A 57,671-nucleotide genomic window follows, 5' to 3' on the forward strand; every position below is an offset into this window, starting at 1 on the left:
GGCCAAACGCCAGGCCAACCACGATGAAGTGCTGGTGACGATCCACCCGCACAGCTGCGAACCCAATGCGCTCACCGTTCCGGCCGGTCGCGCCAGCTTCCGTATCGTCAACCGCTCCGACCGCGCAGTCGAATGGGAAATCCTCGACGGCGTGCTGGTGATCGAAGAACGGGAAAACATCGCTCCCGGTTTGAGCCAGGTGATCAACGCCAACCTGCAACCCGGCGACTACACCATCACCTGCGGCTTGCTCAGCAACCCGCGCGGCACACTGCATGTGACGCCAACAGCCGCCTCCGACGCCGCGGCCAAAGCCAAGCCGTCGATGATCGCATTTGTAGGACCGCTGTCGGAATTTCGCGTGTACTTGAGCAGCCAGGGCAACTCGCTGATCAAGGCCGTCACCGCACTGCAACAGGCCATCGAATCTGGCGACCTGAGCCAGGCGCAAGCCTTGTATGCGCCGGCACGTGCCGCGTATCAGCGTGTGGCACCGGCCGCGCAACGCCTGGCGGAACTGGATAACAGCATCAACGCCCGCGCCGATTATTTCGAACAACGCGAGCAGGATCCGGACTTCGCCGGTTTCCACCGTCTGGAATACGCGTTGTTCCAACAGCGCAATCTGCAAGGCCTGGCGCCCATTGCCCGACGCCTGCTGACAGACGTCACCACGCTCAAACAACAGCTGCTGGCCCAGTCGCTGCCTCCAGAACAACTGGTCAGCATCATGGTGCGCAACCTCAATAGCATTGCCGATGTGCGCGCCAGCAGCGGCGAAGAGGAACGCTACAGCCGTACCGACCTGAACGGCTTCGCGGCCAACCTGGAGGCCACCCGCAAAGTCATCGACCTGCTGCGCCCGTTGCTCAGCAAATCCGCCGGCCAACTGCTGCCAACCCTCGACAGCGCGCTCAACGCTTTCGAGGCCGAACTCAATGGCTTCAAGGTTGGCGACGGTTATGCCAGCTACGACAGTGTCAGCGCCGAGCAGCGCAAGCAGATCGCCGACAAGGCCAGGGCACTGGCCGCCGCACTCGATGGAATCGATCCCGCCCTTGGCCTTTCCGGCCTGTAAGCAGAAGACGCAAACCGATGAACGATTCAGAACAATTCAACCTCCAGCGCCGCCGCGTGCTGATGGGCATGGGCGCCGCCGGTGTGGCCCTGGCGGGTTCGGCGCTGAGCTGCCCGGCCATGGCCGCCAGCCCCGCGCAAGTCACCGAAGCGCCGAGCAGCGACAAGACTGGCGACCGTCATCCGTTCCATGGTCAGCATCAGGCCGGCATAGTCACGCCGCGCCCGGCGTCCGGCATGCTGGTGGCGTTCGATGTATTGGCCAGCGACCGTGAAGACCTCGAGCGCCTGTTTCGCACCCTGAACCAGCGCATCGCGTTCCTGATGCAAGGCGGCCCGGTCACCCAACTCGATCCGAAGCTGCCTCCGGTGGATTCGGGCATTCTCGGCCCGATCGTGACCCCGGATAACCTGACCATCACCGTGTCCGTGGGCGAGTCGCTGTTCGACGAACGCTTCGGCCTGGCCGACACCAAGCCCAAGCGCCTGACGCGCATGGTCGGCTTCCCCAACGATGCGCTGGAAGCCGATTGCTGCCACGGTGACTTGAGCATCCAGTTCTGCGCCAACACCACCGACACCAACATCCACGCCCTGCGCGACATCGTGAAAAACCTGCCGGACTTGCTGCTGGTGCGCTGGAAACAGGAAGGCAGCGTGCCGCCACAGGCCCCGGCCAAACCCGGTGTGCCGGCACAGAGTGCGCGCAATTTCCTCGGTTTTCGCGACGGCTCGGCCAACCCCGACTCCAACGACTCCAAGGCCATGGACAGCATCGTCTGGGTCCAGCCCGGCAGTGATGAGCCGGCATGGGCCGCCCACGGCAGTTACCAGGCGGTGCGGGTCATTCGCAACTACGTCGAACGCTGGGACCGCACGCCGTTGCAGGAACAGGAAAGCATTCTCGGGCGGGTCAAAAGCACCGGTGCGCCCATGGGCGGCAGCCATGAGAGCCAAGTGCCGGACTACAGCAAAGACCCGCAAGGCAAGCTGACCCGGCTCGACGCGCACATTCGCCTGGCCAACCCGCGCACCGCTGCGAGCCGGGCCAACTTGATCCTGCGTCGCCCGTTCAACTACTCCAACGGCGTGAACAAAAATGGCCAGCTCGACATGGGCCTGTTGTTCATCTGCTACCAGGCCGATCTGGAGAAAGGCTTCATCACCGTGCAAACCCGGCTCAATGGCGAACCGCTGGAGGAGTACCTCAAGCCCGTCGGCGGTGGCTATTTCTTCACCTTGCCCGGGGTGACCGGCGACCAGGACTTCATCGGTCGCACATTGCTCCAGGCCACAGCCGTTTCTGCAAAACCCAAAACGACTGTTTAACAACCACAACAACCCTCGCGGAACCGTCCCATGAAGAAGTCGCCCCTCGCGTTACTGCTGACCCTTGGCTTGCTCAACACTCCGTTTTCGGCTTTCGCGGCAACCGCGCCGCTGGACCTGGTGGGGCCGGTCTCGGACTACAAGATCTACGTCACCGAGCAACTGGATGAACTGGCCAGCCACACCCAGCAATTCACCGACGCCGTGAAAAAAGGCGACCTGGCCACCGCGCAAAAACTCTACGCGCCGACCCGCGTCTACTACGAGTCGATCGAGCCGATTGCCGAGCTGTTCAGTGACCTGGACGCGTCCATCGACTCCCGCGTCGACGATCATGAGAAAGGCGTGAAAGCCGAGGATTTCACCGGTTTCCACCGCATCGAGTATTCGCTGTTCTCGGAAAAGAGCACCAAGGACCTGGGTGAGCTGGCCGATGGCCTGAACAAAGACGTGAAGGACCTGCAAACCCGCGTTGCCGGCCTGACCTTCCCGCCGGAGAAAGTCGTGGGCGGCGCTGCTGCACTGCTCGAAGAAGTGGCGAAGACCAAGATCTCCGGTGAAGAAGACCGCTACAGCCACACCGACCTCTACGACTTCCAGGGCAACGTCGACGGCGCGAAGAAAATCGTCGACCTGTTCCGTCCGCAGATCCAGAAACAGGACGCGGCGTTCGTAGCGAAAGTCGACAAGAACTTTGCCAGCGTGGAAAAGATCCTGGCCAAGTACAAGACCAAGGACGGTGGTTTTGAAACTTACGACAAAGTGAAGGACGCTGACCGAAAAGCGCTGATCGGCCCGGTCAATACACTGGCGGAAGACTTGTCGACGCTGCGTGGCAAGCTCGGTCTGAACTGATTGTTCAGCGTCTGAGCGGCACTCTTCGCTGGCAAGCCAGCCCCCACAGGTTATTCGTAAATATCCTGTAGGAGCTGGCTTGCCAGCGAAGCTTTTTCTCGCCTTAAAGAATGCGGTAGAGCAAGCGCTCGATCCGCACGCGACTCACGCGCTTGAGGAACTTGGCGACGCCCATCGGGTAGTCGGCAAGGGTTTCCAGGTTCTGGAAATGCTCGATACGCCGGGTGTGCTGGAAAATTTCCGCCAGCTCCTGACCACGCGGCTCCCGCCACTCACCGAGCGGGTCGTCGATCAGCAAGGCGTTTTCCAGATCGAGCCGGAACGCCCGCGGGTTGAGGTTGTTGCCAGTCAGCAAGGTGTAGCGCTGATCGACCCACATGCCCTTGAGGTGATAGCTGTTCTCACCGTCACGCCACAGGTGCAGGTTCAACTGGCCACTGTCGATGTTGCGCTGATGCCGTTTGGCAAACCGGCGCAGGCTGATTTCGTACAGGTACGGCAGCGCCGAAATGACCCGGAACGGTTCGCTTGGCGCAATGTAGAAGTCATTGGCCGTCTTGTCGCCGACCACGATGTCGATCTTCACCCCACGGGCCAAGGCGCGGTTGATCTCGCGGATGATCGCCAGCGGCAGGTTGAAGTATGGCGTGCAGATGGTTAGCTGCTGCCGGGCGCTGGCGATCAGCTCGCAGATCACTCGGTTCAGTGGATTGTTCTTGCCGACGCCGAGCAACGGGCTGACAGACAAACCGTTCCTGTCGATGGTGCCGCGCGTGGTGTCGTACGCCGCGTGTTTGAGGCGGCTACGCAGGTCGCCGATGTCATTGCGCAGGCTGCGGGTGGTCGGCAGGTTCGGCAGGTCGAGGCGATGGACCGCTTTGGAAGCCACCAGGCCGTGTTGCACCAGGTGCTGCATGGAGTCGGCCAATTCACGGTTGTGCAGCAGGTGATAGCGGTCGTAGCGGTACTTGTCGAACTTGTGCAGATAGACGTTGTTCAGGCTCGCGCCGCTGTAGATCACGCAGTCATCGATGATGAAACCTTTGAGGTGCAACACACCGAACAGCTCGCGGGTCTGTACCGGCACGCCATAGATCGGCACTTCGCTGGCATGCGTGCGGGTCATGTCCTGATACCAGGCGGAGTTGCCCGGTTGCTTGCCGGCACCGATCAGGCCGCGCTGCGCGCGCAACCAGTCAACCACGACCACCACGTCCAGTTCCGGACGCGCCAGCTTGGCCGCGTGCAAGGCATCGAGGATTTCCTGGCCGGCTTCATCCTGTTGCAGGTACAGCGCAACGATGTAGATGCGCCGGGTCGCGCTGGCGATTTTCTCCAGCAGGCAACGACGGAATTCGGCAGCGCCAGAGAGGATGCTGACGGCATCGGCGGTCAGCGGAAAACTGCGCAGTTTGGGCAGCAGGGAGCGTTTGAAAAGCGACGGCATAGGGCTCGCAATGGGTCGAATCCGAAGAACCCGAGAGCTTACACCATCGATGGGGTCGGGTCTTGTGGGTGTGTATCCTGGCGCCTTCGCTGGCAAGCCAGCTCCTACAGAAAATTTACGCTCCCCTGTAGGAGCTGGCTTGCCAGCGAAGACCCTCTATCAGTCGCTACAAAATTTAAATTGAACATGAAGAACGATCGTTCTACTGTATCCGACATGAACGAAACCACAAACAACGAAACCCGCGACATCATTATGAATGTCACCGAAAAATTGATCTACAAAAGTGGCATCGCCGCCACCGGCATGGATCGCCTGGTAAAAACCGCCGGTGTCTCCAGAAAAAGCATCTACCGCTACTTCGCCAACAAAGACGAACTGGTCCTGGCCGCCCTGCAACGCCGCGACCAGCGCTGGATGCACTGGTATAAAACTGAAGTCGGGCGAGCCGAAACCTCCGCTGGCCGATTGCTCAACCTGTTTACCGTGCTCAAGTCGTGGTTTGAATCCGAAGGCTTTCGCGGCTGCGCGTTCATCAACACCAGCGGCGAAACCGGCAACCCGCAAGACCCCGTGCGCCTGTTGGCGAAAGAGCATAAACAGAAGCTGCTCGACTACCTGTATGAGCTATGCACCGAACATGGCGCACACGATCCCCAGACGCTGGCCCGTCAACTGCTGATCCTGATCGATGGAGCCATTACCGTGGCATTGGTCATGGGCGACCACAGTGCCGCCGATAACGCGCAATGCATGGCGCGAACCTTGTTGGACCTGTAGCCATTAATCCCGCTCGACAACTTGCTTGAACGTTAACTTGATACGGAGAGATGAAATGTCTGATACCGAAGTTCGTCCGCCACTGCCCCCGTTCACCCGTGAATCGGCTATTGAAAAAATTCGCCTGGCCGAAGATGGCTGGAACTCCCGCGACCCGGCGCGCGTGTCCCTGGCCTACACCCTCGACACAAAATGGCGCAACCGCGCCGAGTTCGCCAACAACCGCGAGGAAGCCAAGGCATTCCTGACCCGCAAATGGGCCAAGGAACTGGACTATCGGCTGATCAAGGAGCTCTGGGCCTTCACCGATAACCGCATTGCCGTGCGTTATGCCTATGAATGGCACGACGATTCGGGCAACTGGTTTCGCTCCTACGGCAACGAAAACTGGGAATTCAACGAAGACGGCCTGATGGCCCGCCGCTTCGCGTGCATCAACGACCTGCCAATAAAAGAAAGCGAACGCACATTCCATTGGCCCTTGGGCCGCCGCCCTGACGATCACCCGGGCCTGTCGGACCTTGGCCTGTAAACACATCATATTTGTAGGAGCAGGCTTGCCAGCGAAGGCCATCTGCCTGATACACCGTGCCATGGCGTTCGCGAGCAAGCTTGCTCCTACAGCTTGCGGTGGCCAGCCGCAGCCAGCGAAGGCGTCGTCAATTCCTGCATCCATGTTGGTTGACACACCGCTTTCGCTGGCAAGCCAGCGCCTACAATGGTGTTGTGTTGTACAGATGAGTAAGATGTCGCCCCTTCCCCGCAGCCCTTTTTTTGCACCCGCCGAATAAGCCGATCCCATGCCTTTCGAACTCAGCGTTGACCTCTCCACCCTGGCCATCCTGGCACTTGTCGCCTTTGTTGCCGGTTTCATCGATGCCATCGCCGGCGGTGGCGGCCTGTTGACCACCCCTGCACTGTTGACCGCCGGCCTGCCGCCGCACCTGGTGCTGGGCACCAACAAGCTCAGTTCGACCTTCGGCTCGGCGACGGCCAGCTTTACCTTTTACCGACGCAAGCTGTTCCACCCGGCGCAGTGGGTGCATGCGATCGTCGGCACCCTGGTCGGGGCATTGGCCGGCGCCATCGTCGCACATTACCTGCCGGCCGAATGGCTGAACAAAATGTTGCCGGTGATCGTCTTTGCCTGCGGTATTTACCTGTTGTTTGGCGGCACGCCGAAAGCGCCGCTGGACAGCGACGCACCGATCAAGAAAAAGTGGCAATCGACCCAAGGCTTCAGCCTCGGTTTCTATGACGGTGTGGCTGGTCCCGGCACGGGCGCGTTCTGGACCGTCAGCAGCCTGCTGCTCTACCCCATCGATCTGGTAAAGGCCAGCGGCGTGGCACGCAGCATGAACTTCGTCAGCAACGCGGCGGCGCTGTCGGTGTTCATCTTTTCCGGTCAGGTGGACTGGATCATCGGCCTGAGCATGGGCTCGTCGTTGATGGTTGGCGCATTCTTCGGCGCTCGCACCGCCATCAGCGGCGGTGCGAAGTTCATTCGCCCGGTGTTCATCACCGTGGTACTGGCGTTGACGGTGCGGCTAGCCTGGCAGCACTGGTTCAGCGTGGCCTAAACGGCGCGCCACGTAGACGTCGATCAGATAACGGGCAATCGAGCGTGACGCCGGCAACGGCGGCAGCGCGTGCACGTTGAACCACTGGGCGTCCTCGATCTCGTCTTCCTGGCAGACGATTTCACCCCCGGCATATTCGGCGTGGAACCCGAGCATCATCGAGTGCGGGAACGGCCAGCACTGACTGCCCAGGTACTGGATGTTCTTGACCTCGATGCTGACCTCTTCGCGCACTTCGCGAATCAGGCAATCCTCGGCCGATTCGCCCGGCTCGGCAAACCCGGCCAGGGTGCTGTAGACCCCGGCCACAAAGCGCGGCGAACGCCCCAAAAGGATCTCATCGCCGCGGGTCACCAGCACGATCATGCTCGGTGAAATCCGCGGGTAATAACGCAGATCGCACGGCTCGCAGTACATCGCTCGCTCACCCGGCACCTGATGGGTCGCCTGCCCGCAATTGCCGCAAAAACGGTGCTCGCGAGCCCAGGTGCCGATTTGAGCAGCGTAACCGAGCACCTTGTAGACCGTGTGATCGCCTTCGAGCATGAACGCCCGCAGGCCTTTCCAGTTGCAACCCGGCACCTCGCTGGCACTGCGCAGCTCCAGCAGGTAGACCGGCTCGCCATCCAGGTGACCGATGCCATGCTCGGCGATAATCGACAGGTCTTGTCCCTTTAACCAATGGCGAGGAAACAGTGCGCCGTTGTCATCGAACAGAAAGCCTTCGGGGCTGCGCGCAACGGCCCAGCCGCCGGGTTGATCGGTGTCCAGTACTGCGGTGGTCCAGCGAGGAATCATGGTTAATCAATCCAGAAATTCAGGTTTCTGTTTGCTCATGTGGGCGGCCATGGCCACGCGCAGATCGGTGGATTGCAGCATGGCGGCGTTCCAGGTAGCGATGTATTCGAGGCCGTCGTCAATGCGATGGTCACGCATGTAGCTGATCATCTCCTTGGTGCCGGTGATCGCAATCGGCGACTTGCTGGCGATTTCGCGGGCGATGCCCATGACGCCGTCGAGCAAGCTGGCATTATCGCTGTAGACGCGATTGACCAGGCCCATGCCGCGTGCTTCTTGTGCACCAAAGGTGCGGCCAGTGTAAGCCAGTTCACGCAGCATGCCGTCACCGATGATGCGCGGCAAGCGCTGCAACGTACCGACGTCGGCGGCCATGCCGATGTCGATTTCCTTGATCGAGAACTGTGCACCTTCCGCGGCGTAGCGCATGTCGCACGCGGCAATCAGGTCGATGGCGCCGCCCAGGCAATAGCCCTGAATCGCCGCGAGCACTGGTTTGCGGCAGTTATCGACCGCATTGAACGACGCTTGCAGGTTGAGGATCTTGCGCCGCAACAGGCGTGCATTGCGGCCGACATCCTTGCCCAATTCATTAGCCACGCCGGCCAGCATCATCAGATCGATACCCGAAGAAAAATGCTTGCCTGCCCCACTGAGCACCACTACACGCACTTCGTCGGTGTCGTCGATCCACTGGAAAATCTCGACGATCTCGCTCCAGAACGCCGCGTTCATCGCGTTAATCTTCTCCGGACGGTTGATCTGCACATGGGCAATTTTGTCGACCAGTTCGACATTGAACGCGGTGTACTGAGACATGCGAATGATCCTTTACCGGGCAAAAAAGAGGCCCGAACTATACCAAGGCATCCAGCTCGACAGTAAGGCCGTGGTTCGGCCAAATCCGGGACCGGGCACTCACGCACCACAATAGTGCAGCCACGAAAAAACGCGTCGCACACTTATGTGACTGGCGGGTGACGTTTTGAGGCTCCAATTGCAAAAAAACATGCACTTCGTCGGAGCATTCGCCCCCCGATCAGGCACGTCCGTTCCGTTGCAAACCGATTGTCGAACAATTTTGCCATCCGCGCTTTACCGCTCTAAGTTCTGGCCTAGACTCATTTTCTCGAGGCGAAACCGGTCGGTCATAAAGTGAAAAAATAGTCGAAACTTTTGCGGTTACTGATCGGTCCTTTGAAAAGAAGGTGCGTTACGACTGGTGCAATCTTTGCAACGGCTCATTCACCCACTCTGCTTCAGCGCATTAGCGCTTGCTCACTGATGCGTAGCGCGTTTGCGCCCGGCCACGGGAATTGGCCATGGAACACCGTTTGCCAGACCTAAGAACTAGATCAATAGCACGGGAGATTCAGATGATCAGTACGGCTTTAGAAATACACGGAGAGCGTGCTCATCAGGTCGGCGAATCGAGCGCCGTTACTGCCGCCAGTGCCCAACCGATCAACGTTTCAGGCACCAAGACGCTGGCCCCGGTCAGTCACCAGAACCCCAACCGCAAGAAAGTCTTGTTCGTCACCTCCGAAATTGCCGACCTGGTGAAAACCGGTGGGCTGGGCGACGTGTCCGCGGCCCTGCCACGGGCCATGGCCCACTTGCACGATGTGCGGGTGCTGATCCCCGGTTATCCGCAGGTGCTGCACAGCGAAAACCCGATTCACATCATCGGCGAACTCGGCGGCCACGCGGCGCTGCCACCGTGCAAGATCGGGCGCATGGACATGCCTGACGGTTTGGTCATCTACGTACTGATCTGCCCCGAACTCTACGAGCGCGAAGGTTCGCCCTACGGCGCCAACAATGGTCGCGACTGGCCGGACAACCATATCCGCTTCGCCCGGCTGGGCCTCGCGGCTGCCGACATCGCCGCCAACCTGGCGCAGATTCACTGGTGCCCGGACCTGGTGCACGCCCACGACTGGCCGGCCGGCCTGGCCCCGGCCTATATGCACTGGCGCGGGCAGCGTACGCCGACCCTGTTCACCATCCATAACCTGGCTTATCAAGGCGTGACCAGCCTCGGTTCGTGCCCCGAACTGGGTATTCCTCATCACGCGCTGCAACAGGAAGGCATGGAGTTCTACGGCAAGATGTCGTTCCTCAAGGCCGGCATGGCCTATTCGAGCCACATCACCACGGTCAGCGCGACCTACGCCCAGGAAATCACCACCCCGGATTTCGGCTGCGGCCTCGACGGTTTCCTGGCCGCCAAGACCCAGCAAGGCTTGCTCAGCGGGATTCCCAACGGCATCGATGAAAGCTGGGATGCGGCGACCGACCCGCACCTGTTCTGCCCGTTCGGCATCGGCGATTGGGACGGCAAAGCGATGAACGCCGCCCATGTCCGTGAACTGTTCGGCCTGGAAGAATCCGCGGGCCCACTGTTTGCGGTGGTCTCGCGGCTGGTGTATCAAAAGGGCCTGGACCTGACCGAAGCGGTCTCCGAATACATCGTCAAATCCGGTGGTCAGATCGCGATCATCGGTCGTGGCGAGCCGGAAGAAGAACAGTCGATGCGTGAACTGGCCCTGCGTTTCCCCGGGCAGATCGGCGTGCGCATCGGCTTCAACGAAACCGATGCCCGGCGCATGTTTGCCGGCAGCGACTTCCTGCTCATGCCATCGCGTTATGAACCCTGTGGGCTGAGCCAGATGTACGCCCAACGCTTCGGCTCGTTGCCAGTGGCACGCAACACCGGCGGCCTGGCCGATACCATCGAAAACGGCGTGACCGGCTTCCTGTTCGATGAATCCACTGTCGAAAGCTATCAGGAAGCCCTGAGCCGCGCGTTCAAGGTGTTCGCCTTCCCTGACCTGCTGCACGCCATGCGCAGCCGAGCCATGGCCGCGCCATTCAACTGGTGCAAGGCGGTCGAACCCTACGCCGAGCTTTATGAGCAACTGGTGGCTAAAGCACTGGGGAAGTCGAACAAGAACAAACAGTAAGAGGCTTTCAAGATGCCGTTACGGACCCTTGAGACCTGGCCCCACGGCGCAATCATGCTGGATGCAGAGCACACACGATTCGCGTTGTGGGCGCCAGATGCGTTTTACGTCAGTGTCGAACTGGAAAATGGACAGTCCTTGCCGTTGTTGCCTCAGGCCGACGGCTGGTTCGTGATCAACACCCACTGCCCGGCGGGTACGCGCTACCGCTTCAGCATCGATGGTGAACTGGAAGTGCCCGACCCGGCGTCACGCGCCCAGGCAGGCGACATCGACCAGCCCAGCGTGGTGGTCGATTCGCTGGCCTATGCGTGGCAACACACTGCCTGGCTTGGGCGGCCATGGAACGAAGCGGTGATCTACGAACTGCACGTGGGTGCACTCGGCGGTTTCAGTGCCGTCGAGCAGCATCTGGCGCGGCTGGTCGAGCTGGGCGTCACAGCGATCGAACTGATGCCCATCGCGCAGTTTCCCGGCGAGCGCAATTGGGGTTATGACGGCGTCCTGCCGTTCGCGCCCCAAGCGTCCTATGGTTCGCCCGAGCAACTCAAGCACCTGATCGACACCGCCCACGGTCATGGCCTGGCGGTGATTCTCGACGTGGTGTACAACCACTTCGGCCCGGACGGTAATTACCTGCATCGCTACGCCAAGGGCTTTTTCCGCGAGGACCAACACACGCCGTGGGGCGCCGCCATCGACTTCCGTCGTCGCGAAGTGCAGGACTTCTTCATCGAAAACGCCTTGATGTGGCTGTTTGAATACCGTTTCGACGGCTTGCGCCTGGACGCAGTGCATGCCATCGCAGACCCGGATTTCCTCCCGGACCTGGCCCGTCGGGTGCGCGAACAAACGGCACCGGCGCGGCATGTGTGGCTGATGGTAGAAAACGAACACAACCAGGCCAGCCTGCTCGAACAGGGCTACGACGCGCAATGGAACGATGACGGCCACAACGCCCTGCATGTGTTGCTGACCGGTGAAACCGATGCCTATTACGCCGACTACGCCGACAACCCCACCGAACAACTGGCCCGTTGCCTGAGCCAGGGTTTCGCGTTCCAGGGCCATCTCAACCGTCACGGCGTGGCACGCGGTGAACCGAGCGGGCATCTACCGCCGAGCGCTTTCATCCTGTTCTTGCAGAACCATGACCAGATCGGCAACCGCGCCTTCGGCGAGCGCCTGCATCAACTCGCTCATCCGCAGGCGTTGCGCGCGGCCACGGTATTGCTGCTGTTGTCGCCAATGATCCCGCTGCTGTTCATGGGCGACGAGTTCGCTGTCGAACAGCCCTTCCTGTTTTTCACCAGCCACCACGGTGAACTGGCGAAGCTGGTTCGTGATGGCCGGCGCAATGAATTCGCCGCGTTCAGTGCCTTTGCCGATCCGCATCAGCGTGAACACATTCCCGACCCGAATGCCCCACAGACATTCGAAGCCTCCCGCCCTGTCCTGCCCGAAAAGGGCCGCTCGCAGATGCACGAGCTGTATTGCCGGCTACTACAAATCCGTCACCGTCTGATCATCCCGCACCTGGCCGGTGCCTTGGCGCTGGGCGCCGACGTGCTGGCCGAAGGTGCCGTCAGCGCGGCCTGGCGCCTGGGCGATGGCAGTCAACTGCGCATTGATCTGAACCTCAGCGAGCGGCCGGTAGTCCACACATCACAAGCGGGTGCCACACGGGTGTTTGCAGTCCCGCCCGAGAGCGCCGATCTGTTGGAACAAGGCACCCTTGCCCCGTATTGCGCGCTCGTCAGCCTCACCGCCGCAGCCCCTTTGCTACCTCGTTTGGAGAGCGTCCATGAGTGATGCGCAACTGGAAATCCTGGCCAGCCGTGCCGGCCTCGCGGTCGATTGGATCGATGCCAACGGCCGCCCACAAAAAGTTGCACCCTCTGTATTGCGCAATGTGCTGACCGGTCTTGGCCACCCGGCCGGCAGCGCCCAGGAAATCGACGCCAGCCTGCTCCAATTGCAGGCGGTACAACAGACCCACCGCTTGCCGCCCTTGATGACCGTCGATTTGGGTGCGGGCCTCGACCTGGCGCGCTATTTCGAGCCTCAAACGCCGTGCGAAATCCACCTTGAAGACGGCTCGCGGATCAGCCTGAAGCTGGACGCCGACGCCTTACTGCCGGGCCTGATCCCGGTCGGCTATCAACACGTCAGCATCGACGGTCAGACCTTTACCCTGGCCGTGGCCCCGGCCCGTTGCTACAGCGTGGCCGATGCCGTGGACAATCCGATCCCGCGGGCCTGGGGCCTGAGCGTGCAACTGTATGGCTTGCGTCGCCCGGGCGATGGCGGCTTTGGTGACACCCAGGCACTGGAAGACCTCGCCCGGGTCGCCGGTGAACGTGGCGCCGAGGCGCTGGCGATCAGTCCGCTGCACGCGATGTTTTCCAACGACACCCAGCGCTACAGCCCTTACTCGCCGTCCAGTCGGTTGTTTCTCAACAGCCTTTACTGCGCGCCGGGCACCATCCTCGGCGAACGCGCGCTGCGCACCGCCATTGATGCCACGGGCCTGGCGATTGAGCTCAAGACGCTGGAAGAACGTCCGCTGATTGACTGGCCGGCCGCCGCCGAAGCCAAGCACCGACTGTTGCAGGCCCTGTACGACGGCTTTGTCCAGGGTGAACACCCGCTGCATGAAGACTTCAGCAGTTTTCGTCATGCCGCTGGCGAAGCGCTGGAAAATCACTGCCGCTTCGAAGCCATGCAAGAGGCCCGCGTCGCCAACGGTGAAAACCCGGACTGGCGCGAGTGGCCCGAACCCTGGCGCGATCCGCGCAGCGCCGAACTGGCGGCGTTTGCCGAAGAGAATGCCGGGCGCATTGGTTTCTTTGCTTTCTGCCAGTGGCTGATCACCCGTTGTCTTGAGCGCGCGCAAACTGCCGCCCGCGCCAGTGGCATGAGCATTGGCCTGATCGCCGACCTCGCAGTCGGCGCCGACGGCGGCGGCAGCCAGGCCTGGAGCCGTCAGGACGAATTGCTCGCCGCCCTCACCGTCGGTGCGCCACCGGATATTCTCAACCGCAGCGGCCAGGGCTGGGGCATCTCCGCGTTCTCCCCCGAAGGCCTGGTGCGTAACGGGTTCCGCGCCTTCATCGAAATGCTGCGGGCCAATTTCGCCCATTCCGGCGGCTTGCGCATCGATCACGTCATGGGCTTGCAGCGGTTGTGGGTGATCCCTAACGGCTCGCCGCCGGCCGACGGTGCCTACCTGTATTACCCGGTGGACGACCTGCTGCGTTTGCTGACCCTGGAGTCCCATCGTCACCAGGCCATCGTCCTCGGCGAGGACCTCGGCACCGTGCCCGATGGCCTGCGGGACAAACTCATCGCCCGCTCAATGCTCGGCATGCGCGTGTTGTTGTTCGAACAGGACAACACCCTCTTCAAACCGATTCTCGACTGGCCCGACAACGCCCTCGCGACGACCAGTACCCATGACCTGCCGACCCTCATTGGCTGGTGGCATGGCCGCGACATCGACTGGAACGCCCGGCTTGGCCTGGTCGACGCCAGCGGTGAAATCGAATGGCGCCAGCATCGCGAGCGTGAGCGCGAGGGCCTGCGCCGAGCCTTGAGCCAGGATCCGCAAAACTTTCGCGAAGAGTCCCACGAAGCCGACCAGGTGCTCGATGCCAGCGTACGCTTCCTCGGCCACACCCGGGCGCCGTTGGTGCTGTTGCCACTGGAAGATGCGCTGGGCGTCGAACAGCAGGCCAACCTCCCCGGCACCATCGACACGCACCCCAATTGGTCGCGGCGCCTGCCGGGCTACAGCGAAGCCCTGCTCGATGGGGACGATGCCGCACGGCGTCTGGAACTGCTGGCCTGTGCGCGCCTTCAGGCAGCCGAGCGTGATCGATGATTCCAATGCCAACCCGCCCCCTTCGCGCCACGTTGCGCCTGCAGTTTCACAAAGGCTTCACCCTGGAAGATGCGGTGCCGCTGGTGCCGTATTTTGCCCGCCTCGGCATCAGCCATGTCTACGCCTCGCCGCTGTTGCGCGCCCGCGCCGGGTCGATGCATGGCTACGATGTGGTGGACCCGACCCGGGTCAATCCGGAGCTCGGCGGCGAAGCGGCGCTGCGCAGCCTGGTCAGCGCCTTGCACGCGCAAAACATGGGGTTGATCCTCGATATCGTGTCCAACCACATGGCCGTCGGCGGCAGTGACAATCCCTGGTGGCTGGACCTGCTGGAATGGGGGCGCCTGAGCCCCTACGGCGAGTTCTTCGACATCCAGTGGCACTCCCCGGACCCACTGATGGAAGGCCAGTTGCTGCTGCCATTCCTGGGCAGTGACTATGGCGTCGCGTTGCAGGACGGCACCTTGCCTTTACGCTTCGATGCCTGGCACGGCACCTTCCATGTCGAGCATTACGAGCACCGCTTTCCTATTTGCCCCAGCAATTACGGCGAACTGCTCAAGAGCGCTACGCCGCTCGATGCGCTACAGGCCGAGCAACTCAAGGCCCTGGCCGACCGCTTCAGCACCCTGAGCTACCAGACCGACGCGCATCACCTGGCCGTTGCGCTGAAAACCGAACTGCGCGATCTGGTCAGTGAGCCGGCCATTGCGCAAACCATCGAGCAGCACCTGAACAACTACGATTCACGCAGCGCCGAAGGCTTCCAGCGCCTGCACAACCTGCTGGAGCGCCAGAGTTATCGCCTGGCCAGTTGGCGCACCGCCGCCGATGACATCAACTGGCGGCGCTTCTTCGATATCAATGAACTGGGCGGCCTGCGCGTCGAACGCCCGGCGGTGTTTGAAGCGACCCACGCGAAGATCTTCCAACTGGTGGCCGAGGGGTTGATCGACGGGTTGCGCATCGATCACATCGACGGCCTCGCCGACCCGCGAGGCTATTGTCGCAAATTGCGTCGTCGGGTCGATAGCCTGACCGCCGGCCGTCACTTGCCTATTTATGTGGAAAAGATCCTTGGTGAAGGCGAAACCCTGCATCGCGACTGGTCGGTGGACGGCACCACCGGCTACGAATTCATGAACCAGTTGTCGCTGTTGCAAACCGAGCCGCAAGGCGCGCAGGTGCTGGCCGAACTCTGGCAGCGCCACAGCGAGCGGCCGTCGGACTTCTCCCAGGAAACCCAACTGGCCCGCCAGCAAATTCTCAATGGCTCGCTTGCCGGCGACTTCGAAAGCGTCGCGCAGGCCCTGCTGCAAGTGGCGCGGGACAACCTCATGACCCGCGACCTGACCCTCGGCGCCATTCGCCGCGCATTGCAGGCGTTGATCGTGCATTTCCCGGTGTACCGCACCTATATCAGCCCCCTTGGCCGTTCGGCCCAGGACGAGGCGTTTTTCCAGCAGGCCATGGACGGAGCCCGGCAAACCCTCGGCGAGGCGGACTGGCCGGTACTCGATTGTCTCGCCGGCTGGCTCGGGGGCGAACCTTGGCGGCAGCGCCCGGCCGGACGTCCGCGCAAACGCCTCAAGCATGCCTGCGTGCGCTTCCAGCAACTGACTTCGCCGGCGGCGGCGAAAGCGGTCGAAGACACTGCGTTCTATCGCTCAGCCGTGCTGCTCTCACGCAATGACGTGGGATTCAGCACCGAGCAATTCAGTGCGCCCGTGGCTGATTTTCATCAGGCCTGCATCGAGCGTCTGCTGACCTTCCCGGATAATCTGCTCGCCAGTGCCACCCATGACCACAAGCGCGGTGAAGATGCTCGCGCACGGCTGGCGATACTGAGCGAACGCAGCACCTGGTATGCCGACCAGATCGGCCTGTGGCGCGCCCTCGCCCGGCCGTTGCGCCAGGACGAACAGGTGCCGTCGGCGGGCGATGAGTTAATCCTGTATCAGGCGATCCTCGGCAGCTGGCCGCTGGAGTTGAGCCTCGATGATCGGCCGGCGCTCGAGGACTACGCCCAGCGCCTCTGGCAGTGGCAGCGCAAAGCCCTGCGCGAAGCCAAGTTGCAAAGCAGCTGGAGCGCGCCCAATGAGCCCTATGAGCAAGCGAGCGAGGCCTTCATCCAGCGGCTGTTGCTCAGCTCCGAAGGCGAGTTGTTGCGCGCCGCCCTCGCCAAGGCTGCCCAGGCGATTGCCGTACCCGGTGCGCTCAACGGATTGGCGCAAACCTTGCTGCGCATGACTGTACCGGGGGTGCCTGATCTTTATCAGGGCAACGAGTTCTGGGACTTCAGCCTGGTCGACCCGGATAACCGTCGGCCGGTGGATTACCTCCGTCGTCAGCAAGCGTTGCAGGCATCAACGGAACTGCCGGAACTATTGGCGAACTGGCGTGACGGGCGCATCAAGCAAGCCTTGATTGCGCGCACCTTGAACCTGCGTGCCGAGCATGCCGAGCTGTTTCGGCATGGCAATTACCAGGCCCTGGAAGTGGTGGGCAGCGAAGCCCATCGAGTGCTGGCTTTTGTCCGTGAACGGGAGGGAAAACGCGTCATTGTGATTGTGCCGGTACGCTGTGCAGAGCTGCTGGAAAACGGTGCCGAACCGCAAGTCCCCGCGCCGCAGTGGGGCGATACCCGGGTCAAATTGCCGTTCACCAACCCGGACGAAAATCTGAAGGGACTTTTTTCCGGCACCGCAGTCACAAAAAACAGGGAGCTGCTGATCAGCGCCGCGCTGGGGGATTTCCCGGTCAACCTCATTATTCAAACTGCCCACACTTGAGTTCAGTTCAGGAGTATTGCGATGAGTACCGACGATAAACGCATCCGCGAGTTCGCGTATCAGATCTGGGAGTCCGAAGGAAAGCCTGAAGGTCACGAAGCGCGCCACTGGGAGATGGCGCGCAAACTGGCCGAAGCCGAAGCCCTGGCACCGAAAAAGTCTGCAAAGGCTGTTGCCAGCAAGACCGCACCGAAAGAAACCGCCGAAGCGAAACCTCGCCCTGACAAGACGCTCAACGGCAAGACCGCCGCGGCGAAGTCCAAGGCCAAACCGGCGGCGGCTTCGAAAGTGATCCCACCGGGCGAAAAAACCGCCGAGAAAAAACCCCGCACCGCACGAAAACCGCCGACGGTTTGATCAGGGCTGATGGCCCTTTCACGGGCAAGCCCGCTCCTACAGTATTTAAGGGTACTCACAGTTCCTTTGTAGGAGCGGGCTTGACCGCGAAGAGGCCGTCACATCCAACATTGAGAGTGCCTGACACCCCGTTTTCGCATGCGGGCGCCAACAGGTAGCCGCCGCTTACAGGAGTACCTATGACCAATGCTAAGAAAGCCGCGCCTGCCGCGCCCGCCCCTCGTGCCGAAGCCACGCGGATCCGCGAAGGCCTGCCCTTTCCGCTGGGTGCTACCTGGGATGGGCTGGGGGTTAACTTTGCCCTGTTTTCCGCCCACGCCACCAAAGTTGAACTGTGCCTGTTCGATGACACCGGCGAGGTCGAGCTCGAACGCATCGAGCTGCCGGAATACACCGACGAGATCTACCACGGCTATTTGCCCGACGCCCATCCGGGGCTGATCTACGGTTATCGAGTCTACGGCCCGTACGACCCGGCCAACGGCCATCGCTTCAACCCCAACAAATTGCTGATCGACCCGTACGCCAAGCAACTGGTCGGCAAGCTGAAATGGTCCGAGGCGCTGTTCGGCTACACCATCGGCCACCCCGACGCCGACCTCAGTTTCGATGAACGCGACAGCGCGCCCTTCGTGCCCAAATGCAAGGTCATCGACCCGGCGCACACCTGGGGCCACGACCATCGCGTCAGCGTGCCGTGGGACAAAACCATCATCTATGAAACCCACGTGCGCGGCATCAGCATGCGCCATCCCTCGGTCCCGGAAAACGTGCGCGGCACCTTTGCCGGGTTGATGGTCGATGACGTGGTCGAGCACATCCGCAAGCTCGGTGTGTCGACCGTAGAGCTGTTGCCGATCCACGCGTTCGTCAACGACCAGCATCTGTTGCACAAGGGCATGACCAACTATTGGGGCTACAACAGCATTGCGTTCTTTGCCCCCGACCCGCGTTACCTGGCCAGCGGCAAGATTGCCGAGTTCAAGGAAATGGTCGCGCACCTGCACGAAGCCAATCTGGAAGTCATCCTCGACGTGGTCTACAACCACACCGCCGAAGGCAACGAACAAGGCCCGACCCTGTCCATGCGCGGCATCGACAACGCCTCCTACTATCGCCTGATGCCCGATGACAAACGCTTCTACATCAACGATTCCGGCACCGGCAACACCCTGGACCTGAGCCACCCGTGCGTGCTGCAAATGGTCACCGACTCCCTTCGCTACTGGGCCACGGAAATGCACGTGGACGGCTTCCGTTTCGACCTGGCCACCATCCTCGGGCGCTATCACGACGGTTTCGACGAACGTCACAGTTTCCTGGTCGCCTGCCGCCAGGACCCGGTGTTGCGCCAGGTCAAACTGATCGCCGAGCCGTGGGACTGCGGTCCCGGCGGTTATCAGGTGGGTAATTTCCCGCCGGGCTGGGTCGAATGGAACGACAAGTTCCGCGACACCGTGCGCGCGTTCTGGAAAGGCGACGACGGGCAACTGGCAGACTTCGCCAGCCGCCTGACCGCCTCCGGCGCGATGTTCAACGAGCGTGGCCGTCGCCCCTACGCTTCGGTCAACTTCGTCACCGCCCACGACGGCTTTACCCTCAACGACCTGGTGTCGTACAACGACAAGCACAACGAAGCCAACGACGAAAACAACCAGGACGGCAGCAACAACAACCTGTCGTGGAACCACGGCGTCGAAGGCCCCACCGACGACCCCGAGATCAATGCCCTGCGCCACCGGCAAATGCGCAATTTCTTCGCCACCCTGCTGCTGGCCCAAGGCACGCCGATGCTGGTGGCCGGCGACGAGTTCGCCCGTACCCAGGACGGCAACAACAATGCGTATTGCCAGGACAGCGAAATCGGTTGGGTCAATTGGGACCTGAGCGAAGACGGCAAGGCCCTGCTCAAGTTCGTCAAACGCCTGATCAAGTTGCGCCTGGCTTATCCGATCCTGCGTCGCGGACGTTTCCTGGTGGGCAATTACAATGAGGACATCGGCGTCAAGGACGTGACCTGGCTGGCGCCGGACGGCACGGAGATGACCACCGAGCACTGGCACGATGCGACCAATCGCTGCCTGGGCATGCTGCTCGACGGCCGTGCACAAGAAACCGGCATTCGCCGCAAAGGCGCCGACGCGACGTTGCTGCTGGTGGTGAACGCCCATCACGACATCGTCAACTTCCGCTTGCCGGAAGTGCCTGACGGGGTTTTCTGGACGTGCATGATCGACACCAACCAGCCGTCGATTCGCGGTCAGGAGCGCTTCGAATTTGGCCACGAGTACTCGGTCACCGGCCGTTCGCTGCTGTTGTTCGAGTTGCAACATGAGGAAGAAGAATAACGAGCGATTCTGCGCGCCACTGCCGTAGGGCGGAAAAATCACTCCGTACAGACTGGCGACGCGACGAATAGCCAGACATGAGCAATACTCGATGCGCGACACGCCAGGGTTGGGTTTGTCGCCATCGTATCCACCCGCCCTCAGGGGTCTGCCGGGCTCGTCTCGCGCAGGACTGAAGGCGACGCAGAACAAGGACGTATCCACCATGAAATCCGTTTCCTTCAGCGAAGCCAGCCTGCCCGCGCAGATCTGGAACAGCGCCCCGCAACTGGACAATATTCCGGTCATCAACACCCAAGCGCTGGTACCCGCCGGCGCACGCGCGGTCCTGATCGCCCCCCATCCCGGCGACGAGGTCGTGACCTGCGGCGGCCTGCTGCAATTGCTCAGCAATCTCGGCCACCCCTTGCAATTGATCTCGCTCACCGACGGCAGCGCCAGTCATCCGGGGTCGCAACAGTGGTCGGAAAAACGCCTCAGCGTATTTCGCCCCCAGGAGAGCGTGGAAGCCCTGCGCCGGCTCGGCCTGCCGATGCACAGCCTGAAATGGATTCGCGGCGGCTTCACCGACAACGCACTGGTCGAGCGTGAGGAACAGATCACCCACTTCATCGCGCGCTACCTGCGCCCCGGCGATGTAGTGTTCAGCACCTGGTGCGAGGACGGCAACGTCGACCACGACACCGTGGGCCGCGCCTGCGCCAAAGCCGCGGCCAGCGTTGGCGCCACCTACAACGACGTACCGTTCTGGGCCTGGCACTGGCCGGCGCGGGACGGCGAACTGATCCCCTGGCACCGTGCGCGCAAAGTGCGCCTGGACACCTGGACCGTCGCCCGCAAAAGCCACGCCACCCACGCCTACGCCAGCCAGCTTGACGGTGAACCGGCCATCGGCCTCGCCCCTTCGTTGCCCCGATCGTTGCTGGAGCGCATTCGCCTGCCTTATGAAATCGTCCTGGTGTGAACGCGGTGCCATACAGACTGAACTGCCTGCCGTCGCATCAGTCGCATGCATAGGCAACCCCCTGAATCAGAGGAGTGATTGTGACCCGTCATTCAGAACGGCAGGCAGACGAATCAAGGTCGTTGAACACCCCGGCGGCGATTCATCGGCTTCGTGTGCTAACGGTCAACACCCACAAGGGTTTTACCGCACTCAACCGACGCTTCATTCTTCCCGAGTTGCGCGAAGCGGTGCGCAGTACGTCGGCCGATCTGGTGTTCTTGCAGGAAGTGGTCGGCGAGCACGACCGTCACTCCTCGCGCTACAACGATTGGCCCACAACCTCGCAGTACGAATTTCTCGCCGACAGCATGTGGAGCGACTTCGCCTACGGACGCAACGCGGTGTATCCCGACGGCCACCACGGCAATGCCCTGTTGTCGAAATACCCGATCCGCGAATACCGCAACCTCGACGTCTCCATTACCGGTCCCGAACGCCGCGGCTTATTGCACTGCGTGCTCGATGTGCCGGGGCACAATGAGGTGCATGCCATTTGCGTTCATCTGAGCCTGCTGGAGAGTCATCGCCAGTTGCAGTTGCAGTTGCTCTGCCAACTGCTGGAATCCCTGCCTGACGAGGCGCCGGTGATCATTGCCGGCGACTTCAACGACTGGCAACTGCAAGGCAACGCCGCCCTGGCCCGTCGCAACTACCTGCACGAAGCCTTCGAGCGTCACCATGGGCGCCCGGCCAAGACCTACCCCGCCCGGTTTCCCTTGCTGCGCCTGGACCGCGTCTACCTGCGCAATGCCAGCAGCCACGCCCCGCAAATACTCGGGCACAAGCCGTGGACGCACCTGTCTGATCATTTGCCGTTGGCGGTGGAAGTGCATCTCTGAAGCCTTGCCCTTCGGCGAAAAACGCTGTGAAACCACCCCTACCTGTAATTTCTGACAGTAGCCACACTCAATCCGTGCCTGCTACGTTGGTGATGCCCTGCCCTTGCAGGCAGGGGCAGCCGAACCTGGCTATTGCCGACGCCCGAAAAAGCTTCGGACGTTGATCCCATCGCGGAGGCGAGCATGGCGTTTTCGACAGACCTGCCCAAGTACCGTTTCAGCACCTGCGCCGTCTCGCTCTGTTTATGCATGGGCTGGCCATTTCCCGCCCACGCGGCCTGCACGCTTACCCCCACCGCCGGCAACGACAACCTGGTATGCGACAGCGGCACCAGCGGGCCACTGACCGACCTGTCGGGCAATAACACCCTGACCTTTCCAGTCAACGGCAGCGGCAGGGTCAATGGCAACGTGACTTTCGGTGCAGGCGCCGACACATTGAACATGGCGTCCGGCATTCTCGCCGGGGCCGTGGATCAGGGTGATGGCTCCGACAAGTTCACGATCAGCGCCGGGCAAGTGACCGGCGCGGTTAACCAAGGCAACGGCATTGATAACTTTGTGATGACCGGCGGAAGCATTCAGTCGCTGGCCCAAGGCGACGGCCGTGACACTTTCCTGATGACCGGTGGGACCATCGTCGGCGCCTTCGAGGATGGCGACGTTGCCAAAATGACCGGTGGCACCATCGGGCGGGTCGACATGAAACTCGACAACAATATTTTCGACCTGTCCGGTGGGCAGATCCTCGGCAATCTGGTGACCGGGCTGGGAAACGACACCATCATCGTTTCCGGTGGGCGAATTGGCGGCAACATCAGTGTCAGCAACGGCAACGACAGCATCACCGTCACCGGCGGCGAAATCGTCGGCGAGATCCGTGCTGGCAATGGCGATGACACGCTGGTGTGGGATGGCGGCGGGATCATCCGCTCGCAAATCCTCTTGGAAGCCGGCAATGACAGCGCCACTCTGCGCAATCTCACCGACAGCACCCTCGCCCTCACACCGAGCCTCAATGGCGGCGTTGGCAATGACTTGCTGACTTTCGATCACACCACGTCGTCCGGCGCCGCTCGTTACATCAACTGGGAAACCGTCAACCTGATCAAAGGCTCGCGGTTCGATCTGGATGGCAACTTTCAATTGGGCGACAGCAGCAGCGGCACGGGCGTGTTCAATGTCGACGCCAGCAGCACGCTGACGTCAGCGCAAGGCAGCATCAGCCCGATCACCGCAGGGCAGCTCGCGACCTTGAATAACAGCGGGACCATCGATCTCACCAGTGCTAATACACGCACCAATGACACCCTGACGGTGAAGGGCAATTACGCGGGTAATGGCGGTCAATTGCTGTTGCAAAGCGCCGTCGGCGATGACAGTTCTGCCAGCGACAAACTGGTGGTCAACAACGGGACCCTGACCGGCAACACGCTGATCAGCGTCAGCAACGTTGGGGGCCTGGGCGCCTTGACCCAGCAAAACGGTATTCAACTGGTGCAGGCCCAAGGCACGGCGGTGAGCAATAACACCGCGTTCGCCCTCAAGACCCCGGTGTCGGTGGGCGCCTTCGATTACCGCCTGTTCAAAGGCGGGATCACCCCGGGCAGCGAAAACAGTTGGTACCTGCGCTCTTCGGTAGTAGCGCCACCCGTGGTCGCCGTCGCCAATCCTGACCCCGCCCTGCCGCCGACGCTGGTGCCCATCGTCGCGGTACCGGTGGCCGCGCCGGTGGTGGTCACTTCCACGGTCAATGGGACCGGGCCGGTTGTAGGCTCCCCAGAAACTGTCGTGGCCTTCAAGGCCCCGGTGCTACCCGTCGCCGTACCCGGCGCCGCCCCGATCCCCTTGTACCGCGAGGCCGTGCCCACCTGGTCGGTGCTGCTGCCCGCGGCCGCACAATTGAGCCTGTCCGCGTTGGGTACCTTTCATGACCGTCAGGGCGATCAGCGCCTGTTGACCGAAACCGGCACCCTCAGTGCCGGGTGGGGCCGGGTCTACGGCAAGAACCTCGACCAGACCTGGGCCGGCACCGTCACGCCCAGGCTGGATGGCTCACTCAACGGCTTTCAGGTCGGCAATGACCTGTTCAGCTCCGAGTTGACCAGTGGACAGACCCAACGCAGCGGATTCTTCATCGGCCACAGCCGCCTGCAAGGCGATGTCGACGGTTTCAACCAGGGCTTCGAAGGCAAGCGCTCCGGCAACGTGGAGCTCAAGGGCGACAGCTTCGGTGCCTACTGGACCCTCATCGACCCCGCCGACGATTATCTGGATATCGTGGCCATGTACACCCGGCTCAATGGCAATAACCGTTCCGAAAGCGGTCTGAAACTCGACAACGATGGCCATGTGACGACCCTCTCGGCAGAAGTCGGCTACCCGATTGCGCTGGCCGGCAACTGGGTGGTCGAACCCCAGGCCCAGGCGATTTATCAGAAGGTCAGCCTCGACAGCCAGGACGACGGCATCTCCCATGTCTCATTCGATTCCGACAGTGCCTGGACCGGCCGCGTCGGCGCGCGCCTCAAAGGTCGTTACGAGGTGGGCGGACGGCCGCTGGAACCCTATCTGCGCGCCAATATCTGGCACACGTTCACCGGCACCGATACGGCCATTTTTGACCATGTGGATCAAGTGGACACCCAGCAACGCACTTCATCTGCCGACCTCGGTATCGGCATGGTGTTGAGTGTCGCGACTTCGGTCAGCGTGTACGCCGGCCTGGATTACAGCAGCAATATCGACAGCAACCAACAACGGGGAACCTTTGGCAACGTAGGCGTCAGGGTAAGCTGGTGAGACTTGAAAGTCGCTCTAGTCAGAGGTTTTTTTGACGATTTTTCGAACAAACAAGAACTTAGAGACACGCCATAAATCAGTCACTTAAATGATCCGAAATAGCAATACCACTTATCGGCCATTTTCTTGACGCAACCTAAGCGGTCCTCTTGACTTCACGTTACTACCCCCGAATTACCACCAGGACCAGCCTCAGGCACCCGTAAAAACGGGCAGCCCCCTGGCGTGCCCTAATTCATTCGGTCGCCCCTCATTCGGGGTAGGAGAGGCGCCACAGCGAGATACCGCATGCGATTGCAAGGTAGACCCCCATGAAAACCTCTCTCACCCCACAAGAGATCAAAGTCACTTTTTGCACTGTGTCGAGTTCACTCCTGCTGTGTTCCACTCTGGAAGTGCAAGCCGCCCCAGCCGAGCAAGAAACCTCCCCGTGGTACCGGCAGGACATCCCGACACTCAGTTTGTCTACCCTCGCAACATCATATACCGGTCAATTAAGCCCCCAGCCTGACTTGCGAAATTCGAACCTCACCACCGAAGATGCCGCCCCGATAGCCTGGGACCAACTCTACGGCCAGCCTTCTCGCCAAGCTCAAACCGACTTCTTTTCCCAGGGACTCGCCGTCCCCGGTACCCACGAACTCAAAGGCCCGGCCATCCTCACCCTGCAAAGCGCCAGCGGCCACACGCAGAGTTTCGGCTTGGTGGGTGGCACGAACCAATTCCAGCTCAACAGCAATGGCGCACAAATCTCGCCACTGATGTCTGACCCCAACAGCGACACACTCAACCTCCAGGGCCAAAGCCTCGGTGCCTACTGGAGCCTGACCGGCCCACAAGGCTGGCACCTCGACCTGACCGCCAGCGGTGGCCGAGTCAGTGGTTTCAGCCGCAACGAGCAAGGCACCCGGCAGGCCACAGAAGGCAGCGCGATGACGCTGTCGGTGGAAGGCGGATTCCCGATCGGCCTGGGCGAAAACTGGATCATCGAACCCCAGGCCCAAGTGATCAGCCAACGCATCACCCTCGACACCCCATTCGCCGGTTCCGGCAATGCATCGTCCACGGACCTGACCTCGTGGAGCGGTCGCGTCGGTGCGCGCTTGAAAGGCAGTTACGACATCAGTGGCCTGCCCGTCGAGCCCTACGTGCGAACCAACTTGTGGCACACGGTGTATACCGGCAACACCGTGACCCTCGATCAGGTCGACAAGATTTCCAGCAGCCGCAATTCCTCAACCGTCGAACTGGGCCTGGGCCTGGTCGCCAGGGTGACGCCGACGGTGAGCCTGTACGTCAGCGCCGATTACAGCAGCGACGTGGACGACAACGACTTGAACGGTTTGATTGGCAGCCTGGGTGTGCGGATGCGTTGGTGAGAGCGGCGGTCGGGTTGGACCCTTCGCGAGCGGGCTCGCTCCTACACTGGATAAGTATCAGTGTAGGAGCGAGCCCGCTCGCGAAAGGCAGCACCGCCGACTTGAGATCAGCCCTGCGGCCTTAACATCAACACCGCCAACGGCGGCAAATTCAACACCAGCGACAAAGCCTGCCCATGGCTCGAGGTTGCCTGCGCCGTGGCCCCGCCACTGTTGCCGTAGTTGGACCCGGCGTAAATCGACGAATCACTATTGAACACCTCGCTCCACTGCCCGGCAAACGGCACCCCGACGCGGTAAGCTTCTCTCGGCACCGGCGTGAAGTTGGCCACCACCAGCATCGGCTTGCCGTCCTTGCTCCAGCGCAGCCACGCATAGACGCTGTTGATCGCATCATCGCCGATCAACCACTGGAAGCCCTGCGGCACATCGTCCTGCTCGTGCAGCGCCGGCTCTTCGCGGTACAGGCGATTGAGGTCGCCGACCAGTTTTTGCACGCCCTTGTGTTCGGAGTACTGCAACAGGTACCAGTCCAGTTGCTGGTCGTGGTTCCACTCCCGCCACTGGCCAAACTCGCAGCCCATGAACAGCAACTTCTTGCCCGGATGCGCCCACATGAAACTCAGGTAGGCCCGCAGGTTGGCAAATTTTTGCCAGCGGTCGCCCGGCATCTTGTCGATCAGCGAGTGTTTGCCGTGCACCACTTCATCGTGGGAGATCGGCAGGATGAAACGCTCGGACCACGCATACATCAGGCCAAAACTCAGTTCGTTGTGGTGATGGGCGCGGTAGACCGGGTCCTGCTGGATGTAATGCAGCGAATCATGCATCCAGCCCATGTTCCATTTGTAGGCAAAGCCCAGGCCACCCTGTTGCGTGCTTTGGCTGACACCCGGCCACGCGGTGGATTCCTCGGCGATTACCAGCGCGCCGGGCGCTTCGAGGGCGACCACGTCGTTGAGGTGGCGCAGGAAGTCGATGGCTTCCAGATTCTCGCGCCCGCCATAGCGGTTCGGTACCCACTCGCCGGCCTTGCGCGAGTAGTCGCGGTAGAGCATCGAGGCCACGGCATCGACCCGCAGGCCGTCGACATGGAAATGCTTGAGCCAGTGCAGCGCCGACGCCAGCATGTAGCCGTGCACTTCGGTGCGACCGAGGTTGTAGATCAGCGTGTCCCAATCCTGGTGGAAACCTTCCTGCGGATTGCCGTACTCGTACAGCGCCGTGCCATCGAACTGTGCCAAACCGTGAGTGTCGGTCGGAAAATGCGCAGGCACCCAATCGAGGATCACCCCGATTTCGGCCTGGTGACAGGCGTTGATGAACGCGCCGAACTCGTCGGGCGTGCCATAGCGCGCACTCGGCGCGAATTGCGACAATAGCTGATAGCCCCAGGAGCCACCGAACGGGTGCTCCATGATTGGCATCAATTCAATATGGGTGAAGCCCAGTTCTTTGACGTAGGGAATCAAGCGCTCCGTCAGTTCCGGCCAGGTGTACTGGCGGGCCACTTCGCCTAGGTCATCCAGCTCGCATTGCCAGGAACCCGCGTGCAATTCATAGATCGACAAGGGCGCCGTGACCCGCTGGCGGTCGCCGCGGGACATCATCCAGTCCTGGTCCTGCCAGTCGACGTTCAGGGGCGAGGCGACTTTCGAAGCGGTGTCCGGTGGCAGGCTGGTGGCCAGCGCCAACGGGTCGGCCTTCAATGGCAAGATGCCGTGGGCACCGAGAATTTCGTATTTGTAGGCATCGCCGGCTTGCAGGCGCGGGATGAACAACTCCCAGACACCCGTGGGATGACGCAAGCGCATCGGATGGCGGCGCCCGTCCCAAACGTTGAAATCCCCTACCACCGAGACCCTTCGGGCATTCGGCGCCCACACGGCGAAACGCACGCCGTCGACGCCGTCCACGGTTTTCAACTGCGCACCGAGGCACGAACTGAGGTCGCGGTGATTGCCTTCGGCAAACAGATACAAGTCCATTTCGCCCAACAAGGGGCCGAAGCTGTAAGGGTCTTCGGCGGTCTGTTCACCGCCGGCCCAACGGGTGCGCAGCAGATAGGACTGTGCACGCTCGAAGTGCCCGACAAACAAACCCGGCGTCTCTGTAGCCTCCAGTTGTCCGAGCTCTTCGCCGGAGTCCCTGGCCAGCACCTGCACACTCAACGCGCCAGGCAGATAAGCGCGGATGAACTGCCCGCCGGCACCATCACCATGCGGGCCGAGAATGGAAAACGGATCGATATGTTCGGCGCGCACCAGGGCGTCGATATCCCGCGCGCCAAGTAGCAGCGCTTCTTTGTGATCACCCTGTTCCTTGTTCGAGACACTCATGACTACTCTCCACCAAGATCGGAAAAGGGTTTAAGCCCACTCAATAATCCATATAAGCCGTGCAACGGCACGGGCAACCAGGTGGGGCGATTTTCCGCCTCATAGGCCACTTCATACGCCGCCTTCTCCAGGCCGAACAACGCCAGCGCGGCGTCCTCGCCCTCGGGATCTTGCCATGCATGGCCAAGACTAGCTGCCGCCAGCCGATAGGCGTCGAGAAATGCTTGTCGCGCCTCACTTAAATAGCGACCAGTGACCCGTACACGGGCCGCATCGGCCGCCGCCGTGTTATCGACGTTGTGCACGTTGATCGCCATGGCCGCGGCATAGTCGAAGGAACGCAACACACCGCTGACATCCTTGTACGGGCTGTGTTTACCCCGTCGTTCATGCAATGGCCGCGCCGGTTCGCCTTCGAAGTCGATCAGGTAGGCATCACCCTTGATCACCAGCACTTGCCCCAGGTGCAGGTCGCCATGCACGCGAATGCGCAGGCCACCGGCGGCTTTTTTACCCAGTTCCTGAACATGGCCGATGATGGCTTTCCTGTTGTCCAGTAAATGGCTGACCAGGTTCTGGTCCGCCGGGTTCAACTGATTTTTATGCTGTTTGAGCAGGCTCAGCGCGCGCTCGATTTGTGTAGCGACATCCTTGGCCGAAGCCAGCGCTTCCTTCGGCGTGGTGACTTGCGGCAGGAAGTCCGGGTTGGCACTCGGCGCCGCCAGCACCTGATGCATTTCACCCAGGCGCTGACCGAGCATAGCGGCGAAATCTTTCAGTTCGCCGAGCGCGTTGTAGTGTTGCTCCTGCTCGGATATGACGTCGGCCAGCTCATCGCGCAGTGCCCGTTCGAGGTTGTTCTGTGTCCACTCCCAGGCATCGCCCTGATTGTTCAAATAGCCTTGGGCAATCATCAGCAGGTTGTCCTGCCCCGCCGCATCCCGACGCACCACGGCACCCAGCAAGGGCGAAATGTTGCTGAAGCCGGCCTCGGTCAGGTACGCACTCATTTCCAGCTCAGGGTGCACACCAGAGGCGACCTTGCGAATCAGCTTCAGGACCATGCTGTTGCCAATGACCACCGAACTGTTGGACTGCTCGGCCGACAGGTAGCGCACCGGCGACTCGGCATTGAGGCCGAGTTTTTCCAGCTCTGCCGTGGCCTCGAAACGAATCTCGCCCTCACTCGACGACAACACCGTGCCGGCCTGAATGCCTTGCAGTACGGCATGCACAAAGGTTTCCAGGCTGAAGGCGTCGGTGATCAGGCCGACCTGGCGTCCGCGACGAACCCGTGACAGCGCCAATTGTTGTGGCAACGGCGTACCGACCTGATCCTCGGAGATAAAACCGAACGGCAACTGGTAGCGACTGGTCTGGCCCCCGCTGGTGACATTGATCTCGCTGAACAGCACCGGATGCTGGGTATCGCCGAACCGCACGCCATAGGCCAGTTCGACCTTTTCGATGGCGGCGTCCTTGCCGGCGAACCATCGGCGATTCTGCAACCAGTTCGGCAAAATGCCCTGCTCCAGCGTGGTGCGTGACGGCGCCTCGAGCAATTCTTCCATGCGCTTTTTCAGTACCAGCGTGGTGAAGTCCGGCAGGCTTTGCGCCGGCTCCACGTGCCAGCTCGGCATCTGGTTTTCGGCGGCGAGGCCGAACCAGTAAAAGCCGTAGGGCGCCAGGGTCAGGAGGAAACTCAACTGGCCGATGGGCGGGAACGCGTTCCCGCCGAGCATCTCCACCGGGACCATGCCGACGTACGCCGATAGATCCAGCTCGGCAGCCTGGGCACTGCGCGAGACGTTGGCCACGCACAAAATGATTTCGTATCTGCCGTCCGCACCGGTGTATTCACGGGTATAGGCCAAGATCCGTCGGTTGCTCGGCGAGAGCATTTTCAACGTACCGCGCCCGAAGGCCTTGGACTGCTTGCGCACGGCGAGCATGCGCCGGGTCCAGTTCAGCAGCGAATGCGGGTCACCCGCCTGGGTTTCGACGTTGACCGACAGGTAGCCGTATTGCGGGTCCATGATCGGCGGCAACACCAAACTGGCAGGGTCGGCGCGAGAGAAACCGCCGTTGCGGTCGATCGACCATTGCATCGGCGTACGCACGCCATCGCGGTCGCCGAGGTAGATGTTGTCGCCCATGCCGATTTCATCGCCGTAATACAGGGTCGGCGTGCCGGGCATCGACAGCAGCAGGCTGTTGAGCAATTCCACACGGCGTCGGTCACGTTCTACCAACGGTGCAAGGCGACGGCGAATCCCCAGGTTGATCCTCGCCCGGCGGTCGGCGGCGTAGTAGTTCCAGAGGTAGTCGCGTTCCTTGTCGGTGACCATCTCCAGGGTCAGCTCATCGTGATTGCGCAGGAAAATGGCCCACTGGCAGTTGGCTGGGATATCCGGGGTCTGACGCAAAATATCGGTAATCGGGAAGCGATCTTCCTGGGCCAGCGCCATGTACATGCGCGGCATCAACGGGAAGTGAAAGGCCATGTGGCATTCGTCGCCGTTCAGGCCTTTTTTATCGGTGTCGCCGAAATACAGCTGGGTGTCTTCCGGCCACTGATTGGCCTCGGCCAGCAGCATGCGGTCAGGGTAGTTGGCGTCGATTTCGGCGCGGATCTTCTTCAGGACGTCGTGGGTTTCCGGCAGGTTTTCATTGTTGGTGCCGTCGCGCTCGATCAGGTAGGGGATCGCGTCCAGGCGCAAGCCGTCGATGCCCATGTCGAGCCAGTAGCGCATCACCGACAGCACCGCTTTCATGACTTGCGGGTTATCGAAGTTCAGGTCTGGCTGGTGGGAATAGAAGCGGTGCCAGAAGTATTGGCCGGCGACCGGGTCCCAGGTCCAATTGGACTTTTCGGTATCGAGGAAAATGATGCGGGTGCCGTCGTATTTCTGATCATCATCGGACCACACGTAAAAGTCCCGCGCCGCCGAGCCGGGCTTGGCCTTGCGCGCACGCTGGAACCACGGATGCTGGTCGGAGGTGTGGTTGATGACCAGCTCGGTGATCACCCGCAAACCGCGTTTGTGCGCTTCGGCAACGAAACGCTTGGCGTCGGCCATGGTGCCGTAGTCGCTGTGTACGCCACGATACTCAGCGATGTCGTAACCGTCGTCGCGCCGAGGCGAGGGATAGAACGGCAACAGCCAGATGGTGTTGACGCCAAGGTCGGCGATGTAATCGAGCTTGGCGATCAGGCCGGGGAAGTCACCGATCCCGTCGTTGTTGGAGTCGAAATACGATTTGACGTGAACTTGATAGATCACCGCGTCCTTGTACCAGAGCGGGTCCTTGATGAACGTGGCTGCCTTGGGTTTCTTCGCCATTTGAAACTCCTGTTCGATTCAAAAAAACCACCACAGAGCCAGGAAACTTTCGATGGGACGCCTACCGCCTGTAGGAGCCGGCTTGCTGGCGATAGCGGCGTGTCAGGCGCCATCCATGTAAATTGATGCGCAGCCATCGCCAGCAAGCCGGCTCCTACAGGTTTACGTTGCCCTCTCGCCAGGGGTGTCTGTGATGTATTTATGAGGTGGTAATGCGCCAAATCCCGAAGGGCTGGTACGCTGGGTCAATCCGCATGAACTGGTACTTGCCCTGCCAGGTCCAGCGATGGCCATTCATCAGGTCTTCGCCCTGGGTGCTGGCGTCGTCGGGCAAGCCCATTTCCCACAGTGGCAACTCGAAGCTTGCCTCCTGTACGTTGTGCGGATCGAGGCAGACCGCTAACAGAATGAAGTTGCTGCCGTCAGCACTGCGCTTGCCGAAGTACAGGATGTTGTCGTTCCACGCGTTGTAGACCTTCAGCCCCAAGTGCGTGTGCAGCGCCGGGTTCTGCCGGCGGATGCGGTTGAGCTGGGCGATCTCGGCAATGATGTTGCCCGGCGCATTGAAATCTCGCGGACGGATTTCGTACTTCTCGGAGTCGAGGTATTCCTCCTTGCCCGGTACCGGCGCCGACTCGCACAACTCAAACCCCGAATACATGCCCCACAGGCCCGAGCCCATGGTCGCCAGCACGGCGCGAATGAGAAAACCGGGCCGCCCGCAGTTGTGCAGGAACGCTGGGTTGATGTCCGGCGTATTGACGAAAAAATTCGGCCGGTAGCATTCGCGCCAAGGCGACTCGTTGAGTTCGGTGAAATAGGTCGCCAGCTCGGCCTTGGTGTTGCGCCAGGTGAAATAGGTGTAGCTCTGGGAATAACCGACCTTGCCCAGGCGAGCCATCATGGCCGGGGTGGTAAAGGCTTCGGCGAGGAAGATCACCTCGGGGTACAGCGCCCGGACATCGGCGATCAACCATTGCCAGAACGGCAACGGCTTGGTGTGTGGGTTGTCGACGCGAAAGATCTTCACGCCCTCCTCGACCCAGCCCACCACGATGTCGCGCAATTCTACCCACAAGCTCGGAATGGCCTCGGGGGCATAGAAGTCGACGTTGACGATGTCCTGGTATTTTTTCGGCGGGTTTTCGGCGTACTTGATCGTGCCATCGGGCCGCCAGTTGAACCAGCCCGGATGCTGTTTGAGCCAAGGGTGGTCCTGGGAACACTGGATGGCAAAGTCGAGGGCGATTTCCAGGCCATGGGCCGCCGCGGCAGCCACCAGTCGACGGAAGTCTTCGCGCGTGCCCAATTGCGAGTGAATCGCCTCGTGGCCGCCCTCCTCGCTACCGATTGCATAAGGGCTGCCCGGATCGTCCGGGCCCGCCGTCAGCGAGTTGTTCGGACCTTTGCGGTAGCTGCGACCGATGGGATGAATCGGCGGAAAATACAGCACGTCAAACCCCATGTCCTGGATCATCGCCAATCGCGAATGCACGTCATTGAACGTGCCATGTCGCGCCGGGTTGTCGGTGATCGAACGTGGGAACAGTTCGTACCAACTGGCGAACTGCGCCAGCTCGCGCTCGACATCCAAGGGGTACTCGGGACTGAGGCTCAGATAAGCGCGATGATCGACGCGAGCCATGAGGTCGGCGCTGTGCGGGTGCAAAAACAGTGCGATCTGCTCGGTTTCCAGCAACCCTGAGAGTTTTTGGTGCAGGGCCGCCAGTTGTTCACTGAGCTGACCGTCGCTGCGTTCGGCAGCCTGTTGCACTTGGATCCGTCCTTCCTGCAGTTCCAGGCTCACCGGCACCGCCGCCGCATGTTTCTTTTCCAGTTCGTAGCGAAAACTGGCGAACTGATCGATCCAGGCTTCGATGCAAAAGAGGTAACGGCCCTGTGTGTCGACTTGAAACTGCCCCTGCCAGCCGTTATTGCCCAGATCGTTCATCACTTCGCTGTGCCAGACGTCCTCGCCTTCGACCTGCCAGCGTACGCGCACCGCAAGCTTGTCGTGCCCGTCGGCGAACACCTTGGCCGTCACGACCACCTCCTGCCCCACCACGGCCTTGACCGCGAACTGGCCGTTTTCGAGGGTTGGCATGATGTTTTCGATGACGATACGCGGCAGCAACAGCGCCTGCGATAGCGGCATGTGCGGGTTGTAGCTCAGCTCAGTCGGATTTTGAGCCGTCATCGAGCCTCTCTCCTTACGCCCCATGGACGCGCTAAAGTCTGGTCGCCATCCCGTCAAGCCGACGGCCCCGGAATGCACTCACTTAGGTTCCGAGCAACAGCCGCCGGGAAAAGTTCATCACCAATTTCCGGAATCAAACCCTTCTCGCAGCGGTCAACCAACTTAAGCACGACTCACGCCATGTGCCACTGGAGGTTTGACCGATGTCCAATCCATTCCCCGCCGAAACCCCTGATCCAAACATCGACAACCCGGTAATCCCGCCGACCGAACCGCAGCCTGTGCCGGAACAGGACCCGCCAGGCACTACGCCGCCACCACGGGAAGACCCGCCCGCGACAATGCCGCCGGTGATTGTGAACCCGTAATGAAGACAGTTGATCGTTCCCAAGGCTGGGGGAAGTCATCAGGGGTGATCCTTTTCGATCCTCTGCACAATCTTAGGCATCACACTGAACACCCCCAAAGCCAACAGCGTGCTGAACACCGCCGTCGCCTCCCGGCCCAGCCCGGCCGCGACGCCAATGGCGGCGGTCATCCACAGGCCGGCGGCAGTGGTCAGGCCTTTGACGTGGCCTTCGTCGCCTTCCTGGTTTTTCAGGATGGTACCGGCCCCCAAAAAGCCAATCCCGGCAATCACGCCCTGCACCACCCGGCTCATGGCGTCGGCTTGCGAACCCGACATCTGCGGCACCATGACGAACAATGCGGCGCCCATCGCCACCAGCATGTGGGTGCGCACGCCCGCCGCCTTGCCCTTGTGTTCACGCTCGAAGCCAAGAATGCCGCCGAGCACGGCGGCCATCAGCAGGCGCACGGTGACCCGGGTGAGTTGCGCTGCATCGGTGATGTCGGCGAATTCGGCTTGCAGGGTTGCCCAGACTTCATGCCACCATCCGTTCATGGGGATGTCCTTGTGCGTGGGTCATGGAGGGTGGACCACAGCGACCATTAATCAGTTGCACAGAACGATGAGCGACGCTTGCGGCCTCAATTATAGTTTCCACTGAAAAAGGATTCCGTCATGACTGTGCGCATCGAGAACCAGACCTGCTTTTTCACCACCGATAATGGCGAGCACATTCGTCTGTGTCCCGACGTGACCATCGTCACTGACGGTGCCAAAGCCATGTCGGCGGTGGACATCGAAGGTGAGCGGGTCTACATCACTGAAGCCGAAGCCGATGCCTTGACCGTCGCCGGCGCGGTGGATGGTCGCCGTCATCTGAAAGCCACTGACAGTGATTCGGTGATATGACCGGCGTTGCGCAGCAACCGCCGCTGTTTTCGATAGGTGCTTGCACCCTGTGTTGGCGGGTGCTTCAACTTGTCGCAGCGAGGGCAGACAGCATCAACTGATCTGCTTTTTATTCGAATACCTGAGTCTGTTATGCAAACAGATCGCCGCTCATAGTGCTCATGCCTGATGGAGGCTGATGAGCGAAAGACCATGAGCGAGAGAATCCCCGTCCGAACCGTTGAAACCTTCGAGCCTTCGCGTACAAAGAAGAAGGCCAGGACCCGCGACAACCTGATCCATACCCGCAGCTTTACCGGGCTGTTCCGCAACCTGCGCATCAGCGGCGCGGGTTTTTTGTTTCTATTGTTTTTCGGCACCGTGTGGCTGGACTGGGGCGGCCGCCAGGCGGTGCTCTGGGACCTTTCAGAAAGCAAGTTCCACATCTTTGGTGCGACCTTCTGGCCGCAGGATTTCATCCTGCTCTCGGCGCTGTTGATCATTGCCGCGTTCGGTCTGTTTGCAATCACCGTGTTCGCCGGCCGGGTCTGGTGTGGCTACACCTGCCCGCAAAGTTCCTGGACCTGGCTCTTCATGTGGTGCGAGCAGCTTACCGAGGGCGAGCGCAACCAGCGCATCAAGCTGCAAGCCGCGCCGTGGGGCCTGGACAAACTGATGCGTCGCTCGGCCAAGCACACCTTGTGGTTGGCCATCAGCCTGCTTACCGGCCTGACCTTTGTCGGCTACTTCACACCGATCCGGCCGCTGGCCGAAGCGCTGCTGACCTTTCAAATCAGTGGCGTCAGCCTGTTCTGGGTGCTGTTCTTCACGGGTGCCACGTACATCAACGCCGGTTGGCTGCGCGAAGCGGTGTGCATGCACATGTGCCCGTATGCGCGGTTCCAGAGCGTGATGTTCGACAAAGACACCCTGACCATTTCCTACGATGTCGCCCGTGGCGAAAACCGTGGCCCGCGCAAGCGCGAAGTCAAACCCGCCGAGGTCGGTTTGGGCGACTGCATCGATTGCCAGCTCTGCGTGCAGGTTTGTCCGACCGGCATCGACATTCGCGATGGCTTGCAGATGGAGTGCATCGGTTGCGCCGCGTGCATCGACGCCTGTGATTCGATCATGGACAAAATGGGCTATGCCCCAGGATTGATAAGCTACACGTCCGAGCATCAGTTGCAGGGTGGCAAGACACACCTGCTGCGTCCGCGCCTGATCGGCTACACCGCCGTGCTGCTGGTGATGATCGCAGCCTTGGTGGTGGCATTGGTGGAACGACCTATGGTGTCCCTCGACGTCAGCAAGGACCGCGGCCTGTTCCGCGAGAACAGCCAGGGGCAGATCGAAAACATCTACAGCCTGAAGGTGATCAACAAGACCCAGCAGCGTCAGGACTATCAATTGAGCCTGGTGGACGCCGACGGTTTCGAGTGGCAGGGCAAGACTCGATTGAGCCTGGCGCCGGGCGAGATTGTCGATGTACCGGTGTCGGTGGCGATGCTCTTTGAGCGTGCGGCCAGTAGTTCGCAGAGCCTCAGTTTCAAAGTCGTCGATAGCGATGAACCGGATGTTTATAGCGTGGCGAAGAGCCGGTTTGTGGCGCCAATGAATCGCTGAGCCTTTAAGATGCTGACCTTGGCGAGGTGCCCTGTGTTGGTAATGCAATCCACTGTGGCGAGGGGGCTCGCCCCCGTTGGGTCGCGAAGCGGCCTCAAAATGCGCTTGCTGCACAGTTCAACGGGGGCAAGCCCCCTCGCCACAAGCAAGTCTTTCGCTACAAAAGCTGATTGAATGAGCACCATGACGGGATACCGATGAAACGCTACGAACAATTCGCCGATGACATTGCAGAACTGATCCGCTCAGGCGTCCTCGGCCCGGGCCAGCGAGTGCCGTCGGTGCGTTACGCCAGCCAGACCTACGGCGTCAGCCCGTCGACGGTGTTCCAGGCCTATTACCTGCTGGAGCGTCGCGGACTGATCCGCGCCCGCCCGCGTTCGGGTTACTTCGTCAACGCCCATGCGCCGCGGCCGTTTTCCGAGCCGGTGATCAGCAATCAGGTCAACGAATCCACCGAAGTCGACGTCAGCGAACTGGTGTTCTCGGTGCTCGACTCGATCAAGGACCCGAACACCGTGCCTTTCGGCTCGGCGTTTCCCAGCCCGACCCTGTTTCCGCTTCAGCGATTGTCCCGCTCACTGGCCAGCGCCAGCCGCGAGATGGACCCGCGCATGGTCGTCACTGACATGTCCCCTGGCAACCCGCAACTGCGCCGGCAAATCGCCCTGCGCTACATGGTCGGCGGGCTGATGCTGCCCATGGAAGAACTGCTGATCACCAACGGTGCCCTCGAAGCCCTGAACCTGTGTCTGCAAGCGGTGACCCAACCCGGCGACCTGGTGGCCATCGAAGCCCCGGCGTTCTACGCCTGCCTGCAAGTGCTCGAACGTTTGAAACTCAAGGCCGTGGAAATCCCCGTGCACCCGCGCGACGGCATCGACCTCGGCGTGCTTGAACAAACCCTCGAACGTCATCCAATCAAGGCCTGCTGGTGCATGACCAGTTTCCAGAACCCGATCGGCGCGACCGTGCCCGAGGCCAGGAAACAGCAATTGGTGGAACTGCTGCGACGCCATCAAGTGCCGCTGATCGAAGATGATGTCTACGCCGAATTGTATTACGGCCAACAAGCGCCGAAACCGGCCAAGGCCTTTGATACCGAAGGCCTGGTGATGCATTGCGGGTCGTTCGCCAAGAGCCTGGCTCCCGGCTACCGCATCGGTTGGGTTGCCGCCGGGCGTTTCGCGCAAAAGATCGAACGGCTGAAACTCATGACCTCGTTGTGTGCGTCGATGCCAGCCCAGGCGGCCATCGCCGACTACCTGCAACACGGTGGCTATGACCGGCACCTGCGTAAATTGCGCCATGCGCTGGAAGACCAGCAAAGCGCGATGCTGACGGCGATTGCCCGGTATTTCCCTGCAGAGACTCGCGTCAGCCAGCCTGCTGGAGGCTACTTCCTGTGGCTGGAACTGCCGGAACGGATGGATTCGTTGAAGTTGTTTCGGATGGCATTGGCGCAGGGAATCAGCATTGCGCCGGGGCCGATATTTTCGCCGGGACAGCGGTTCAGGAATTGTATTCGTCTGAATTACGGTAGCCCTTGGACCGAGGACTCCGAGAAGGCGATGGAGACATTGGGGCGGATTGTACGGTCGTTTTGAGCGTTCGAGGTTGGCTGTTCTATCGCCTCCGCCGGCAAGCCGGCTCCTACAAGGGATCCCCGAAACCCCGTGGGAGCCGGCTTTCCGGCGAAGAGGCCAGCAGCGACAACGCAATGTTTAAATCAGCGCCCACCACCGAGATCGACAAACGTCCCCGTCGCATAAGAAGCCTTGTCCGACAGCAACCAGACAATCGCCTCCGCCACTTCATCCGGGCGCCCGCCCCGCGCCATCGGAATTGCCGATTCCAGTTTGCTGACCCGGTCCGGGTCGCCGCTCAGGGCGTGGAAGTCGGTGTAGATGTAGCCCGGGCGTACGGCGTTGACCCGAATCCCCTCGCCCGCCACTTCCTTGGACAGGCCGATGGTGAAGGAGTCCAGCGCGCCTTTGGAGGCGGCGTAGTCGACGTATTCGTTGGGCGAGCCCAAACGCGAGGCCACCGAAGACACATTGACGATGCTGCCGCCCTGCCCGCCGTGTTTGGGCGACATGCGCAGGATCGCGTGCTTGGCGCAAAGGATCGGCGCCAGCACGTTGGTTTTCATGATCTTGAGAATGCGGAACTCGGACATTTCGTCGACCCGGGACTTTTGCCCGACGGTGCCGGCATTGTTCACCAGTGCGGTGACCCGGCCCAGCTCGCTGTCGACCCGATTGAACAGCGCGATCACTTCGTCTTCGATGCTGACGTCGGCCCGAACCGCGATGGCTTGCGCACCGAGGGCGCGCAGTTGCTCCAGCACGCCGAGGGCGGCCTGTTCGTCGGCCAGGTAGTTGATGCAGATCCGATAGCCCTGCGCGGCGGCCAACAAGGCGGTGGCGGCCCCAATGCCGCGGCTGCCGCCGGTGATGACGATGACTTTGTCCATGCGAGCTTTCCCCCAATCAAAGCTTAAGCGGTCGGGGCCAAGAATAACCGCCATTGGCGGTTTTTGCATGAAATCGGCCCAGCCCTGTGGCGAGGGAGCACGCTCCCTCGCCACAAAAATCAAGCCCCGTTGCCACATCAAGCCTGATTGACACAGAAAGCTTGATGGCGGCTGGTTAGCTGGCGACCCGCTGCTCGCCGCGCAGGATTTCCACCATGAAGCCGGCGGCCGGCAGTGGATGGCCCAGCAGGTAGCCTTGCAGCGAATCGCAACCGAGCTGGGTCAGGAAGTCCTGCTGCACGCCCGTCTCCACGCCTTCGGCAACGATGCGCAAGCCCAGCGCCTGGCCGAGAGCGACGATGGCGGAGACAATGGCGGCGTCATCGCTGTCGCGCTCCAGGTCGCGGACAAAACCACGGTCGATTTTCAGCTCGTTGGCCGGCAGGCGCTTGAGGTACATCAAGCTCGAATAGCCGGTGCCGAAATCGTCGATGGACAGGTCGACGCCCATTTCCGACAGTTCCCGCAGTACCGTCATGCTCGCATCGGCATCGCTCATGGCGGTGGTTTCGGTGATTTCCAGGGTCAGGCTGTTGGCCGGCAAGTGATGCGTCGCCAGCGCCTTGGCAACGCTCTGGACCAGGCCTGCATGGCAGAACTGAATGGCCGACAGGTTTACCGCGATGCGCCATTGCGTGTAGCCCAGCACGTACCATTCGCGCATCTGACGGCAGGCTTCGTTGAGCACCCACTCGCCGATCGGAATGATCAGCCCGGTTTTTTCCGCCAGCTCGATGAATTTGTCGGGCAACAGCATGCCTTGCGTCGGGTGTTCCCAACGCAACAAGGCCTCGGCGCCGACCGGACGACCATTGGCCGCATCGAACTTGGGCTGGTAATGCAGGCAGAATTCCCGATGTTCCAAGGCGTGTCGCAGGTCTTGCAGCAATTGCAGTTGCTTGCGCGCGTTGCTGTTCATCGAAGCGTCGAAAAAGCTGTAGCCGTTTTTGCCCGCACCCTTGGCGTGATACATCGCCGCATCGGCGTTCATCAGCAATTCATGGGCCGTCTGGCCGTTACCCGGAAACAGCGCGATGCCGACGCTGGCGGAGATCTGCAAATCGTGTTCGGCCACCCGGAACGAATGCGCGATCAACCCGACCTGACGGGCCGCGAGGTTCAGGGCGTCGATCTGCTCGTTCAATTGCACCAGCAACACGAATTCATCGCCGCCGATCCGGGCCAGGGTGTCCTGGCTGCGCAAATCTTCGCGCAGGCGCTGGGCCACTTCGCGCAACAGCAGGTCGCCCATGTGGTGGCCGAAGGCATCGTTGACCGGTTTGAAACCGTCCAGGTCGATGAACATCAGGGCAAACCAGCCGCCCTCTTCCTGTACCCGTGACATGGCTTGATCGATGCGATCGGCGAGCAGCGTGCGGTTGGGCAGCCCGGTAAGGGTGTCGTGCAGGGCCAACTGGGTCAGCTCGCGGTTGGCCTCGGTCAGTGACTGCGCGAGGCTCGCGGTGCGGGCCTCCAGGCGTGCATCGAGGATCGAGGTCAGCAAGGCAATGCTCAGCACCGCCAGCGTAGTGATCAACACCAGGTTGTCCAGACCCTTGCCGTTCAGGCCTTCGACCGCCGCCCCGCAAAAACTGCCATCGGCAAAGCGTGCCGCCGCCATGCCGGTGTAGTGCATGCCGACGATGGCAATGCCCATGATCACGGCCGCGCCACCACGGATCAGGCGTACATAAGGTGTGTGCTGGCGCAAATGGAAGGCGATCCACAACGCCGCGCCGGAAGCGCCAACGGCGATCATCAGCGAGGCGCCAAACAGCGTCGGGTCGTAGTCGATGCCCGGTTGCATGCGCATGGCAGCCATGCCGGTGTAGTGCATCGCGCTGATGCCCGCGCCCATGACCAATGCGCCAAAGGCCAATTGCCAAGCCGGCAGTTGCGGCTGGCTGACCAGCCACAGTGCAAAGCCACTGGAAAGCACACTGATCAACAGCGACAACAGGGTGATGGAGCCGTCGTAACCCAGGTCGATGGGCAACTTGAAGGCGAGCATGCCGATAAAGTGCATCGACCAGACGCCAACGCCCATGGCAACCGCCCCGCCTACGGTCCACAGGTGCACGGCACGGCCCTTGGCGGTGGCGATGCGCCCAGTGAGATCGAGTGCGGTGTATGACGCGAGAATCGCTACACAGAGGGAGATGATGACCAGCGTGGGAGAATAGCTACCGATAAGCATGGGGACTTCTCGCGACTGCCCCGTTAATGGTATTGATTCTCGCTGGGGCAAATGCGGCGATTGTACTGATTCCAAATGAGAACGCACTCACAAAATAAGCAAAAGGCCATCAGTCCGATGAAACGCTTGTTTTAAGGCACAACATTAACTCGAGTCGAACGCAAAACCTGTAGGAGCCGGCTTGCCGGCGAAGGGGCCATCAGGCTCAACATTAATGTTGTTTGAAACGACGCCTTCGCTGGCAGCCAGCTCCTACGGTGTTTTTTTTCCATCAGGTCAAGCGGGAAACCAACGGTTACGGGTTGTCACTCACCTGAAGCTGCCCATCCCACCCCCCGCCCAACGCGGCAATCAACTGCACGCTGGCGATCAAGCGGCTTTGCAGCAGGTCCAGGTTGCTGCGTTCGTTGTTCAGCGCGGCGGCTTGGGTCACGACCACATCGATGTAGGCAATCAAACCAGCCTTGTACTGGTTCTGCGTCAGGCGCAGCGATTCACGGGCGGCGTCCAGGGCCTGCTGGCGCGGAACGGCCTCGTCCTGCAGCACCTTGAGTTGCACCATATAGTTTTCCACCTCGCGGAAACCGTCGAGCACAGTCTGGCGATACTTAGCCACGGTTTCGTCGTAGGCCGCTTCACTGCGGTCGACTTCCGCCGAGCGCTGGCCGCCGTCGAACAGGGTCATGGCCAATTGCGGCCCCACCGACCAGAAGCGGTTCGGCAGGCTGATCCAGTTGGAATAGGTGCTGCTGCTGTAACCGCCGTTCATGTTCAAGGTCAGGTCGGGATAATAGGCGGCCTTGGCCACGCCGATATTGGCGTTGGCAGCCATCACCGAGCGCTCGGCGGAGGCGATGTCCGGGCGCCGCTCCAGCAACTGCGAAGGCAGCGCCGACGGCACTTGCGGCAACCGCGGAATGTCTTGGGTTTCTGCCAGGTTGAATTCCGCCGGTGGCAGGCCGATCAGCACGGCAATGGCGTTCTCGAACTGCGCACGTTGCCAAATCAGGTCAACCATGTCGGCTTCAGTGCTTTTGAGCTGCGTCTGGGCCTGGGCCACGGCGTCCTTGCCGGAAACACCGGCGCGGTACTGGTTCTCGGTCATTTTCAGCGAGCGCTGATAAGCCTCGACCGTGTCCTGCAGCAAGCGCTTCTGACCATCGATCACACGCAGTTGCAGGTAATTCTGCACCAGTTCCGACTGCTGGCTGAGGCGCATTGCGGCCAGATCGGCAAAGCTGGCCTGGGCATTCGCGGTGTCGGCTTCCAGGCCCCGGCGCAGCTTGCCCCATACATCGGCCTCCCAACTCACGCCCACCTGCGCCGAGTACGTGTCGCGAATACCGCTGGACGAACTGCTAAGGCTGGAACTGCTGCTGCCGGTGCCTTGGCTAGAACGGTTCTTGCTGACGTTGAGGTCGACCGTCGGGAAAAACGCCCCACGTGCGCTGCGCACCAAGGCCTGGGCCTGTCGGAACTGCGCCTCGGACTGGGCCACGGTCTGGTTGGAGCTGTTGAGTTTATCGATCAAGCCGTTGAGCTGTCGGTCACCGTACAACTCCCACCACGCACCGCGCGCCAGGGCATCGCTCGGGTTGGCCTGGCGCCAGCCGTCTGCGGCCTTGTACTGCGCAGGTTCGGCGGTTTGCGGGCGCTGGTAGTCCGGGCCGACGGCGCAGGCACTGAGCATCGCCACGCACAGAGACAGGCTCAACAAGCGCGAGCCTCGAGCCATGATCAGCGGTGCAGCCTGGTTGAAAAGCGAACGTTCAGTCATAGCGGAGTTTCCAGAGCAGCATCGGTACGTACCCCACGCCATTTATTGAAACGATGGCGCAGTTTGTCGAGATAGAGGTAAACCACCGGGGTGGTGTAGAGCGTCAGCACTTGACTGAAGATCAGCCCGCCGATGATGGTCAGGCCCAGCGGCTGGCGCATCTCCGCGCCTTCGGCACGGCTCAGCAACAACGGCAAGGCACCGAGGATCGCCGCCAGGGTGGTCATCAGGATCGGCCGCAAACGTTGCAGGCAGGCGCTGCGAATCGATTCCAGCGGCGCCATGCCTTGATGCCGTTCCAGTTGCAGCGCGAGGTCGATCATCAGGATGGCATTTTTCTTCACCACGCCAATCAGCAGGAACAGCCCGAGCAACGAAATCAGGCTGAACTCGCCGCCGAGCGCGTAGATCGACAGCAATGCACCGACCCCGGCCGACGGCAAGGTCGAGAGGATCGTCAGTGGATGCACGTAGCTTTCATATAGCACGCCCAACACCAGGTACACCGCCACCAGCGCGCCGAGGATCATGAACGGCTGGCTTTTTTGCGTGGCCGCGAAGGCATCGGCGGTACCGGCCATCTTCACGATCACGTCTTCCGGCAAACCGACCTTGGCAATCGCCCGCTCGATGGCGGCGGTGCCCTGCTCCACCGTCACGCCTTCGGCCATGTCGAAGGAAATGCTTTCCGAGGCGAACTGGCCCTCGTGACTGACCCGGTCGTCTTCCAGGCTGTCCTCGTAATGGGCGATGGTCGACAGCGGAATCCTCGCACCGCTGGCGGTAATCACCTGCACCTGCTTGAGGGTGATCGGGTCCTGCGCATATTTCGGATTGACCTCCATCACCACCTGATACTGGTTGAGGCTGTCGTAGATGGTCGAAATCTGCCGCTGGCTGTAGGCGTTGTTCAACACCGCGGTGACCATGTCCATGTCGACCCCCAGGCGCTTGGCCTGGTCACGGTCGACGATCAGCGTCACTTGCCGCGCGCCGCGCCCTTCCCGCGCATCGATTGCCGTCAGCTCCGGCAAGGCCCGCAGCGCGGTGACGACTTTCGGATACCACTCGCGCAACGCCCCCAGGTCCCCGCTTTGCAGGATGTAGGAGTATTGCGAAGTGGTCTGCTCTCGGCCGCCGCCGAATTGCAGGTCCTGGTCGGCCATCAGCATCAACTGTGCACCGGCGACCTTGGGCATTTCCTTGCGCAGGCGTTCGATGACTTTCTGCGCGGAAATATTGCGTTCCTTGATCGGTTTCAGGCGCACCAGCATGAAGGCGTTGTTGGTGCCGTTGGTACCGCCGATGAACCCGGCAACGCTTTCTACCGCTTCATCCTTGAGCACCGCACGACGGAAAACTTCCATCTTCGGCTGCATCACGCTGAACGACAGGCCGTCGTCGCCGCGCACGAAACCGATCAGTTGGCCGGTATCCTGCTGCGGCATAAATGCTTTAGGAACAACAACATACAGCGCAATGTTGACGCCGATTGTCACGAACAAACTGAGTAAGGTCAGGCGTTTGTGGCGCAGTACCCAGTCGAGGCTGGTGGCGTATTTGCCGACCATCCAGTCGTTGGCGCGCTGGCTCCAGCGTTGCAGGCGGTTCTCCTGCCCCGGCGTGTGCGGCTTGAGCCAGCGGGCGCAGAGCATCGGCGTCAGGGTCAGCGACACCACCAGCGAGACCACGATCGAGGCCGCCAGTGTGATCGAGAATTCGCGGAACAGGCTCTCGATGATCCCGCCCATGAACAGGATCGACAGGAACACTGCCACCAGCGAGACGTTCATCGACAGCAAGGTGAAACCGACTTCCTGGGCGCCGAGGTAGGCGGCCTTCATCGGTGGCACGCCCTCGTCGATGTGCCGGGAGATATTCTCCAGCACCACGATGGCATCGTCGACCACCAGCCCAGTGGCCAGGATCAGCGCCATCAGCGACAGGTTGTTCAACGAGAATCCATACAGGTACATCACCGCAAAGGTACCGACCAGCGACACCGGCACCGCCAGCGTCGGAATCAGCGAGGCGCGGAAATTACCGAGGAACAGGAACACCACCAGGATCACCAGTGCCACGGCAATCAGCAAGGTCATTTCCGCTTCGTGCAGCGTGGCCTTGATCACCGGCGAACGGTCCATGGCCAGGTTCAGCTTGACGCTGGCCGGCAGCACCGCCTGCAACGCCGGCAACTGCGCCTTGATTTCGTTGACCGTCTCGATGATGTTGGCGCCGGCCTGCCGGTTGATCACCAGCAGCACCGCGGCGTCATCGTTGAAGAAACCGCTGTTGTAGCGGTCCTCGACGCCGTCGCTGACCTTGGCCACATCCTTGAGGCGCAGGGCCGCGCCGCCGTTGTAGTGGATGATCAGCGACTCGTAGTCCTTGGCTTTTTCCAGCTGGTCGTTGGCCTGGACCTGCCACAAGCGCTGATCGTCCTCCACCGAACCCTTGGGCCGGCGCACGTTGGCATTAGCGATAGTGTTGCGCACATCGTCCAGGGCCACGCCGTACTGGTTCAGCGACTGCGGTTCAAGTTCGATGCGCACGGCTGGCAACGAACTGCCGCCGATCTGCACCTCGCCGACGCCCTGCACCTGGGACAGGCTCTGGGAAAGGATTGTCGAGGCCAGGTCATACAGCTGGCCTTTTTCCAGCACGTCCGAGGTCAGCGACAGCACCATGATCGGCGCCTGGGAAGGGTTGACCTTCTTGTAGGTCGGCATGCTGCGCATCCCGCTCGGCAGCAGCGTGCGCGAGGCGTTGATCGCGGCCTGCACTTCCCGCGCCGCGCCGTTGATGTCGCGGTCGAGGTCAAATTGCAGAATCACCCGGGTCGAACCCTGGCTGGAGCGGCTGCTCATGGTGTTGACCCCGGCAATGGTGCCGAAGGAGCGCTCCAGCGGCGTCGCCACGGTGGACGCCATCACCTCGGGGCTGGCACCGGGCAGGCTGGCCTGGACCACAATCACCGGGAAGTCCATTTGCGGCAACGGTGACACCGGCAACAAACCGAAGCTCACGCCGCCCAGCAGCATGATCGCCAGGCTCAGCAACATGGTCGCGACCGGGCGCTTGATGAAAGGGCCGGAAAGGTTCATCGATGCTCGCTCCCGCTACCAACCCAAGAGCCCTGCATCTCCCCTGTGGGAGCGAGCCTGCTCGCGAACGCGGTGGAACAGCCAACATTGATATTGGGTGTACGGGCCTCATCGCGAGCAGGCTCGCTCCCACAGGTTTTGTGCGCCGTCATACCGTCGCCTCTTCGGCGCGTGCCTTGCCAAAACGACGTCCCAACCGATCGAAATACAGGTAGATCACCGGCGTGGTAAACAACGTCAGAACCTGGCTCAGCAACAAGCCACCGACCATGACCAGGCCCAGCGGCTGGCGCAACTCTGCGCCGGAACCGGTGGCGAGCATCAACGGCACCGCGCCGAAGAGCGCCGCCATGGTGGTCATCAGGATCGGCCGGAAACGCAGCAACGCGGCCTGATAGATCGCCGTTTCCGGGTCCATGCCCTGGTTGCGTTCGGCGTCGAGGGCGAAGTCGATCATCATGATCGCGTTCTTCTTCACGATACCGATCAGCAAAATGATGCCGATGATCGCGATCATGCCCAGGTCATTGCCGCTCAGGATCAAGGCAAGCAAGGCGCCGACCGCCGCCGACGGCAAGGTCGAGAGAATGGTGATCGGGTGGATGTAGCTCTCGTACAGCACGCCGAGCACGATGTACATGGTCACCACCGCCGCCAGGATCAACAGCAAGGTGCTCGACAACGAAGCCTGGAACGCCTGCGCCGCGCCCTGGAACTGGGTCTGCACGCCAATCGGCATGCCGATGTCCTTCTGCACCTGCTCGATGATCTCGACCGCATGCCCCAACGCCACGCCGGGCGCCAGGTTGAAGGACATCATCACTGCCGGGAACTGGCCGATGTGAGTAATCGCCAGTTGCGCCTGGCGCTCTTCGATGTGCGCCAGACTGGACAGGCGCACCTGGCCGCCGTCGGTGGTCTTGACGTGAATCTGGTTCAGCGCATCCGGGCCGATCTTCTCGCCGGACTGCGATTGCAGCACCACGCGATACTGGCTGGCCTGGGTGTAGATCGTGGAAATCTGCCGCTGACCAAAGGCGTCGTACAGCGCATCGGTGATGTTCGACACCGACACACCGACCCGCGACGCTGCATCGCGGTCAATCACCAGGTACACCTGCAAACCCTTGTCCTGCAAATCGCTGGCGACGTCGGTCAGCTCGGGGCGCTCTGCCAGGGCCTCGACCAGGCGCCCGCTCCACAGGCTCAGCAGCTCCGCGTCCGGTGACGACATGCTGAACTGGTACTGCGTGCGGCTGACCCGGTCTTCAATCGTCAGGTCCTGCACCGGCTGCATAAACAGGCGGATACCGATCAGCTTGTCCAGCTCCGGTTGCAGACGTGTAATCACTTGCGTGGCGCTCAGGTCACGGTCGCTGTGGGACTTGAGGTTGATCAGCAGACGACCGCTGTTGAGCGTCGAGTTGTCACCGTCGACACCGATGTAGGACGACAGGCTCTCGACCGCCGGGTCGGCCAGAATCACCTTGGCCAGTTCCTGTTGGCGCTCGCTCATGGCGGCGAAGGAAATCGATTGCGGCGCCTCGGAAATACCCTGGATCACCCCGGTGTCCTGCACCGGGAAAAAGCCCTTGGGCACCACCATGTACAGGAACACCGTCAGCACCAGGGTCGCGATGGCCACCAACAGGGTCAGCGGCTGGTGCTTGAGCACCCACTGCAACTTGCGCCCATAGGCGGCAATCATCCAGTCGATGAACGCACCGCTGGCCCGGTAGAAACGCCCTTGCTCGTCCTCCTTGGGCTCACGCTTGAGCAAGCGCGCGCACATCATCGGCGTCAGGGTCAGGGACACCACCAGGGAAATCAGGATCGCCACCGCCAGGGTGATGGCGAACTCGCGGAACAAGCGCCCGACCACGTCGGCCATGAACAGCAGCGGGATCAACACCGCAATCAGCGACAACGTCAGGGAAATCAGGGTGAAGCCGATCTGCTTGGCGCCTTTGAGCGCAGCGTTGAGCGGGCTGTCGCCTTCCTCGATGAATCGGGCGATGTTCTCCAGCATGACGATCGCATCGTCCACCACGAAGCCGGTGGCGATGGTCAGCGCCATTAGAGTCAGGTTGTTCACCGAGAACCCGGCCAGGTACATCACGCCGAACGTGCCGATCAGCGACAGCGGCACGGCCACCGACGGAATGATCGTGGCGCTGGCTCGACGCAGGAACAGGAAGGTGACCATGACCACCAAAGCGATGGCGATCAGCAATTCGTGCTGCACGTCCTTGACCGAAGCACGGATGGTCTGGGTGCGGTCGGTCAACACCACCACGTCGAGACCGGCCGGAAGGTTGTCGGTGATGCTCGGCAGCAGGGCCTTGATCCGGTCGACCACCTCGATCACGTTGGCCCCAGGCTGGCGCTGGATGTTCAGCAACACGGCCTGGTTCTCGTTGGCCCATGCCGCGAGGCGCTCGTTCTCGGCGCCGTCGACGATTTGCGCGACGTCCTTGAGGCGCAGCGGCGCGCCGTTGGCGTAGGCCAGGATCAGGTTGGCGTAGTCCTGGGGCGACGTCAGTTGATCGTTGGCATCGAGCATCGAGACCCGGGTCGGGCCATCGAAGTTACCCTTGGGCTGGTTGACATTGGAGGCACCAATCAAGGTGCGCACGTCCGACAGGTTCAAGCCATTGGCCGCCAGGGCCTCCGGGTTGACCTTGATACGCACGGCCTGGCGCTGGCCGCCAGCAATGCTGACCATGCCGACGCCGCTGATCTGGGCAATCTTCTGCGCCATGCGCGTATCGACCAGGTCGTTGAGCTTGGGCAGCAACATGGTCTTGGAGGTGATGGCCAGGGTCAGCACCGGCGTGTCGGCCGGGTTGACCTTGTTGTACACCGGCGGTGCCGGCAGGTCCTTGGGCAGCAGGTTGGTCGCGGCGTTGATCGCTGCCTGCACCTGTTGCTCGGCTACGTCCATGTTGATGTCGAGGCTGAATCGCAGCGTCAGTACCGACGCGCCGCCGGAGCTGGTGGAGGCCATTTGCGTCAGGCCCGGCATCTGCCCGAACTGCCGCTCAAGCGGCGCGGTCACCGCGCTGGTCATGACATCCGGGCTGGCGCCGGGGTACAGGGTCATGACGCGAATGGTCGGGTAGTCGACCTGAGGCAATGCCGACACCGGCAACAGCCGATAGGCGATCAAGCCGGCCAAGACGATGGCCAGCATGCTCAGCGTGGTGGCTACCGGGCGAAGGATGAACAGCCGCGAGAGATTCATGCGCCGCCCTTTTTCGCCTTGTCGGTGGTCGCGGGTTCAGCCGCGGTGGCCGCCGACTTGCCTTGCAGGTGTTCGGTCGGGGTGGTCGGCACGTCCTGGGTGTCGTTGACGACTTCCACATCGCTGCCGTCCTTCAGGCGGTCGGTGCCCTCCAGCACAACTCGCTCTCCCGGAGCCAGGCCTTCGGTGACCACTGTGTTCAGGCCATCACTGGCGCCGACTTTCAACGGGCGGATCTTGACCTTCTTGTCACCGTCCAGGGCGTAGACGAAGGTGCCGTTGGTGCCGAACTGGATCGCCGCGGAAGGTGCGAGCACCACGCCCCTGAGGGTGTCAGCCAGAAGACGCACATTGACGAACTGATTGGGGAACAACGATTGATCGCGGTTCTCGTAGCGGGCCTTGAACTTCAGGGTGCCGGTGGTCACGTCGATCTGGTTGTCCAGGCTCTGCAATACGCCAGTGGCCTGGAGTTTGGTGTCGCCACGGTCCCAGGCTTCGGCTGGCAACTTGGCGCCGCTGCGATAGCGCGCGAGCACGGTGTCGAGGCTGTTTTCCGGCAGGGTGAAAGCGACGCTGATCGGTTGGGTCTGGGTGATGATCGCCAGCGCCGTGGTGTCGTTGGCGGCTACCAGGTTGCCGACGTCCAGTTGACGCAGACCTACGCGACCGGCAATCGGTGCGCGGATCTTGGTGAATTCGAGGTTGAGCTTGGCGTCGTTGACCGCCGCCTGGTTGGTCTTGACCGTGCCCTGGAACTGGCCGACCAGCGCTTCGGCGGTGTCGAGGGTCTGTTTGGCGATACTGTCTTCGCGGAACAGGCCACGGTAACGCTCGACGTCGACTTGGGCGTTTTTCAGTTGCGCCTGGTTTTGCAGCAACGTGCCTTCGGCCTGCAGCAAGGCATTCTGGTAAGGACGTGGATCGATTTCGGCGAGCAGGTCACCCGCCTTGACCATCTGCCCTTCTTCGAAAGTGATCTTGACCAGCTCTCCGCCGACGCGGCTGCGCACGTTGATCGTGTTCAGCGCAGTCACGGTGCCCAGCGCCTTGAAATACAGCGGGAAATCACCCTTGACCGCCGGCGCCACGCGCACCGGCACCGGGCCGGAGGCGCCGCCGAAACCAGGTCGCATCCCGCCCGCTTTGCCGGTATGTCCGGCAACGGCTTTTTGCCCCGCCGCCTCCTTGTGTGCAGCGCTGCCGGGCCAGAATTTCCAGCACAGGGCGGCGATGACCAGCAGGACAAGCAGGCCGAACAGCCAGCGACGAGGACTACGGGAGGCGGAGGATTGCATTGAGTGATCAACCATTGGGCGCGTGGGCTTCTTTTACATGAGGCTGAACGATAAGCACTGGCGGGTCTTAAGCAAAGCGCCTTTACCGGCAATTTACCTTCGGCTTACGTAACAGGAGATTTATCCAAGACACTGAAACACAAATGAAAACGGCCTGGACAGAGCCAGGCCGTTAAACATTGTAAAGCTGCCTTACTTGAGAACGGCCAGAGCCGCTTCATAGTTCGGCTCGTCAGCGATTTCGCCAACCAGTTCGCTGTGCAGCACATTGTCGTTTTCGTCCAGCACCACAACGGCGCGAGCCGTCAGGCCTTTGAGCGGGCCATCCGCAATGGCCACGCCGTAGTTCTGGATGAACTCGGCACCGCGCAGGGTCGACAGGTTCTGTACGTTTTCCAGGCCTTCGGCGCCGCAGAAACGGGCCTGGGCGAACGGCAGGTCAGCGGAGATACACAGCACGACGGTGTTGGCCACGTCGTTGGCCTGGGCGTTGAACTTGCGTACCGAGGTCGCGCAGGTCGGGGTGTCAACGCTTGGGAAGATGTTCAGCACTTTGCGCTTGCCGGCAAAGTCTTTCAGGGTGACGTCGGACAGATTGCCGGCAACCAGGGAAAAGGCTGGCGCCTTGGAACCGGCTTGTGGCAGTTGGCCGTTGACTTGAACCGGGTTGCCTTTAAGAGTGACTTGAGCCATGAACGGAGTCCTTCTGAACGTTGTGGTGGAGAATTTTGACGAGGCCGAAGTTAACCACGAAATGGTCCGGTGACCTATGGTCAAACATAAATTGTCATGTGTCAGTGCGCACAACTGGATACAACCTACAAAACTGTAGGAGCAAGCCTGCTCGCGAAAGCGAAATGTCAGTCAACATTGCAGGTGACGGGTCTGACGCTATCGCGAGCAGGCTCACGCCTACAGGTGGGTGGGCGTACGTAATTACAGAGTACGCCCTCACCCGCCGTAAACCGGTGTTCATGACGAAAGGTACAGGTCCTGTCATCGACGCAAATTTTTGCTAACAACCCTGTCGAATTGCGCCACCGTCGTTCGACTATAAATCGAACCACTCAACTGCAACGGAGACGAGACCATGCGATTCATGATCATCATCAAGGCCAGCGCGGATTCCGAAGCCGGGGTTATGCCCAGCCAGGAACTGTTGACCGCCATGGGCAACTACAACGAAGAACTGGTCAAGGCCGGCATCATGCTGGCGGGCGAAGGCCTGCACCCGAGCAGCAAAGGCGCTCGAGTGAAATTTTCAGGCAATCAGCGCTCGGTCATCGACGGCCCTTTCATCGAAACCAAGGAGCTGATTGCCGGTTTCTGGTTGTGGAAGGTGAAGTCCCGGGAAGAAGCCATCGAGTGGGTCAAGCGCTGCCCCAACCCGATGCCGGGCACCGAGGCCGAGATCGAGATTCGCCAGGTGTTCGAAGCCGAAGATTTTGGTGCCGAGTTCACACCTGAACTGCGCGAGCAGGAAGAGCGGGTGTGGGAGCAGGCGAAGAAGAACTGAGCTTGACTGGCTATGGCTTCGGTTTTCTGTGGGAGCGAGCCTGCTCGCGAAGAGGTCGTCACATTCAACACCTATATTGACTGACTGACCGCCTTCGCGAACAGGCTCGCTCCTACATTGACTCGATGGTCACTTAACTTGTTCGGGCAAGCGCTTGTTTCGCATTAACTTTCCAGTACACAAAAACAACGAGAAGCTGCACACAAAACCAAAGAATTAATTCATTCGACTGGCTAACTCGTGGTTAGATGCTAACTTCATCTGACGCGTCCTACGGCTCGTTCAGAAAAGGATTACGCAGTAACGGCCAAATATAAGGGCCGAGTGCCCAAAATGAGCCACCAGGGAATCGGGGGAATCATGTCGAATAATACGCAGATGCGCGCCTTTCTTTTGGCGACTTCGCATGCGCCTGTTTTTTACGTCGGGGGAACACTTTATCGCCCCGATGTCCGCACCCTCCGTTCCTGCGCTCCACTGCCCCCAACAGCTGTTTCCCCAATTCTTTCAAGGTGTTCGGCAAGCGATCGCCCCGCGCCTATGGCAATGGCCGCCATCGACCCCCTACAAACAAAAAACAAGTGGAGTCACTCATGATCAGGCCATTAGTAGTGCGCCCGCTGTTGGCGCTGTGCATGGTCAGCAGCAGTTCGTTGGTCCTGGCGGCCGAGGGCGGTGTCGGACGGCCGATCACCGGCCAGCAGGTGTTTTCCGATGCCGGGATCGTGCCGCCGGAGCCCGGCTGGGTCATGTCCCTGACCAGCATCTGGTACGACGGCGACCTGAAGGGTAACGCCCAGGTGCCGTTGGTTGGCGCGGTCAGTACCGGGGTGGACATGAAGGTTTCCTACACCATGGCCAACTTCACCCATGTCTGGGACACCGGCAAGGGTCGCTGGAATTACGCATCCGCTGTCGGCGTGCCCGTGCAGTACACCGACATCTCGGCCAACATCACCGGCCCTCGCGGCCGAACACTGGGCTCCTCGGACACGGGCACCCAGTTCGCCGACATGCTGGTTACGCCGATTGCTGCCGGCTACCACTTCGACGAGCTCAACCACATCGCGTTCTCGCTGCCGATCTACCTGCCGACCGGCGCCTACAACGACAACCGCCTGGCCAACCCCGGACAGAACACCTACACCTTCATGCCGACCGTGGCGTTCACCCACCTGGACGGCAAGGGCGGTGAATTCACTCTGTCGAGCGGACTGGAGTTCTACACCGAGAACGACACCACCGATTATCGCAACGGCAACATCTATACCCTCGATGCACTGTGGACCCACGGCTTTGGTAACGGCTGGAACGCCGGGATCGCCGCCGGTTACATCCAGCAAGTCACCGATGACTCGGGGTCGGGCGCCGACAGCGGCTTCCGTGGACGTTCCGTGGGTGCCGGGCCGACCATGGGCTGGACCGGCAAGTTCGCCGACGCGCAGGCCAACTTCAACTTGCGTTGGGTGCCGGAGTTCGACACCAAGAACCGCCCTGAAGGCAACGGCATCAGCGCCAACATGACTTTGGCGTTTTTCTAGGAGACCGCATGAGCGCACTCAACGACCTCAACGCCCTGCAAGCCAGCATCGCCGAAGCGGTGCTCGGGCAGGATCAAGTGATTCGGCAGATGCTCGTCGGCTTGCTCGCCAATGGGCACTTGCTGCTTGAAAGCTTGCCGGGCCTGGCCAAGACCCGCACCGTCAAGTCACTGGCCAAGCACCTGGACGCGAAGATGAGCCGCATCCAGTTCACCCCGGACTTGCTGCCCTCAGACATCACCGGCGCCGAGGTGCTGCACCAGGTAGAAGGCAAGAATGAAATCCGTTTCCAGCCCGGCCCGCTGTTCGGCAACTTGATCCTGGCGGACGAAATCAACCGTGCGCCAGCCAAGGTCCAGGCCGCGTTGCTTGAAGCCATGGAAGAACGCCAGATCACCGTGGCCGGCAACAGCCATCCGTTGCCGGAACTGTTCATCGTGGTCGCCACCCAGAACCCGATCGAACAGGAAGGCACGTACCCGCTGCCGGAAGCGCAGATGGACCGTTTCCTGATGAAGGTGCTGCTCGATTACCCGAGCGCGGAAAACGAAAGCCAGGTGCTGCGCCTGTTGCGCGAAGAGGAACAGGCCCTGGGTGCCAAAACCGCTGCCGTGCAAGGCTTCTCGTTGTCGCAGGACGTGGTGTTCGCCGCGCGCCGAGAAGTCAGCGCCGTGCACGTCTCCCCCGCCATCGACCGCTACCTGATCGACCTGATCAACGCCACCCGCCACCCGGCCGACTACGACGCCGACCTCGGTCGCTGGATCAGCATCGGTGCCAGCCCCCGTGGCGGCATCGGCCTGGATCGCTGCGCCCGCGCCGACGCCTGGTTGCAAGGCCAGGATTTCGTTTCGCCCGATAACGTTCGCGCCGTGGTGCACCCGGTGCTGCGCCATCGCCTGCAACTGAGCTACGACGCGGTGGCCGATGGCGTGAGTGCCGATCAAGTGCTCGACCGTCTGCTCGATAAAGTGGCGATCCCGGCCTGATGACCATGAACAGCGTCGACGGCCTGGTGTATGTCTCTCTGGCGCAGTTGATGGCCTTGGAGTTCAAGGCCCGTGACCTGAGTTTTCTGGCGCGCCAGCCACAAGGCAGCATCCTCGCCGGCAACCACGCCTCGCGTTTGCGTGGCCGTGGCCTCAACTTCGATGAGCTGCGCCGTTATCAGCCGGGGGACGATTTGCGTCACCTGGACTGGCGCGCCTCCCTGCGCACCGGCAAACCGGTGGTACGGACATTCACCGAAGAGCGCGACCGCCCGGCGCTGATCCTCGTCGACCAGCGCATGTCGATGTTTTTCGGCTCGCAACGCAGTTTCAAATCCGCCGTCGCTGCCGAACTCGGCGCCCTGGCGGCATGGATGGTGTTCAACGCCGGTGACCGCGTCGGCGGCCTAGTATTCAACGATCAATGCATCGAGAGCATCGCCCCGCTGCGCAGTCGCAAGCGCATCGAGGCACTGTGCAGCCGCATCGCCCAGCAGAACCAGGCCCTCAACGCGGCCAACCCGGACGCCGAAGGCGAAGACCAGCTCGACAAGGTGTTGCAGCATTGCCTGGCCGTCGCCGGTCACGATCACCTGATCTGCATCGTCAGCGACTTCGCCGGAGCGGGCGAACGCACCTTGCAACTAATGCGGCAACTGACGGCGCACAACGACGTGATTGCCATGCAGGTCTACGACCCGCTGGCGCTGAACCTGCCGAAGAACGGCCGCGTGCTGGTCACCCAGGGACAATTGCAGGTGGAGTTGGCGGTAGACCGGCAACAGGTGCACCAGCCGCTTGGCGATTTTCTCAGTGGCCGGCTCAAGGACGTCGCCACCTTGCTGCGCCGCAGCCAGGTGCCGTTGATGATGTTCAGCACCGCCCTCGAGGCCCATGAACAACTGCGTGCCGAACTCGGCAAGCTCGCCGGGGGACGCCGATGAACCCCGCGATCCCGAGCATCGACCAACTCAAGGAAATGGCCCTGCCGGCACCGGTCAGTTACGCACCGCAAACCTGGGGTTGGTGGGCATTGCTGGCGCTGCTGATCGTGACGCTGCTGGTGGTCGCTGCACGGCGGTATTGGCAGTGGCGGCGCGATCGCTATCGACGCGAGGCGTTGGTGCGACTGGAGGAGTTGCAACGACGCAGCAATGACCTGAATGCGTTGCGTGAGCTTCCTGAGTTACTCAAGCGCGTGGCGATCTCCATGCCAATCACCAAACCTGTAGGAGCCGGCTTGCCAGCGAAGAGGCCCTTACATTCAAAATGGAAGTCGACTGACAGGACGCCTTCGCTGGCAAGCCAGCGCCTACAAGGTCCCGAGGCACTGGGAAATGAGGATTGGCAGGCGTTTTTGCAGCGGCACAGCAAGCAGTCGTTGCCCGCCGACTTCAGCCAGCAATTGGCGCGCCTGGCCTACGCGCCTGACGCCCTATTGCGAGCCATGCCGAGCGAACAGCGCCAACAACTATTCAGCACCTGCAAAACCTGGGTGGAGCGTCATCATGTGGCAGCTTGATTACCCCTGGTTGTTGGTCCTGCTGCCGCTACCGTGGTTCGGCTATCGCTACCTCGCCGATTACCGCGAGGCCCGCAGCGCCGTGCGCGTGCCGTTTTTCGGCGCGATGAGCCGTGCGGTCGGCCAATCGCCGAGTCAGGCTGGCACCCGCAGCAACCGCTGGCAATTGTTCCTGAACCTGCTGGTGTGGGCACTGGTGCTAGTGGCGGCGAGTCGACCGGTGCTGGTGGAAAAACCCATTGAGCGCCAGCAGCCGGTGCGTGACCTGATGCTGGCCATCGACATCTCCCAGTCGATGGAAACCACCGATTTCACCGATGCCAACGGCCAGAAAATCAACCGTCTGGCCGCGGTCAAGGACGTCGTGCACGGGTTTATCGACAAGCGCAAAGAAGATCGAATCGGCCTGATCGTATTCGGTACCGGCGCCTATCCGCAGGCGCCCTTGACCCTCGACCACGCCAGCCTGTCACTGTTGCTGGACGACACCGGCATCGGCATGGCCGGCCCCAACACGGCCATCGGCGACGCCATCGGCCTGAGCCTCAAACTGCTGGACCAGGCCCACGAGCAGGAAAAAGTGCTGATCCTGCTCACCGACGGCAACGACACCAGCAGCGCCATCACCCCGGATCACGCGGCCGAGATGGCCGCGGCCAAAGGCGTGGTGATCCACACCATCGGCATCGGCGACCCAAATGCCGAGGGCGAAGCCAAGGTCAACCTGCAAGGTCTGAAGGCCATTTCCGAAGCCACCGGCGGGCGTTTCTTCCGCGCCGAAGACCGCACTGCGCTGGACCAGGTCTACAGCACCCTGGACACCCTCACCCCGCATCAGGTGAAAACCCTCAGCCACCAGCCCAAGCGCGATCTGTTCTGGTGGCCACTGGGCGCGGCCATCGCCCTGCTCGCGATTTATCACTTGGGCGCCCTGCTGATTCCGCGCCTGATGCTCGCCCGTCAACG

At 61.3% G+C, this 57,671-nt stretch carries 40 protein-coding genes (2 of these 40 cut by a window edge); 26 read left to right on the forward strand and 14 right to left on the reverse strand.

Translation table 11 applies throughout. The features are described 5' to 3' along the window. The 3 genes in view from efeO (J1D76_RS18290) to efeO (J1D76_RS18300) are tightly spaced (at most 30 nt apart) and all read left to right on the forward strand, a layout consistent with a single transcriptional unit that may run on beyond the window. Positions 1-1,078, forward strand: partial view of an iron uptake system protein EfeO gene (efeO, locus tag J1D76_RS18290; protein ID WP_421139670.1) — the 3' portion only. It extends 122 nt beyond the left edge of the window; only the last 1,078 of its 1,200 coding nucleotides appear in the window; its start codon lies beyond the left edge, outside the window; its stop codon occupies positions 1,076-1,078. 17 nt (positions 1,079-1,095) lie between these two features. Beyond that, positions 1,096-2,406 carry an iron uptake transporter deferrochelatase/peroxidase subunit gene (gene efeB / locus J1D76_RS18295; protein WP_421139672.1) on the forward strand — a complete coding sequence of 437 codons (1,311 nt, stop codon included), beginning with the start codon at positions 1,096-1,098 and terminating at the stop codon, positions 2,404-2,406. A 30-nt stretch (positions 2,407-2,436) separates the two neighbouring features. Continuing rightward, the gene (efeO, locus tag J1D76_RS18300; RefSeq protein ID WP_421139673.1) at positions 2,437-3,261 is read left to right on the forward strand and encodes an iron uptake system protein EfeO; all 825 of its coding nucleotides are present in this window, start codon (positions 2,437-2,439) and stop codon (positions 3,259-3,261) included. Between the two features lie 103 nt (positions 3,262-3,364). Here efeO (J1D76_RS18300) and pssA read toward each other — a convergent pair whose 3' ends face one another. After that, a complete protein-coding gene (gene pssA / locus J1D76_RS18305) occupies positions 3,365-4,708 on the reverse strand; it encodes a CDP-diacylglycerol--serine O-phosphatidyltransferase (protein ID WP_421139674.1) in 1,344 nt (447 codons plus the stop codon). A 216-nt stretch (positions 4,709-4,924) separates the two neighbouring features. On the opposite strand from pssA, the gene J1D76_RS18310 reads away from it, so the two are divergent. The 3 genes from J1D76_RS18310 to J1D76_RS18320 all read left to right on the forward strand — a co-directional run bounded on the left by J1D76_RS18310 (position 4,925) and on the right by J1D76_RS18320 (position 7,068). Further along, positions 4,925-5,488: a TetR/AcrR family transcriptional regulator gene (locus J1D76_RS18310; RefSeq protein ID WP_421139675.1), complete on the forward strand. Its 564-nt coding sequence runs from the start codon at positions 4,925-4,927 to the stop codon at positions 5,486-5,488. Between the two features lie 55 nt (positions 5,489-5,543). Beyond that, on the forward strand, positions 5,544-6,020 hold the full coding sequence (locus J1D76_RS18315; RefSeq protein ID WP_421139676.1) for a DUF1348 family protein: 477 nt from the start codon (positions 5,544-5,546) through the stop codon (positions 6,018-6,020). A gap of 268 nt (positions 6,021-6,288) precedes the next feature. Further along, positions 6,289-7,068: a TSUP family transporter gene (locus J1D76_RS18320; RefSeq protein ID WP_421139677.1), complete on the forward strand. Its 780-nt coding sequence runs from the start codon at positions 6,289-6,291 to the stop codon at positions 7,066-7,068. Here the strand turns inward: J1D76_RS18320 and nudC are convergent. Together nudC and J1D76_RS18330 are read right to left on the reverse strand one after the other, a co-directional pair. Then, on the reverse strand, positions 7,036-7,866 hold the full coding sequence (gene nudC, locus J1D76_RS18325) for an NAD(+) diphosphatase (protein WP_421139678.1): 831 nt from the start codon (positions 7,864-7,866) through the stop codon (positions 7,036-7,038). The two genes, J1D76_RS18320 and nudC, sit on opposite strands and share 33 nt — an antisense overlap. A gap of 6 nt (positions 7,867-7,872) precedes the next feature. Further along, complete coding sequence (locus J1D76_RS18330) at positions 7,873-8,685, reverse strand: crotonase/enoyl-CoA hydratase family protein (protein ID WP_421139679.1); 813 nt, start codon at positions 8,683-8,685, stop codon at positions 7,873-7,875. Positions 8,686-9,242: 557 nt separating this feature from the next. Here J1D76_RS18330 and glgA point away from each other — a divergent pair. The 10 genes from glgA (at position 9,243) to J1D76_RS18380 (ending at position 26,238) form a co-directional block, all read left to right on the forward strand. Next, entirely contained in the window at positions 9,243-10,832 is a 1,590-nt protein-coding gene (glgA, locus tag J1D76_RS18335; RefSeq protein ID WP_421139680.1) for a glycogen synthase GlgA, read from the forward strand. 12 nt (positions 10,833-10,844) lie between these two features. Beyond that, on the forward strand, positions 10,845-12,644 hold the full coding sequence (gene treZ / locus J1D76_RS18340; protein ID WP_421139681.1) for a malto-oligosyltrehalose trehalohydrolase: 1,800 nt from the start codon (positions 10,845-10,847) through the stop codon (positions 12,642-12,644). Then, positions 12,637-14,715 carry a 4-alpha-glucanotransferase gene (gene malQ / locus J1D76_RS18345; RefSeq protein ID WP_421139682.1) on the forward strand — a complete coding sequence of 693 codons (2,079 nt, stop codon included), beginning with the start codon at positions 12,637-12,639 and terminating at the stop codon, positions 14,713-14,715. Before treZ ends, malQ begins: the two co-directional genes overlap by 8 nt. Beyond that, positions 14,712-17,507, forward strand: coding sequence for a malto-oligosyltrehalose synthase (locus J1D76_RS18350; RefSeq protein ID WP_421139683.1), 2,796 nt, complete (start codon positions 14,712-14,714; stop codon positions 17,505-17,507). Before malQ ends, J1D76_RS18350 begins: the two co-directional genes overlap by 4 nt. A gap of 21 nt (positions 17,508-17,528) precedes the next feature. Next, on the forward strand, positions 17,529-17,864 hold the full coding sequence (locus tag J1D76_RS18355) for a DUF2934 domain-containing protein (protein WP_421139684.1): 336 nt from the start codon (positions 17,529-17,531) through the stop codon (positions 17,862-17,864). Between the two features lie 179 nt (positions 17,865-18,043). After that, complete coding sequence (gene glgX, locus J1D76_RS18360; protein WP_421139685.1) at positions 18,044-20,212, forward strand: glycogen debranching protein GlgX; 2,169 nt, start codon at positions 18,044-18,046, stop codon at positions 20,210-20,212. 205 nt (positions 20,213-20,417) lie between these two features. Beyond that, entirely contained in the window at positions 20,418-21,176 is a 759-nt protein-coding gene (locus J1D76_RS18365) for a PIG-L deacetylase family protein (RefSeq protein ID WP_421139686.1), read from the forward strand. Between the two features lie 80 nt (positions 21,177-21,256). Beyond that, positions 21,257-22,057 (forward strand): endonuclease/exonuclease/phosphatase family protein, encoded by an 801-nt coding sequence (locus J1D76_RS18370; protein ID WP_421139687.1) that lies wholly within the window; start codon positions 21,257-21,259, stop codon positions 22,055-22,057. Between the two features lie 183 nt (positions 22,058-22,240). After that, entirely contained in the window at positions 22,241-24,859 is a 2,619-nt protein-coding gene (locus J1D76_RS18375) for an autotransporter outer membrane beta-barrel domain-containing protein (protein WP_421139689.1), read from the forward strand. Between the two features lie 311 nt (positions 24,860-25,170). After that, positions 25,171-26,238, forward strand: coding sequence for an autotransporter domain-containing protein (locus J1D76_RS18380; RefSeq protein ID WP_421139690.1), 1,068 nt, complete (start codon positions 25,171-25,173; stop codon positions 26,236-26,238). A gap of 107 nt (positions 26,239-26,345) precedes the next feature. Here J1D76_RS18380 and glgB read toward each other — a convergent pair whose 3' ends face one another. The 3 genes from glgB to J1D76_RS18395 all read right to left on the reverse strand — a co-directional run bounded on the left by glgB (position 26,346) and on the right by J1D76_RS18395 (position 34,118). Beyond that, entirely contained in the window at positions 26,346-28,577 is a 2,232-nt protein-coding gene (glgB, locus tag J1D76_RS18385; RefSeq protein ID WP_421139691.1) for a 1,4-alpha-glucan branching protein GlgB, read from the reverse strand. Between the two features lie 2 nt (positions 28,578-28,579). Next, complete coding sequence (gene treS, locus J1D76_RS18390) at positions 28,580-31,921, reverse strand: maltose alpha-D-glucosyltransferase (protein ID WP_421139692.1); 3,342 nt, start codon at positions 31,919-31,921, stop codon at positions 28,580-28,582. 199 nt (positions 31,922-32,120) lie between these two features. Then, the gene (locus J1D76_RS18395; protein WP_421139693.1) at positions 32,121-34,118 is read right to left on the reverse strand and encodes an alpha-1,4-glucan--maltose-1-phosphate maltosyltransferase; all 1,998 of its coding nucleotides are present in this window, start codon (positions 34,116-34,118) and stop codon (positions 32,121-32,123) included. 203 nt (positions 34,119-34,321) lie between these two features. On the opposite strand from J1D76_RS18395, the gene J1D76_RS18400 reads away from it, so the two are divergent. Further along, a complete protein-coding gene (locus tag J1D76_RS18400) occupies positions 34,322-34,486 on the forward strand; it encodes a hypothetical protein (protein WP_421139694.1) in 165 nt (54 codons plus the stop codon). Between the two features lie 38 nt (positions 34,487-34,524). Here J1D76_RS18400 and J1D76_RS18405 read toward each other — a convergent pair whose 3' ends face one another. After that, positions 34,525-35,022 carry an MgtC/SapB family protein gene (locus J1D76_RS18405; protein ID WP_421139695.1) on the reverse strand — a complete coding sequence of 166 codons (498 nt, stop codon included), beginning with the start codon at positions 35,020-35,022 and terminating at the stop codon, positions 34,525-34,527. A gap of 120 nt (positions 35,023-35,142) precedes the next feature. Here J1D76_RS18405 and J1D76_RS18410 point away from each other — a divergent pair, with 120 nt between their 5' ends. The 3 genes from J1D76_RS18410 (at position 35,143) to mapR (ending at position 38,588) form a co-directional block, all read left to right on the forward strand. After that, positions 35,143-35,376: a DUF3203 family protein gene (locus tag J1D76_RS18410; protein WP_421139696.1), complete on the forward strand. Its 234-nt coding sequence runs from the start codon at positions 35,143-35,145 to the stop codon at positions 35,374-35,376. A gap of 192 nt (positions 35,377-35,568) precedes the next feature. Further along, entirely contained in the window at positions 35,569-36,981 is a 1,413-nt protein-coding gene (gene ccoG / locus J1D76_RS18415) for a cytochrome c oxidase accessory protein CcoG (protein WP_421139697.1), read from the forward strand. Positions 36,982-37,178: 197 nt separating this feature from the next. After that, the gene (gene mapR, locus J1D76_RS18420) at positions 37,179-38,588 is read left to right on the forward strand and encodes a GntR family transcriptional regulator MpaR (protein WP_421139698.1); all 1,410 of its coding nucleotides are present in this window, start codon (positions 37,179-37,181) and stop codon (positions 38,586-38,588) included. A 122-nt stretch (positions 38,589-38,710) separates the two neighbouring features. On the opposite strand, the gene J1D76_RS18425 is transcribed toward mapR, so the two are convergent. The 7 genes from J1D76_RS18425 to tpx all read right to left on the reverse strand — a co-directional run bounded on the left by J1D76_RS18425 (position 38,711) and on the right by tpx (position 51,830). After that, positions 38,711-39,457, reverse strand: coding sequence for an SDR family oxidoreductase (locus J1D76_RS18425; RefSeq protein ID WP_421139699.1), 747 nt, complete (start codon positions 39,455-39,457; stop codon positions 38,711-38,713). Between the two features lie 175 nt (positions 39,458-39,632). Continuing rightward, entirely contained in the window at positions 39,633-41,714 is a 2,082-nt protein-coding gene (locus tag J1D76_RS18430; RefSeq protein WP_421139701.1) for a putative bifunctional diguanylate cyclase/phosphodiesterase, read from the reverse strand. Positions 41,715-42,009: 295 nt separating this feature from the next. Further along, complete coding sequence (locus tag J1D76_RS18435) at positions 42,010-43,491, reverse strand: efflux transporter outer membrane subunit (protein ID WP_421139702.1); 1,482 nt, start codon at positions 43,489-43,491, stop codon at positions 42,010-42,012. Further along, positions 43,488-46,595 (reverse strand): efflux RND transporter permease subunit, encoded by a 3,108-nt coding sequence (locus J1D76_RS18440; protein WP_421139703.1) that lies wholly within the window; start codon positions 46,593-46,595, stop codon positions 43,488-43,490. The genes J1D76_RS18435 and J1D76_RS18440 overlap by 4 nt, the downstream gene beginning before the upstream one ends. 148 nt (positions 46,596-46,743) lie before the next feature. Then, a complete protein-coding gene (locus J1D76_RS18445) occupies positions 46,744-49,839 on the reverse strand; it encodes an MdtB/MuxB family multidrug efflux RND transporter permease subunit (RefSeq protein ID WP_421139704.1) in 3,096 nt (1,031 codons plus the stop codon). Continuing rightward, positions 49,836-51,152 carry an MdtA/MuxA family multidrug efflux RND transporter periplasmic adaptor subunit gene (locus J1D76_RS18450; protein ID WP_421139705.1) on the reverse strand — a complete coding sequence of 439 codons (1,317 nt, stop codon included), beginning with the start codon at positions 51,150-51,152 and terminating at the stop codon, positions 49,836-49,838. Before J1D76_RS18450 ends, J1D76_RS18445 begins: the two co-directional genes overlap by 4 nt. Positions 51,153-51,329: 177 nt before the next feature. Beyond that, a complete protein-coding gene (gene tpx, locus J1D76_RS18455; RefSeq protein WP_421139707.1) occupies positions 51,330-51,830 on the reverse strand; it encodes a thiol peroxidase in 501 nt (166 codons plus the stop codon). Between the two features lie 397 nt (positions 51,831-52,227). Here tpx and J1D76_RS18460 point away from each other — a divergent pair, with 397 nt between their 5' ends. The 6 genes from J1D76_RS18460 to J1D76_RS18485 all read left to right on the forward strand — a co-directional run. Beyond that, a complete protein-coding gene (locus J1D76_RS18460; RefSeq protein ID WP_421139708.1) occupies positions 52,228-52,653 on the forward strand; it encodes a YciI family protein in 426 nt (141 codons plus the stop codon). 593 nt (positions 52,654-53,246) lie between these two features. Next, entirely contained in the window at positions 53,247-54,194 is a 948-nt protein-coding gene (locus tag J1D76_RS18465) for a SphA family protein (protein WP_421139709.1), read from the forward strand. Between the two features lie 8 nt (positions 54,195-54,202). After that, positions 54,203-55,183: an AAA family ATPase gene (locus tag J1D76_RS18470; RefSeq protein WP_421139710.1), complete on the forward strand. Its 981-nt coding sequence runs from the start codon at positions 54,203-54,205 to the stop codon at positions 55,181-55,183. Continuing rightward, complete coding sequence (locus tag J1D76_RS18475) at positions 55,183-56,127, forward strand: DUF58 domain-containing protein (protein WP_421139711.1); 945 nt, start codon at positions 55,183-55,185, stop codon at positions 56,125-56,127. The genes J1D76_RS18470 and J1D76_RS18475 overlap by 1 nt, the downstream gene beginning before the upstream one ends. Further along, positions 56,124-56,705: a DUF4381 domain-containing protein gene (locus J1D76_RS18480; protein WP_421139712.1), complete on the forward strand. Its 582-nt coding sequence runs from the start codon at positions 56,124-56,126 to the stop codon at positions 56,703-56,705. Before J1D76_RS18475 ends, J1D76_RS18480 begins: the two co-directional genes overlap by 4 nt. After that, positions 56,692-57,671 carry the 5' portion of a vWA domain-containing protein gene (locus J1D76_RS18485; RefSeq protein ID WP_421139713.1) on the forward strand. 13 nt of this gene lie beyond the right edge of the window, so only the first 980 of its 993 coding nucleotides appear in the window; the start codon lies at positions 56,692-56,694; its stop codon lies off the right edge, out of view. Before J1D76_RS18480 ends, J1D76_RS18485 begins: the two co-directional genes overlap by 14 nt.

It is taken from the genome of Pseudomonas sp. NFX15, assembly GCF_049132105.1.
Classification (GTDB): Bacteria; Pseudomonadota; Gammaproteobacteria; order Pseudomonadales; family Pseudomonadaceae; genus Aquipseudomonas.

Coding starts and splice junctions, on each gene's coding strand:
- efeB (WP_421139672.1), top strand. CDS start 1,096: ATGAACGATTCAGAACAATTCAACCTCCAGCGCCGCCGCGTGCTGATG.
- efeO (WP_421139673.1), top strand. CDS start 2,437: ATGAAGAAGTCGCCCCTCGCGTTACTGCTGACCCTTGGCTTGCTCAAC.
- pssA (WP_421139674.1), bottom strand. CDS start 4,708: ATGCCGTCGCTTTTCAAACGCTCCCTGCTGCCCAAACTGCGCAGTTTT.
- J1D76_RS18310 (WP_421139675.1), top strand. CDS start 4,925: ATGAACGAAACCACAAACAACGAAACCCGCGACATCATTATGAATGTC.
- J1D76_RS18315 (WP_421139676.1), top strand. CDS start 5,544: ATGTCTGATACCGAAGTTCGTCCGCCACTGCCCCCGTTCACCCGTGAA.
- J1D76_RS18320 (WP_421139677.1), top strand. CDS start 6,289: ATGCCTTTCGAACTCAGCGTTGACCTCTCCACCCTGGCCATCCTGGCA.
- nudC (WP_421139678.1), bottom strand. CDS start 7,866: ATGATTCCTCGCTGGACCACCGCAGTACTGGACACCGATCAACCCGGC.
- J1D76_RS18330 (WP_421139679.1), bottom strand. CDS start 8,685: ATGTCTCAGTACACCGCGTTCAATGTCGAACTGGTCGACAAAATTGCC.
- glgA (WP_421139680.1), top strand. CDS start 9,243: ATGATCAGTACGGCTTTAGAAATACACGGAGAGCGTGCTCATCAGGTC.
- treZ (WP_421139681.1), top strand. CDS start 10,845: ATGCCGTTACGGACCCTTGAGACCTGGCCCCACGGCGCAATCATGCTG.
- malQ (WP_421139682.1), top strand. CDS start 12,637: ATGAGTGATGCGCAACTGGAAATCCTGGCCAGCCGTGCCGGCCTCGCG.
- J1D76_RS18350 (WP_421139683.1), top strand. CDS start 14,712: ATGATTCCAATGCCAACCCGCCCCCTTCGCGCCACGTTGCGCCTGCAG.
- J1D76_RS18355 (WP_421139684.1), top strand. CDS start 17,529: ATGAGTACCGACGATAAACGCATCCGCGAGTTCGCGTATCAGATCTGG.
- glgX (WP_421139685.1), top strand. CDS start 18,044: ATGACCAATGCTAAGAAAGCCGCGCCTGCCGCGCCCGCCCCTCGTGCC.
- J1D76_RS18365 (WP_421139686.1), top strand. CDS start 20,418: ATGAAATCCGTTTCCTTCAGCGAAGCCAGCCTGCCCGCGCAGATCTGG.
- J1D76_RS18375 (WP_421139689.1), top strand. CDS start 22,241: ATGGCGTTTTCGACAGACCTGCCCAAGTACCGTTTCAGCACCTGCGCC.
- J1D76_RS18380 (WP_421139690.1), top strand. CDS start 25,171: ATGAAAACCTCTCTCACCCCACAAGAGATCAAAGTCACTTTTTGCACT.
- glgB (WP_421139691.1), bottom strand. CDS start 28,577: ATGAGTGTCTCGAACAAGGAACAGGGTGATCACAAAGAAGCGCTGCTA.
- treS (WP_421139692.1), bottom strand. CDS start 31,921: ATGGCGAAGAAACCCAAGGCAGCCACGTTCATCAAGGACCCGCTCTGG.
- J1D76_RS18395 (WP_421139693.1), bottom strand. CDS start 34,118: ATGACGGCTCAAAATCCGACTGAGCTGAGCTACAACCCGCACATGCCG.
- J1D76_RS18400 (WP_421139694.1), top strand. CDS start 34,322: ATGTCCAATCCATTCCCCGCCGAAACCCCTGATCCAAACATCGACAAC.
- J1D76_RS18405 (WP_421139695.1), bottom strand. CDS start 35,022: ATGAACGGATGGTGGCATGAAGTCTGGGCAACCCTGCAAGCCGAATTC.
- J1D76_RS18410 (WP_421139696.1), top strand. CDS start 35,143: ATGACTGTGCGCATCGAGAACCAGACCTGCTTTTTCACCACCGATAAT.
- ccoG (WP_421139697.1), top strand. CDS start 35,569: ATGAGCGAGAGAATCCCCGTCCGAACCGTTGAAACCTTCGAGCCTTCG.
- mapR (WP_421139698.1), top strand. CDS start 37,179: ATGAAACGCTACGAACAATTCGCCGATGACATTGCAGAACTGATCCGC.
- J1D76_RS18425 (WP_421139699.1), bottom strand. CDS start 39,457: ATGGACAAAGTCATCGTCATCACCGGCGGCAGCCGCGGCATTGGGGCC.
- J1D76_RS18430 (WP_421139701.1), bottom strand. CDS start 41,714: ATGCTTATCGGTAGCTATTCTCCCACGCTGGTCATCATCTCCCTCTGT.
- J1D76_RS18435 (WP_421139702.1), bottom strand. CDS start 43,491: ATGACTGAACGTTCGCTTTTCAACCAGGCTGCACCGCTGATCATGGCT.
- J1D76_RS18440 (WP_421139703.1), bottom strand. CDS start 46,595: ATGAACCTTTCCGGCCCTTTCATCAAGCGCCCGGTCGCGACCATGTTG.
- J1D76_RS18445 (WP_421139704.1), bottom strand. CDS start 49,839: ATGAATCTCTCGCGGCTGTTCATCCTTCGCCCGGTAGCCACCACGCTG.
- J1D76_RS18450 (WP_421139705.1), bottom strand. CDS start 51,152: ATGGTTGATCACTCAATGCAATCCTCCGCCTCCCGTAGTCCTCGTCGC.
- tpx (WP_421139707.1), bottom strand. CDS start 51,830: ATGGCTCAAGTCACTCTTAAAGGCAACCCGGTTCAAGTCAACGGCCAA.
- J1D76_RS18460 (WP_421139708.1), top strand. CDS start 52,228: ATGCGATTCATGATCATCATCAAGGCCAGCGCGGATTCCGAAGCCGGG.
- J1D76_RS18465 (WP_421139709.1), top strand. CDS start 53,247: ATGATCAGGCCATTAGTAGTGCGCCCGCTGTTGGCGCTGTGCATGGTC.
- J1D76_RS18470 (WP_421139710.1), top strand. CDS start 54,203: ATGAGCGCACTCAACGACCTCAACGCCCTGCAAGCCAGCATCGCCGAA.
- J1D76_RS18475 (WP_421139711.1), top strand. CDS start 55,183: ATGACCATGAACAGCGTCGACGGCCTGGTGTATGTCTCTCTGGCGCAG.
- J1D76_RS18480 (WP_421139712.1), top strand. CDS start 56,124: ATGAACCCCGCGATCCCGAGCATCGACCAACTCAAGGAAATGGCCCTG.